This is a genomic window from Streptomyces sp. NPDC014864 (genome assembly GCF_043081525.1).
Lineage (GTDB): Bacteria > Actinomycetota > Actinomycetes > Streptomycetales > Streptomycetaceae > Streptomyces.
This window is the reverse complement of sequence record NZ_JBIBWT010000010.1, coordinates 170,139-224,920: the sequence shown is the minus strand read 5'-3', so window position 1 is coordinate 224,920 and position 54,782 is coordinate 170,139. Positions and strand designations below refer to the sequence as shown.

At 69.9% G+C, this 54,782-nt stretch carries 54 protein-coding genes and 1 tRNA gene (2 of these 55 cut by a window edge); 24 read left to right on the top strand and 31 right to left on the bottom strand.

All coding sequences use genetic code 11. From position 1 onward, the window contains the following. Both ACF1A5_RS20325 and ACF1A5_RS20320 read left to right on the top strand, forming a co-directional pair. On the top strand, nt 1-128 hold the 3' end of the coding sequence (locus ACF1A5_RS20325; RefSeq protein WP_392194246.1) for a hypothetical protein. Its footprint begins 547 nt before the window's first position; the window shows 128 of its 675 coding nt (coding positions 548-675); the start codon falls outside the window, past its left edge; its stop codon occupies nt 126-128. Nucleotides 129-249: 121 nt separating this feature from the next. Beyond that, nucleotides 250-594 carry a DUF2516 family protein gene (locus tag ACF1A5_RS20320; RefSeq protein ID WP_392194308.1) on the top strand — a complete coding sequence of 115 codons (345 nt, stop codon included), beginning with the start codon at nt 250-252 and terminating at the stop codon, nt 592-594. Nucleotides 595-688: 94 nt separating this feature from the next. Here ACF1A5_RS20320 and ACF1A5_RS20315 read toward each other — a convergent pair whose 3' ends face one another. The 3 genes from ACF1A5_RS20315 to ACF1A5_RS20305 form a co-directional block, all read right to left on the bottom strand. Then, nucleotides 689-2,017: a PP2C family protein-serine/threonine phosphatase gene (locus ACF1A5_RS20315; RefSeq protein ID WP_392194245.1), complete on the bottom strand. Its 1,329-nt coding sequence runs from the start codon at nt 2,015-2,017 to the stop codon at nt 689-691. A 307-nt stretch (nt 2,018-2,324) separates the two neighbouring features. Next, entirely contained in the window at nt 2,325-3,467 is a 1,143-nt protein-coding gene (locus ACF1A5_RS20310) for an NlpC/P60 family protein (RefSeq protein WP_392194244.1), read from the bottom strand. A 222-nt stretch (nt 3,468-3,689) separates the two neighbouring features. Beyond that, nucleotides 3,690-4,502 (bottom strand): class I SAM-dependent methyltransferase, encoded by an 813-nt coding sequence (locus ACF1A5_RS20305; protein WP_392194243.1) that lies wholly within the window; start codon nt 4,500-4,502, stop codon nt 3,690-3,692. 292 nt (nt 4,503-4,794) lie between these two features. On the opposite strand from ACF1A5_RS20305, the gene mshA reads away from it, so the two are divergent. Both mshA and ACF1A5_RS20295 read left to right on the top strand, forming a co-directional pair. Next, nucleotides 4,795-6,132 (top strand): D-inositol-3-phosphate glycosyltransferase, encoded by a 1,338-nt coding sequence (gene mshA / locus ACF1A5_RS20300; protein WP_392194242.1) that lies wholly within the window; start codon nt 4,795-4,797, stop codon nt 6,130-6,132. Further along, nucleotides 6,125-6,631: a YbjN domain-containing protein gene (locus ACF1A5_RS20295; RefSeq protein WP_392194241.1), complete on the top strand. Its 507-nt coding sequence runs from the start codon at nt 6,125-6,127 to the stop codon at nt 6,629-6,631. The genes mshA and ACF1A5_RS20295 overlap by 8 nt, the downstream gene beginning before the upstream one ends. Before the next feature lie 164 nt (nt 6,632-6,795). Here the strand turns inward: ACF1A5_RS20295 and ACF1A5_RS20290 are convergent, their stop codons facing one another. Next, nucleotides 6,796-7,605: an AraC family transcriptional regulator gene (locus tag ACF1A5_RS20290; protein ID WP_392194240.1), complete on the bottom strand. Its 810-nt coding sequence runs from the start codon at nt 7,603-7,605 to the stop codon at nt 6,796-6,798. 49 nt (nt 7,606-7,654) lie between these two features. Here ACF1A5_RS20290 and ACF1A5_RS20285 point away from each other — a divergent pair, with 49 nt between their 5' ends. Together ACF1A5_RS20285 and ACF1A5_RS20280 are read left to right on the top strand one after the other, a co-directional pair. Beyond that, complete coding sequence (locus tag ACF1A5_RS20285) at nt 7,655-8,119, top strand: DUF2000 family protein (RefSeq protein ID WP_392194239.1); 465 nt, start codon at nt 7,655-7,657, stop codon at nt 8,117-8,119. A gap of 230 nt (nt 8,120-8,349) precedes the next feature. Then, the gene (locus ACF1A5_RS20280) at nt 8,350-9,072 is read left to right on the top strand and encodes a dienelactone hydrolase family protein (RefSeq protein WP_392194238.1); all 723 of its coding nucleotides are present in this window, start codon (nt 8,350-8,352) and stop codon (nt 9,070-9,072) included. 318 nt (nt 9,073-9,390) lie between these two features. Here ACF1A5_RS20280 and ACF1A5_RS20275 read toward each other — a convergent pair whose 3' ends face one another. After that, nucleotides 9,391-10,689, bottom strand: a complete 1,299-nt coding sequence (locus ACF1A5_RS20275; RefSeq protein WP_392194237.1) for an MDR family MFS transporter — start codon at nt 10,687-10,689, stop codon at nt 9,391-9,393. 166 nt (nt 10,690-10,855) lie between these two features. Here ACF1A5_RS20275 and ACF1A5_RS20270 point away from each other — a divergent pair, with 166 nt between their 5' ends. After that, nucleotides 10,856-11,617: a phosphoglyceromutase gene (locus tag ACF1A5_RS20270; RefSeq protein WP_392194236.1), complete on the top strand. Its 762-nt coding sequence runs from the start codon at nt 10,856-10,858 to the stop codon at nt 11,615-11,617. A 177-nt stretch (nt 11,618-11,794) separates the two neighbouring features. Here the strand turns inward: ACF1A5_RS20270 and ACF1A5_RS20265 are convergent, their stop codons facing one another. The 5 genes from ACF1A5_RS20265 to ACF1A5_RS20245 form a co-directional block, all read right to left on the bottom strand. Next, nucleotides 11,795-12,832 (bottom strand): hypothetical protein, encoded by a 1,038-nt coding sequence (locus ACF1A5_RS20265; protein WP_392194235.1) that lies wholly within the window; start codon nt 12,830-12,832, stop codon nt 11,795-11,797. Nucleotides 12,833-13,008: 176 nt separating this feature from the next. After that, nucleotides 13,009-13,287 carry a hypothetical protein gene (locus ACF1A5_RS20260; RefSeq protein ID WP_392194234.1) on the bottom strand — a complete coding sequence of 93 codons (279 nt, stop codon included), beginning with the start codon at nt 13,285-13,287 and terminating at the stop codon, nt 13,009-13,011. Between the two features lie 54 nt (nt 13,288-13,341). Then, complete coding sequence (locus ACF1A5_RS20255) at nt 13,342-13,920, bottom strand: sulfocyanin-like copper-binding protein (RefSeq protein WP_392194307.1); 579 nt, start codon at nt 13,918-13,920, stop codon at nt 13,342-13,344. A 2-nt stretch (nt 13,921-13,922) separates the two neighbouring features. Continuing rightward, a complete protein-coding gene (locus tag ACF1A5_RS20250) occupies nt 13,923-14,207 on the bottom strand; it encodes an SHOCT domain-containing protein (RefSeq protein WP_392194233.1) in 285 nt (94 codons plus the stop codon). Nucleotides 14,208-14,330: 123 nt separating this feature from the next. Further along, complete coding sequence (locus tag ACF1A5_RS20245; protein ID WP_392194232.1) at nt 14,331-14,837, bottom strand: GNAT family N-acetyltransferase; 507 nt, start codon at nt 14,835-14,837, stop codon at nt 14,331-14,333. 262 nt (nt 14,838-15,099) lie between these two features. Between ACF1A5_RS20245 and ACF1A5_RS20240 the strand changes: the two genes are divergently transcribed. Continuing rightward, on the top strand, nt 15,100-15,456 hold the full coding sequence (locus tag ACF1A5_RS20240; protein ID WP_392194231.1) for a carboxymuconolactone decarboxylase: 357 nt from the start codon (nt 15,100-15,102) through the stop codon (nt 15,454-15,456). Nucleotides 15,457-15,568: 112 nt separating this feature from the next. Here ACF1A5_RS20240 and ACF1A5_RS20235 read toward each other — a convergent pair whose 3' ends face one another. Next, complete coding sequence (locus ACF1A5_RS20235; RefSeq protein WP_392194230.1) at nt 15,569-15,724, bottom strand: hypothetical protein; 156 nt, start codon at nt 15,722-15,724, stop codon at nt 15,569-15,571. A 257-nt stretch (nt 15,725-15,981) separates the two neighbouring features. Beyond that, a complete protein-coding gene (gene phoU / locus ACF1A5_RS20230) occupies nt 15,982-16,674 on the bottom strand; it encodes a phosphate signaling complex protein PhoU (RefSeq protein ID WP_392194229.1) in 693 nt (230 codons plus the stop codon). A gap of 222 nt (nt 16,675-16,896) precedes the next feature. On the opposite strand from phoU, the gene ACF1A5_RS20225 reads away from it, so the two are divergent. After that, a complete protein-coding gene (locus tag ACF1A5_RS20225; protein ID WP_392194228.1) occupies nt 16,897-18,150 on the top strand; it encodes a sensor histidine kinase in 1,254 nt (417 codons plus the stop codon). Beyond that, nucleotides 18,147-18,827: a response regulator transcription factor gene (locus tag ACF1A5_RS20220; RefSeq protein WP_010358452.1), complete on the top strand. Its 681-nt coding sequence runs from the start codon at nt 18,147-18,149 to the stop codon at nt 18,825-18,827. Before ACF1A5_RS20225 ends, ACF1A5_RS20220 begins: the two co-directional genes overlap by 4 nt. Before the next feature lie 87 nt (nt 18,828-18,914). On the opposite strand, the gene ACF1A5_RS20215 is transcribed toward ACF1A5_RS20220, so the two are convergent. Further along, on the bottom strand, nt 18,915-19,595 hold the full coding sequence (locus ACF1A5_RS20215; RefSeq protein ID WP_392194227.1) for a DUF461 domain-containing protein: 681 nt from the start codon (nt 19,593-19,595) through the stop codon (nt 18,915-18,917). A gap of 667 nt (nt 19,596-20,262) precedes the next feature. On the opposite strand from ACF1A5_RS20215, the gene ACF1A5_RS20210 reads away from it, so the two are divergent. From ACF1A5_RS20210 to ACF1A5_RS20180, 7 genes are all read left to right on the top strand, one after another. Then, the gene (locus ACF1A5_RS20210) at nt 20,263-20,745 is read left to right on the top strand and encodes a CarD family transcriptional regulator (protein ID WP_003953493.1); all 483 of its coding nucleotides are present in this window, start codon (nt 20,263-20,265) and stop codon (nt 20,743-20,745) included. A gap of 324 nt (nt 20,746-21,069) precedes the next feature. Next, entirely contained in the window at nt 21,070-21,834 is a 765-nt protein-coding gene (ispD, locus tag ACF1A5_RS20205) for a 2-C-methyl-D-erythritol 4-phosphate cytidylyltransferase (RefSeq protein WP_392194226.1), read from the top strand. Next, complete coding sequence (gene ispF / locus ACF1A5_RS20200; RefSeq protein WP_392194225.1) at nt 21,824-22,336, top strand: 2-C-methyl-D-erythritol 2,4-cyclodiphosphate synthase; 513 nt, start codon at nt 21,824-21,826, stop codon at nt 22,334-22,336. Before ispD ends, ispF begins: the two co-directional genes overlap by 11 nt. 57 nt (nt 22,337-22,393) lie before the next feature. Next, nucleotides 22,394-22,798: a PPOX class F420-dependent oxidoreductase gene (locus ACF1A5_RS20195; RefSeq protein WP_392194224.1), complete on the top strand. Its 405-nt coding sequence runs from the start codon at nt 22,394-22,396 to the stop codon at nt 22,796-22,798. A gap of 121 nt (nt 22,799-22,919) precedes the next feature. After that, the gene (gene cysS, locus ACF1A5_RS20190; protein WP_392194223.1) at nt 22,920-24,320 is read left to right on the top strand and encodes a cysteine--tRNA ligase; all 1,401 of its coding nucleotides are present in this window, start codon (nt 22,920-22,922) and stop codon (nt 24,318-24,320) included. A 98-nt stretch (nt 24,321-24,418) separates the two neighbouring features. Then, on the top strand, nt 24,419-25,360 hold the full coding sequence (gene rlmB / locus ACF1A5_RS20185; RefSeq protein WP_392194222.1) for a 23S rRNA (guanosine(2251)-2'-O)-methyltransferase RlmB: 942 nt from the start codon (nt 24,419-24,421) through the stop codon (nt 25,358-25,360). A 141-nt stretch (nt 25,361-25,501) separates the two neighbouring features. Next, nucleotides 25,502-27,370, top strand: a complete 1,869-nt coding sequence (locus tag ACF1A5_RS20180) for a DoxX family membrane protein (RefSeq protein ID WP_392194221.1) — start codon at nt 25,502-25,504, stop codon at nt 27,368-27,370. A gap of 363 nt (nt 27,371-27,733) precedes the next feature. Here ACF1A5_RS20180 and ACF1A5_RS20175 read toward each other — a convergent pair whose 3' ends face one another. The 3 genes from ACF1A5_RS20175 to ACF1A5_RS20165 all read right to left on the bottom strand — a co-directional run bounded on the left by ACF1A5_RS20175 (nt 27,734) and on the right by ACF1A5_RS20165 (nt 30,559). Then, a complete protein-coding gene (locus ACF1A5_RS20175; protein ID WP_392194220.1) occupies nt 27,734-28,465 on the bottom strand; it encodes an NDP-sugar synthase in 732 nt (243 codons plus the stop codon). A 234-nt stretch (nt 28,466-28,699) separates the two neighbouring features. After that, nucleotides 28,700-29,170, bottom strand: coding sequence for a hypothetical protein (locus ACF1A5_RS20170; RefSeq protein WP_392194219.1), 471 nt, complete (start codon nt 29,168-29,170; stop codon nt 28,700-28,702). 252 nt (nt 29,171-29,422) lie between these two features. Continuing rightward, nucleotides 29,423-30,559: an ABC transporter ATP-binding protein gene (locus ACF1A5_RS20165; RefSeq protein WP_392194218.1), complete on the bottom strand. Its 1,137-nt coding sequence runs from the start codon at nt 30,557-30,559 to the stop codon at nt 29,423-29,425. A gap of 232 nt (nt 30,560-30,791) precedes the next feature. Between ACF1A5_RS20165 and ACF1A5_RS20160 the strand changes: the two genes are divergently transcribed. Beyond that, nucleotides 30,792-30,868 (top strand) — tRNA-Thr (locus tag ACF1A5_RS20160). 44 nt (nt 30,869-30,912) lie between these two features. Here the strand turns inward: ACF1A5_RS20160 and ACF1A5_RS20155 are convergent. The 13 genes from ACF1A5_RS20155 to ACF1A5_RS20095 form a co-directional block, all read right to left on the bottom strand. Beyond that, the gene (locus ACF1A5_RS20155; RefSeq protein ID WP_392194217.1) at nt 30,913-32,298 is read right to left on the bottom strand and encodes a tyrosine-type recombinase/integrase; all 1,386 of its coding nucleotides are present in this window, start codon (nt 32,296-32,298) and stop codon (nt 30,913-30,915) included. Between the two features lie 60 nt (nt 32,299-32,358). After that, the gene (locus tag ACF1A5_RS20150; RefSeq protein ID WP_392194216.1) at nt 32,359-32,562 is read right to left on the bottom strand and encodes a helix-turn-helix domain-containing protein; all 204 of its coding nucleotides are present in this window, start codon (nt 32,560-32,562) and stop codon (nt 32,359-32,361) included. A gap of 179 nt (nt 32,563-32,741) precedes the next feature. Next, on the bottom strand, nt 32,742-33,899 hold the full coding sequence (locus ACF1A5_RS20145) for a DUF3631 domain-containing protein (RefSeq protein WP_392194215.1): 1,158 nt from the start codon (nt 33,897-33,899) through the stop codon (nt 32,742-32,744). Beyond that, nucleotides 33,896-34,054, bottom strand: a complete 159-nt coding sequence (locus ACF1A5_RS20140; protein WP_392194214.1) for a hypothetical protein — start codon at nt 34,052-34,054, stop codon at nt 33,896-33,898. The genes ACF1A5_RS20145 and ACF1A5_RS20140 overlap by 4 nt, the downstream gene beginning before the upstream one ends. Before the next feature lie 170 nt (nt 34,055-34,224). Continuing rightward, nucleotides 34,225-35,127, bottom strand: a complete 903-nt coding sequence (locus ACF1A5_RS20135) for a bifunctional DNA primase/polymerase (RefSeq protein WP_392194213.1) — start codon at nt 35,125-35,127, stop codon at nt 34,225-34,227. An 89-nt stretch (nt 35,128-35,216) separates the two neighbouring features. Further along, nucleotides 35,217-35,690, bottom strand: a complete 474-nt coding sequence (locus ACF1A5_RS20130) for a hypothetical protein (protein WP_392194212.1) — start codon at nt 35,688-35,690, stop codon at nt 35,217-35,219. 370 nt (nt 35,691-36,060) lie between these two features. Then, entirely contained in the window at nt 36,061-38,181 is a 2,121-nt protein-coding gene (locus tag ACF1A5_RS20125) for a hypothetical protein (protein WP_392194211.1), read from the bottom strand. 1 nt (nt 38,182) lies between these two features. Further along, nucleotides 38,183-39,808 carry a hypothetical protein gene (locus tag ACF1A5_RS20120; RefSeq protein ID WP_392194210.1) on the bottom strand — a complete coding sequence of 542 codons (1,626 nt, stop codon included), beginning with the start codon at nt 39,806-39,808 and terminating at the stop codon, nt 38,183-38,185. A 76-nt stretch (nt 39,809-39,884) separates the two neighbouring features. Continuing rightward, entirely contained in the window at nt 39,885-40,223 is a 339-nt protein-coding gene (locus tag ACF1A5_RS20115) for an RRQRL motif-containing zinc-binding protein (protein ID WP_392194209.1), read from the bottom strand. Then, nucleotides 40,223-41,233 (bottom strand): DUF2637 domain-containing protein, encoded by a 1,011-nt coding sequence (locus tag ACF1A5_RS20110; RefSeq protein WP_392194208.1) that lies wholly within the window; start codon nt 41,231-41,233, stop codon nt 40,223-40,225. Before ACF1A5_RS20110 ends, ACF1A5_RS20115 begins: the two co-directional genes overlap by 1 nt. Continuing rightward, nucleotides 41,230-41,523: a DUF6303 family protein gene (locus tag ACF1A5_RS20105; protein ID WP_392194306.1), complete on the bottom strand. Its 294-nt coding sequence runs from the start codon at nt 41,521-41,523 to the stop codon at nt 41,230-41,232. Before ACF1A5_RS20105 ends, ACF1A5_RS20110 begins: the two co-directional genes overlap by 4 nt. 2 nt (nt 41,524-41,525) lie before the next feature. Then, a complete protein-coding gene (locus ACF1A5_RS20100) occupies nt 41,526-41,792 on the bottom strand; it encodes a DUF6284 family protein (RefSeq protein WP_392194207.1) in 267 nt (88 codons plus the stop codon). Between the two features lie 90 nt (nt 41,793-41,882). Then, nucleotides 41,883-42,026 (bottom strand): hypothetical protein, encoded by a 144-nt coding sequence (locus ACF1A5_RS20095; protein ID WP_392194206.1) that lies wholly within the window; start codon nt 42,024-42,026, stop codon nt 41,883-41,885. Nucleotides 42,027-42,448: 422 nt separating this feature from the next. On the opposite strand from ACF1A5_RS20095, the gene ACF1A5_RS20090 reads away from it, so the two are divergent. Both ACF1A5_RS20090 and ACF1A5_RS20085 read left to right on the top strand, forming a co-directional pair. After that, nucleotides 42,449-43,213 carry a GntR family transcriptional regulator gene (locus ACF1A5_RS20090; RefSeq protein WP_392194205.1) on the top strand — a complete coding sequence of 255 codons (765 nt, stop codon included), beginning with the start codon at nt 42,449-42,451 and terminating at the stop codon, nt 43,211-43,213. A gap of 197 nt (nt 43,214-43,410) precedes the next feature. Next, the gene (locus ACF1A5_RS20085) at nt 43,411-43,878 is read left to right on the top strand and encodes a histone deacetylase (protein ID WP_392194204.1); all 468 of its coding nucleotides are present in this window, start codon (nt 43,411-43,413) and stop codon (nt 43,876-43,878) included. A gap of 700 nt (nt 43,879-44,578) precedes the next feature. Here ACF1A5_RS20085 and ACF1A5_RS20080 read toward each other — a convergent pair. Further along, nucleotides 44,579-48,355 (bottom strand): NACHT domain-containing protein, encoded by a 3,777-nt coding sequence (locus ACF1A5_RS20080; RefSeq protein WP_392194203.1) that lies wholly within the window; start codon nt 48,353-48,355, stop codon nt 44,579-44,581. A gap of 262 nt (nt 48,356-48,617) precedes the next feature. Between ACF1A5_RS20080 and ACF1A5_RS20075 the strand changes: the two genes are divergently transcribed. The 3 genes from ACF1A5_RS20075 (at nt 48,618) to ACF1A5_RS20065 (ending at nt 51,486) form a co-directional block, all read left to right on the top strand. Then, nucleotides 48,618-49,169 (top strand): class I SAM-dependent methyltransferase, encoded by a 552-nt coding sequence (locus tag ACF1A5_RS20075; protein WP_392194305.1) that lies wholly within the window; start codon nt 48,618-48,620, stop codon nt 49,167-49,169. Continuing rightward, a complete protein-coding gene (locus tag ACF1A5_RS20070) occupies nt 49,166-50,182 on the top strand; it encodes an HNH endonuclease (RefSeq protein ID WP_392194202.1) in 1,017 nt (338 codons plus the stop codon). The genes ACF1A5_RS20075 and ACF1A5_RS20070 overlap by 4 nt, the downstream gene beginning before the upstream one ends. A 269-nt stretch (nt 50,183-50,451) precedes the next feature. After that, complete coding sequence (locus ACF1A5_RS20065) at nt 50,452-51,486, top strand: protein NO VEIN domain-containing protein (protein ID WP_392194201.1); 1,035 nt, start codon at nt 50,452-50,454, stop codon at nt 51,484-51,486. 257 nt (nt 51,487-51,743) lie between these two features. Here the strand turns inward: ACF1A5_RS20065 and ACF1A5_RS20060 are convergent, their stop codons facing one another. Continuing rightward, nucleotides 51,744-53,621 carry an FAD-dependent oxidoreductase gene (locus tag ACF1A5_RS20060; RefSeq protein WP_392194200.1) on the bottom strand — a complete coding sequence of 626 codons (1,878 nt, stop codon included), beginning with the start codon at nt 53,619-53,621 and terminating at the stop codon, nt 51,744-51,746. A gap of 228 nt (nt 53,622-53,849) precedes the next feature. On the opposite strand from ACF1A5_RS20060, the gene ACF1A5_RS20055 reads away from it, so the two are divergent. Then, nucleotides 53,850-54,782, top strand: the 5' portion of a protein-coding gene (locus tag ACF1A5_RS20055; protein ID WP_392194199.1) for a SchA/CurD-like domain-containing protein. The gene runs 189 nt beyond the window's last position; only the first 933 of its 1,122 coding nucleotides appear in the window; its start codon is at nt 53,850-53,852; its stop codon lies beyond the right edge, outside the window.

The following is a 54,782-nucleotide window of genomic DNA, read 5'->3' as shown; positions in this document are numbered from 1 at the left end:
AGCAGGACAAGCTCGCCGAGGCCAAGCCCGCCGAGGCCGCCGCGGTGAACAAGCCGGCGCCGGCGAAGAAGGCTCCGGTGACCCGCAAGACCACGGCCACCAAGAAGACCACGCCGCCCGCCAAGTAGAGGGCACCCGCGCCCGGCGCTCCCGGGCGGGTTCCGCGGGCCGGGCACCCTTGGGGTGTCCGGCCCGTTCTACGGGTACGGTGGCCGCAAAGGAAACGGGAGAGATCGGGCGGTGGACAGCATGCTGATGTTGGGCTTCGCGGGGTTCCTGGGGCTGTTGAAGATCCTGCTCATGGCCCTGGCCGCGTTCGGGCTGTTCGACGCCGCGTTCCGGCGCGAGGACGCCTTCCGCGCGGCCGACAAGCAGAACAAGGTGTTCTGGCTGATCATCCTGGCCCTGGCCCTCGTCGTGAGCTACCTGTTCTCGATCCTGTCGTTCCTGCCGATCATCGGCGTGATCGCGAGCATCGTCTACATCGTCGACGTACGGCCCGCGCTCAAGCAGGTGTCGGGCGGCAGCGGCTGGGGCCGCCGCCGTGGCAGCAGCAGTGACGGCCCGTACGGTCCTTACAACGGCGGGCGCTGAGCCCGGGGGCCGTCTCAGGGGGCGGTCTCAGGGGGCAGCTCCGGACCCGCCGCCCGGTATGCGGCGGTCCCGGTAAGGGGCCCGCTCCGAGCCCCTACGGCTCCCGGTCCAGCAGGACCACCGCCACGTCGTCGGTCAGCTCGCCGCCGTTGAGGTCACGGACCTCGTTCACCGCCGCGCGCAGCAGGGCCTCGCCGCGCAGGCCCTGGGCCAGCTGGCGGCGGACCATCTCCACCATGCCGTCCTGGCCGAGCCGCTCGCCGTCGGCGCCGACCCGGCCCTCGATCAGGCCGTCGGTGTAGAGCATCAGGCTCCACTCGGAGCCCAGCTCGACCTGCATCCGGGGCCAGCGCGCGCCGGGCAGCAGGCCGAGGGCGGGGCCGTTGTTGTCGTAGGGCAGCAGCTTGGCGGGTCGGCCCGGGTGGGAGACCAGCGGTGCCGGATGGCCGGCCAGGCACAGGCCCGCCCGGCGTCCGTCGGGCGCGATGTCGACCGTGCAGAGCGTCGCGAAGATCTCGTCGTCGGCGCGCTCGTGCTCCAGCACCTGCTGCAGGGTGTTCAGCAGTTCGTCGCCGCACAGCCCCGCCAGCGTCAGCGCCCGCCAGGCGATGCGCAGCTCCACGCCGAGCGCGGCCTCGTCCGGGCCGTGCCCGCAGACGTCGCCGATCATGGCGTGCACGGTGCCGTCGGGCGTGCGCACGGCGTCGTAGAAGTCGCCGCCGAGCAGCGCGCGCGAGCGGCCGGGCCGGTAGCGGGCGGCGAAGCGGAGCGAGGCCCCGTCCAGCAGGGGGGTCGGCAGCAGACCACGCTCCAGGCGGCGGTTCTCCTGCGCGCGCAACCTGCCCTCGGCGAGCCGGCGCTCGGCCGTGTCGGAGCGCTTGCGTTCCACCGCGTACCGGATCGCGCGGCTCAGCAGCCGCCCGTCCAGCTCGTCGCGGAACAGGTAGTCCTGGGCGCCGACCCGCACCGCCTCCGCGCCTCGCTCGGCGTCGCCGGACGCGGTCAGCGCGAGGACGGCGTGCCGGGGCGCGAGCTCGAGCACGTCCTTGAGCACGGCCAGCTCGTCGTCGTCGGCACCCGCCCGGCCGGGCGCGGGCAGCGCGAGGTCCAGCAGGATGCAGTGGACGTCGTCCGTGAGCAGCCGCCCGGCCTCGGTGAGGTTGCGGGCCGTCCGGACGCGGATCGGCTTGCCGGCCTGGTCGAGCAGGTCGGGCACGATCGGCGAGCCGCCGGGGTCGTCCTCGATCAGCAGCAGCGTGAGGTTGGTGCTGTGGGCGTGGTCGGTGTCGCGGGTGTTGTTGTCGACCGTGGCTTCCTTGGGCAGGGCCGGTGCGGCGGAGGGGCCGCCGCCGTGGGGCACGGTCTGCGCCTGACCGCTCTCCGCGGCCGGGAACGCTTTCTGCCGCGGTACGGGCACGGGCATCGTGTTGGTTCCTTCCCTCCCCCCGAGGGCACGGTGGGCACGAGGGATCTCGCTCCACCGACGGGGACATTAGCGGTAGTAGGCGCCGCAGCGGAATGGTGTGAGGCGCGTCGCTCGGGCCGCGGCCACCGTCATATGCCGCGTTTCCTGCCGGAGTTGTACAGGGCCCCTCCGAGGTGGGCATGACGTAGCTCACTTCGGCGGGGGGTTTGACGGCGCACCTTGGTGCGATACGTCACATGGTCCAGCTCACGGCCGCATTCCCGTTCGATCCGTGTCCGCGGGGGTCGGGTCCCCGCCGGGCCGATCAGCCCGCGTCCGGCCGTACGACCCCCAGGATCGGCATCGAACCCGCGCCCGCGACGGTCACCGTCCGCCCCGGCCGCGGGGCGTGCACGATCGTGCCGTCGCCGACGTACATCGCCACATGGCTGGCGTCGTCGAAGTAGATGATCAGGTCGCCGGGGCGCATGTCCTTCACGTCCACGTGCCGGAGCTGCTTCCACTGCTCCTGGGAGGTGCGCGGGATGGGGCGGCCGCCCGCGGCCCAGGCCTGCGACGTCAGCCCGGAGCAGTCGTACGTCTTCGGTCCCTCGGCGCCCCACTCGTACGGCTTGCCGATCTGGGCGGTGGCGTACTCCACCGCCTTGCGGCCGGCCTCGGAAGCCTTGCCGCTGATCTCCTTGAGGACACCCGTGTCGAGCCAGGCCGTCTGCGCCTTCAGCGCGGCCTCCTGCTCCAGCCGCTCCAGGCGCTCCTGCTGACGCTTCTCCAGCGTGGACTGCAGTTCCTCGGCCGCCTCGATCCGCTGCTGGATCTTCTTCTTCGCCGCGGCCTTCGCCTTGCGGTTCGCCTCCAGTCTCTTCCAGCGGTCGGCGGCGTCCTTCGCGTACTGCTTCAAGTCCTTCTGGGTTCGGGCCAGTTCCGCGAGCAGGCCCTTGGTGGCCCGCTCGCCCTGCAGCACGCGGCCCGCGCCGTCGAGGAACTGCTGCGGGTCGTCGCTGAGCACGAGCCGCGCCGCGGGCGGCAGTCCCCCGGTGCGGTACTGCGCACGGGCGGCGGCACCGGCCCGGTCCTTCAACTCGTCCAGCCGCTGCTGTCCCTTGACGATCTTCTGGGCCAGGTCGACGATCTCGGCGGACTGCTTGCGGGCCTTCTCCTCGGCGGCGTTGTACGCGTCCGTGGCCACCGCGGCGTCGTGGTAGAGCTTGTCGAGCTTGGCGCGGACGGCTTCGAGGCCCTTGTCCGCGGGCGGGCTCACGGAGGTGGAGGGCGAGCCGGACGGCGGGGCCGTGGGTGAGCCGGCCGGCGACGCGCCGGGAGGGGCGGAGGCGGGAGGAGTGGGTGCGGGCCGCGCGCTCGCGAACGCCGTGCCCGGCGCCCCCAGCACGGTGACCGCGCAGACCACGGCCACGGCCGCCGCGAGCACGCTGCTCCTGCCCCGTCCCATACTCAGCCCCCAAGCTGATTTACCGTCAGTAACTTACGACACCTGGGGGATCGTGCCATGTCCGGGCGAAAAGCGACAGAGGTGCGCTCGGCGTTGCGCGGACGGAACCCGGCCGTACGACGACTTCCCTCTCCGCGGCGGACACCGGCATGACGATCTCCCCGCCTGTGTGACGAGCGACTCCCGAAGATCGTTCCCCGCAGGTCGGGGTGGGTCCGGCGGTCAGCCGCGCGGTGCCAACGCCTTCCAGGCCACCGTGACTTCGCCCTGCCGCCACCGCACCGGCCCGTCCGTCACCGGCCAGCCGGCCGTCAGGTCGCGCACCGCGCGGATCCAGCGCTGGCGGGCGCCGTAGGAGGCGTAGGGTGCGGCGGCCGCCCAGGCGCGGTCGAAGTCGCGCAGGAAGGCGTGCACCGGCTCACCGGGGACGTTGCGGTGGATGAGTGCCTTGGGGAGGCGTTCGGCGAGGTCGGAGGGGCGGTCCAGGGAGCCGAGGCGGGTGGCGAAGGTGACCGTGCGGGGGCCCTCGGGGCCGAGCGCGACCCAGACGTGCCGCCGGCCGATCTCGTCGCAGGTCCCCTCGACGAGCAGCCCTCCGCGCGAGTGCCCGTCCGCCGGGGCCAGCCGCGCGCACAGCCGCTCCCAGACGGCGGCGACCTCGGCCTCGTCGTACTGCCGCAGCACGTTCGCCGCGCGGATGAGGTGCGGCCGCCGGGCGACGGGGACCTCGAAGCCGCCGTGCCGGAAGACCAGCCCGTCGCGTTCGTACGGCTTCGCGGCCGCCACCCGCACCGGTTCGATCTCGACGCCCACCACGCGCGCGCGGGGCGCGGCGGTGCGCAGCCGGTGCAGCAGCTCGACCGCCGTCCACGGGGCGGCGCCGTAGCCGAGGTCGACGACCACCGGGTCGGCGGCCCGGCGCAGCTCGGCGCCGTGCGTGGCCGCGATCCAGCGGTCCATCCGGCGGAGCCGGTTCGGGTTGGTCGTCCCGCGCGTCACCGTGCCCACGGGGCGGGTCGCTGCGCGGGATGTCATGGATACGAGGGTATGCGGGACCGGACGGGCACCCGGAGGGGGACGCACGCCGGGGTCGGGGCCGTATGCCGTCCCCTTCTGGCATTCGTCCTGGCCACCTCCGGCTCCGGCCCCGGCCCCGTCCGCCCCCTCTCGACCTCACCCGCCCACCCCATCGAACGGTTGAGCGAGATCGAGTAATGATTGGGCAAAGAGGCCCGCACCGGAAATGGAGCCAACTCCTCCGGCGTTAGCCCCTGAAGGGCGCTCCGCGCCCGCCGTACGGCATGCCCGCAGCGAGGAGGAACGCCACGTGAGCCAGTACGTCAGCAGGCTCGGGCGTCGCTCCGCGGCGGCGCCCTCGCGGCTCAGGCTGCACCGGCGGCCCCGCCGCGTCGCCCTGCTCTCCGTGCACACCTCACCGCTCCACCAGCCCGGCACGGGCGACGCCGGCGGCATGAACGTCTACATCGTGGAGCTCGCGCAGCGACTCGCCGCGATCAACATCGAGGTCGAGATCTTCACCCGGGCCACCGCGGGCGATCTCCCACCGTCCGTCGAACTCGCCCCCGGCGTCCTCGTCCGGCACGTCGACGCCGGCCCCTACGAAGGCCTCGCCAAGGAGGACCTCCCGGCCCAGCTGTGCGCCTTCACGCACGGCGTGATGCAGGCCTGGGCCGGCCACCGCCCGGGCCACTACGACCTCGTCCACTCGCACTACTGGCTCTCCGGCCACGTCGGCTGGCTCGCCGCCCAGCGCTGGGGCGTCCCCCTGGTGCACGCCATGCACACCATGGCCAAGGTCAAGAACGCGAACCTGGCCGACGGCGACACCCCCGAGCCCGCCGCCCGCGTCATCGGCGAGACCCAGATCGTCGCCGCCGCCGACCGGCTCATCGCCAACACCGCCGAGGAGGCCGACGAACTCGTCCGGCACTACGCCGCCGACCCCGCCAAGGTCGCCGTCGTGCACCCCGGCGTCAACCTCGGCCGGTTCCGCCCCGGCGACGGCCGCGCCGCCGCCCGCGAGCGCCTCGGCCTGCCGCAGGACGCGCTCGTCCCGCTCTTCGCCGGCCGCATCCAGCCGCTGAAGGCACCCGACGTGCTGCTCAGGGCCGTCGGCGCCCTCCTGGACGAACGGCCCGGACTGCGCTCCCGCATCGTCGTGCCCATAGTCGGCGGCCCCAGCGGCAGCGGCCTGGCCAAGCCGGAGGGGCTGCAGAAGCTGGCCGCCCGGCTCGGCATCGCCGACGTCGTACGGTTCCACCCGCCGGTCGGGCAGGAGCAGCTCGCGGACTGGTTCCGGGCCGCCTCGGTCCTGGTCATGCCCTCCTACAGCGAGTCCTTCGGCCTGGTCGCGATAGAGGCCCAGGCCGCCGGCACGCCGGTGCTCGCGGCCGCGGTCGGCGGGCTGCCGGTGGCCGTGCGGGACGGGGAGACCGGGCACCTGGTGCGCGGGCACGACCCGGCCGACTACGCGCGCGTGCTGCGCGGCTTCGCCGACGACCCGCACCTGCCGGACCGGATGGGCGCCGCCGCCGCCCTGCACGCGCGGTCCTTCGGCTGGGACGCCTCGGCGGCCGCCACGGCCGACGTCTACACGGCCGCGATGCAGGCCCACCGCCGTCGCGTACGCTCGCACCATGGGTGAGGCAGAGCAGCAGCGGGCGGCGCAGGTCATCGAGGGCGTGCTCAAGGACGCCGAACTGGACTGGGAGAGCCCGGAGTCGGGCACGTACGTCACCAAGCTCCCCGGCACCCGCAAGCTGTCGACCACCCTGTCCCTGATCGTCGGCAGGCACTCGCTCTCCCTCAACGCCTTCGTCATCCGCCACCCCGACGAGAACGAGGACGCCGTCCACCGCTGGCTGCTGGAGCGCAACCTCAAGCTGTACGGCGTGAGTTACGCCGTCGACCAGTTGGGCGACGTGTACGTCGCCGGCCGACTGCCGCTCGCCGCCGTCACGCCCGACGAGGTCGACCGGCTGCTCGGGCAGGTGCTGGAGGCCGCCGACGGCAGCTTCAACACCCTCCTGGAACTCGGCTTCGCCTCCGCGATCCGCCGGGAGTACGCCTGGCGCGTGTCCCGCGGCGAGTCGACGCGGAACCTGGAGGCGTTCGCGCACCTGACCGAGCGCCCGGCCGACTGATCACGGGCCAGGGCGAACCGACCACGACCAGAGCGGGCTGACCACGGACTCGGGCGAACCGGCCGCGGACTCCGGCGGACCGACCGCGGACCAAGGTCGACTGACGCCGGACCCGGGCCGCCTCGTACGGCGCTGACGGCACCCGTACGAGGCTCGGCGCGCGATCAGCGCGCGCCCGGCCGGAAGCTCCCGCCGTAGCGGCCCGGCGTCACCCCCACCAGCCTTCTGAAGTGCCGGGTGAGATGAGCCTGGTCGTAGAAACCGGTCGCGGTGGCCACCTCGGCCGGCCGCACCCCCTCCAGCAGCAGCCGCCGGGCGCGGTCGACGCGGCGGGACATGAGGTACTGGTGCGGCGCGATGCCGTAGGCGCCGCTGAACACCCGTACCAGGTGCGCGGGATGGGCCTGGACGAGCCGCGCGGCCTCGCCGAGGGCGATGCCCTCCGTGACCCGCTCGTCGAGGAGCTCGCGCAACCGGCGGGCGACGGTGCCGTCGTCGCGGGCGGGCCCGGCGGCGAGCCGCGGCCGCAGATGGGTGCGCAGCCGCTCGCCGACGAGGGTGAGCCGGCTCTCGGCCTCCAGTTCGTCGCCGGGACGGGCGAGCACGGTGTGCAGCTGCCCGACGCGCCGGCGCAGCAAGGGGTCGCGCAGGCCGGGGCCGTCCACGGCCGGGCCGATCAGGTCGGTGCCGAGGACCGTGGCGTCCAGGTAGAGGACGCGTTTGCGGAAGCCGTGCGGGGTGGCGGGGGAGCCGTTGTGCGGGACGTGCGGCGGCAACAGCGAGACCGTGTCGTGCAGGGTGCCGTACTCGTGCCGGTCCAGGTCGTACCGTACGGCGCCGTCGTCCACGACGAGCAGCGTCCACGCCTCGTGCACGTGCATCGGATAGGCGTACTCGGTGAAGTGCGCGTGGAAGACCTCCACGACCCCCGGGACGTGGGGGCGCCAGGCGGTGACCTCGGGCTGCGCGGCCATGCAAAGAACGTACAAGACGATGGCGTACGGCCAACGGCAGTCTCACGGCATGAGCATCGAGACCCACGTCCGGCCCCCTGCCGAGACCTCCCGCGAGGCCCCCGTCCGCTTCGACACCAAGATCGCCGTCCTGCTGCGCGCGGACCTGGAGCCCTGGCAGCGCCTGAACGTCACCGCCTTCCTGGTCAGCGGCCTCGGCACGGCGGTCCCCGAGGTGGTCGGCGAGCCGTACGAGGACGCCGACGGGGTGCCGTACCTCTCGATGTTCCGCCAGCCGGTCCTGGTGTTCGAGGGCACCGGGGAGACCCTGACGGCGGCCCACGGGCGGGCGCTCTCCCGGGCGCTGCCCCGCGCGGTGTTCACCGGCGACCTGTTCACGACGGGCAACGACCGCGACAACCGTGCGGCGGTGCGCGCCGTACCGACCGGCGAGCTGGACCTGGTGGGACTGGCGGTGTACGGACCGCGGAACGCGGTGGACAAGGTGCTGAAGGGGGCGCGGATGCATCCGTGAGGGGGGCGCGAAGACGCGTGCCGGCTCCGTCGCGTGCGGCCACGGAGCGCGCGCAGGAAACCGTTTGGCGGGCCGCGGCGGCCGCTGCTACGTTCCCGGAGGCCGTGCGAGAGGACGAGGAGGTGGTACCCGTGAACGCAGTATCGACATGGGTGCTCTCCTTCGGGGTCACGGTCGGGCGATAGGTCGTCCGGGAGCGCCGTCTCTGAGCCCTCCCGAAAGGCACGACCATGCATTTCACTTCTGATCAGCGCCTCGACGACGGCGTCCGCGAACGCGAGTTCACCCTCGGCGAGATCCCCGGCACCCTGTGGACGCCTGAGTCCGCCGCACCGGCTCCGCTGATCCTGATGGCCCACAACAACGGCCTGCCCAAGAGGGAACCCCGGCTGGTGGCCCGGGCCCGGCACTACGCGGCGTACGGCTACGCGGTGGCCTCCGTCGACGCCGCCGGGTGCGGTGACCGGCCCCGTTCCGCCGCCGATGAGCAGGCCCGCGCCGACCTGCGCCGGGCGATGCAGGCCGGCGAGCCGGTCGATGAGATCTTCGAGTCCTTCATCGGCCCGCTGGTCGAGAAGGCGGTCCCGGAATGGCGGACCACCCTGGACGCGCTCCTTTCGCTGCCCGAGATCGGCGGCCCGGTCGGGTACTCGGGGTGGACCGCCCTCGGCATCCGGTTGGCGGTTCTGGAGCCGCGCATCGCGGCCGCCGGTTTCTTCGCCGGTGGGTACGTGCCCCGCGCCCAGCGCGAGGAGGCCCGGCAGGTCGCCGTTCCGCTGCTGTTCCTGCTGCAGTGGGACGACGAAGGCAACCCCCGGCAACGGGCCCTGGACCTGTTCGACGCCTTCGGCACCAGGGAGAAGACGCTGCACGCCAATCCGGGCGGGCACACCGGCACCCCCTGGTTCGAGGTGGAGGACGGGGGCCGGTTCTACGACCGGCACCTGAAGTGAGGCCCGGGAACGAAGCCACGCTCTGAAGTGGGCCGGAACCCGTACGCACAACTGCGCGAGCCGCAGGATCGCGTGCGGGTTCCGCGTGGGGAGCGCACGAGAATCCGCGAACCCGCGCTCTTCCGCCAGGGCGGGTGCGAAGGTGCCCGCGGACGCGTCCGGGACGGACGGCGTGAAGGCGCCCGCGGACGCGTCCGGGAGCGGCGAGCAGGCGCGGGGACGGCGTGACGCACCGGCGCGGGGACGGCGTGACGCCGACGGCAGGCCCGCGCGGGACCTGCCGCCGCGATAACGCTCGGACGGCGTCCGGACGCACGCTCACGCGGCCGTGACTCGGGGCGCGGCGCCCTCCGGGACTGCGGCGCTCTCCGAGACCTGGGCGCACTCCGGGACCTCGGCACCGGTCGGCTGCTCCTTGGGCAGGCTCCGCATCAGCACCCCGTAGCCGACGGCCGCCGCCGTGCCGACGAGCGCGCACAGGCCCCACAGCCACCCGGCGCCGAGGTGGTCGATGACGTAGCCGGACATCAGCGGGGCGATCAGGGCCGCCAACGACCAGGACAGGGTGTACACGCCCTGGTAGCGGCCGCGTCCGTGCACCGGGGACAGTTGGACGACCAGCCCGGTCTGGGTGGGCGCGTTGAGCATCTCGCCGAGCGTCCACACGCAGACCGTCAGGGCGAACGCGCCCACCGACCCGGCGAAGGCGGTGAGCCCGAAGCCGTACCCGGCGAGCAGGGACGAGACGACCAGCAGCCGGCGCGGGTCGCGGTGCTCGATGAACCGGGTGACCGGGATCTGCAGGGCCACGATCAGCACACCGTTGACGGCGAGCGCCATGCCGTAGTCGGCGGGGGCGAACCCGGCCGTGCCCATGGCCACCGGCAGGCCGACCGAACCCTGCTGGAAGATCAGGGCGACCAGGAAGGACAGCCCGACGACGGCCATGAAACGCCCGTCGCGCAGCACGGTGACGAGACCGACGGCGTCCGGCGCGCCGCCCTGAGCGCCGGACGGCACGGCCGGCCGGGACTCGGGCAGCTTCAGGAAGACGACGACGGCGCAGACCAGGGTCATCCCCGCCTCGATCAGGAAGCCGGCGAGATAACTGAACTCGGCGATGAAGCCGGCGGCCATGGAGGAGACGGCGAAGCCGAGGTTGATCGCCCAGTAGTTGAGCGAGAAGGCCCGCACCCGGTCCTCGGGCCGCACGATGTCGGCCATCATCGCCTGCACGGCCGGCCGGGACGCGTTGCTGCTCAGGCCGACGAGGAAGGCGACGGCCGCGATGGCGACGGGGTCGTGCACGAAGCCGAGCACCGCGACGGAGACGGCGGTGGCGGACTGCGCGACGAGCAGGGTCGGCCGCCGCCCGAGCCGGTCGGCCATCACACCGCCGCCGAGGGAGGAGACGACACCGCCCAGTCCGTGGAGCGAGGCGACGAGACCGGCGTACGTGGCGGAGTAGCCGCGGTCCAGGGTCAGGTACAGCGCCATGAAGGTGGCGACGAAGGCGCCCAGCCGGTTGACCAGGGTGCTGGTCCACAGCCACCAGAACGCACGGGGGAGTCCCGAGACGGTCTCCCGGGCGGCACCTCTGAGACGGGCGACGGACATGACGGGATCCCCCTACGGCTGCGGCGGTGATGTAAGCGGCTCAAGCGGCGAGCACAACTTACGATTGGGCGACCCGAAGGGGCCACTCAATTAACAGAAGCCGTCAACCGTCCGCCTGCCGGGCAGGCCACGCAGGGGTTCGAAGACGTGGATTACGCTCTGAGGCATGGCCGACGCACCGTACAAGCTGATCCTCCTCCGCCACGGCGAGAGCGAGTGGAACGCGAAGAACCTGTTCACCGGCTGGGTGGACGTCAACCTCAACGAGAAGGGCGAGAAGGAGGCGGTCCGCGGCGGTGAGCTGCTCAAGGACGCCGGCCTGCTGCCCGACGTGGTCCACACCTCTGTCCAGAAGCGCGCGATCCGCACCGCGCAGCTCGCGCTGGAGGCGGCCGACCGCCACTGGATCCCGGTCCACCGCACCTGGCGCCTGAACGAGCGCCACTACGGCGCCCTCCAGGGCAAGGACAAGGCGCAGACCCTCGAGGAGTTCGGCGAGGAACAGTTCATGCTGTGGCGCCGCTCCTACGACGTCCCGCCGCCCCCGCTCGAGGACGGCTCGGAGTTCTCCCAGTCCGACGACCCGCGCTACGCCTCCATCCCGCCGGAGCTGCGCCCGAGGACGGAGTGCCTGAAGGACGTCGTCTTCCGGATGCTCCCGTACTGGTACGACGGCATCGTCCCGGACCTCCTGACCGGACGCACGGTCCTCGTCGCCGCCCACGGCAACAGCCTGCGCGCCCTGGTCAAGCACTTGGACGGCATCTCGGACGCCGACATCGCGGGCCTGAACATCCCGACCGGCATCCCCCTCTTCTACGAACTGGACGCCGACTTCAAGCCCGTCACCCCCGGTGGCCGCTACCTCGACCCCGAGGCCGCCGCGGCGGCGATCGAGGCGGTCAAGAACCAGGGCAAGAAGAAGTAAGCAGAGCTGATCAAGCCCCCTGCCTGCGGGTTTTTCGCCGGTAGGGGGGCTTGTCGCTGTGCGGGGGCCGTCTCTTGGCCGTGAGCTGCTGACCGGGCCGTCGGGCGACCGCCCGGGGATCGGCCGCCGCCGGGGCGTGCCCGACGGCAGGAAGCCCAGATCCCTTCTCGCGCCACGTCAGGTTTTGCAACTTGAGCTCTTCTGGAACTCGCGTTCGGCTCCACGTACGTTGTTCAGGACGTCCTTACCCTGTTGGTCCACCAGCCGCGTGACACTTTCTTGCAGTATGCCGAACAGGATCGCCCAAGCAATAATCTGCGGCCCACTGTCCAGATTTGAAAGACCTGGAATGAAGCCACCGTGGATCAGGACGAGACCCATTAGTGCAGCCAGGGCTCCCACTGGGATCCGAAGAAGCACCAGCATCAAGGGGACCGAATATGGAGTGGACGTCCCTTGAATCCCTTTCAGGGAGACCGCCGCCGCGAAGGCCGCCGCAGCTGATCCAAACGCCATCACCATCAACATGTCCTGACCGGTTGCCGAATTGCCGATCGGGCAGATTTGGGGCTTTGCCGGATCCGGCCTGAAGCAGATGTTCGACACGATCGTCGATGGAGAGACAAACCCCCAAAAAATGAAAAGTCCAGCAATGACCGCTGTTGCCATCACAGACGCCAGCAGTATATTGCGAAAACTCCGAGCCCTCGCCCGCTCCTTTTCTTCCGCCATCTGAGCAGCTAGCAGTGTGGTGATGGCGAGTTCGCGCATGTCTTCGGTGAGTCTGTGGCCGTTGCCCCGGAGTTGCGCCTCTATCCTGGCGCGTCGAGGATCTTCGCCGCCCAGATGCTGTCGGGCGTTCGCCAGCACGAACGGTCCTAATTCGCCCAGTTCCTCCTCGGGGGTCAAGCGAATAATTTTTGCCTCCGCCCTGTGTATATTGGCGAATGCTCGATCGATATCAGCTCCGGTGATGATGGACCATAGATTCTTCTTGCGGTCTGCCGCCTGCCGTGCAGCGTTGAGGTGCGTTTCAATCTTTGCGGCGATCTCCACCTCGTGCGGTGCAAGTCCGTCAGGGTTGAGCGACTTAATCCGGTTGAGCTGACACTGCAATTCTGCTATGTGTGCAACCGTGCGCTGCCACCATGAGGATCTGGCGTATCCGGCTACATCGTTGTCCGCGTCCAGCACAGCTTTCTTAGTGAATGACATGGCTGACCTCCCGGCAATCCTGGAGGTTCATCGGAGTTCGTCTCGATTGCCAGACCTGCGTGCGCTGCTCGGCACACAGCATTTTAAGCGTGCTGGGGCCCAGGTGCATCTCGAAGGCGTTGCAGGACCATCGATTATTCAAACATCGAGAGGTTGAATAATCGAGAGGTGAGAATTTACGAAATGGCGGCAGATGCTTTGCGAGGGAGTGCGTCGAAGCCTCGCGAGGCCCGGACGCGTCCGCGCAGCCGCAGCTCGTACCAGCGCGTGCCCACGCCGCCGTTGGCATCGACCGCGTGGTTGAACACCAGGGACTGACGTCCGTCGCCGAAGTTACGGTGGGCGAGCCGGTACATGGGCCAGTAGGAGAGCGAGTCCAGCTTCGGGGTGGTGTCGGCCTGCGGGACGCACCGCTCCGGATCTGTGTTCTCGCAGGCGCGGGTGTAGGGGGCCACTGGCAAGAGGCTCGCGCTTCTCCACGTGCCACGGAACGGCCCCGAGCCGGGGTGTCAGCGGGTGGCGTCGAGTTCGGTGTACATGCCGGACGCGTAGTGGCCGGGGAAGTTGCAGACGAGTTCGTAGCGGCCGGGCGCGAGGGTCAGGGTCGTCCAGCCTCGGGTGCCGGGGGCGATGCCGTCGCCGGTGCCCGCGCCGCAGGTGCGGGAGGCCTCGCCGCGGCTGCCCGTCTCGGCGATCCGCAGGTCGGAGCCGATGGCCCGGTTGCCCGCGGACTGGCCGGCCGACAGGGGCAGGACGACGACCTCGTGGGCGAGCCGTCCGGCGTTGAACACCCGCAGCGTGACCTTGCCGGCCGGGACCGTCGCCGGGTGGACGGTGAGGTTCATCATGCGCATGCCGTGCCGGGCGCCGGGACCGGGCCCCATGTGCCCCATGTCGTCGGCGAGCACGTCGACCGTACGGCCGGCCGGGGCGGGGGGAGCGCACCGTCCCCCGTGCGCCCTCCAGGACGAGGGGCCCAGGGAGGGGAAGGGGTGGGTGGCGGCCAGCAGGACCGTCGAGGCGATGCCCAGGGCCAGGGCGGCGGCCGCCACGGCGACGACCTGCCACACCCCCGGGCGGCGGCGCATGCTCACCGGTGCTCCCGCAGCAGCGTGAGGCGGCGCTTGTACTCCTCCTCGTCGATCTCCCCGCGGGCGAAGCGCTCGGCGAGCACGTCCTCCGCCCGGCGGTTGCCCCAGCCCTGTTCACCGGGGGCACCGGACTGCGGGTGCGGGCCGGCCTGTTGATGGCGGCCACCGCCGAAGTAGCGGGCCAGCGCGACGATGCCAGCGATCACCAGGGCCCAGAACAACACCATGAACGCGGCCATGACGAACCAGCCGCCCCAGCCCCATCCACCGTCGTACCACATCATGACGATCACTTCCGCCGGCCGATTCCGGATTTCCGATCTCCGGTTCCAGGATGGGGCGGCGGGGCCTCGGTGGGCGTGGGCCATCGTTCCCGGACTCAGGGCCGGACGGCCCTCCAGTGGGAGTCAGACGACCGTATGGCTGCGGCGCTCGAGCAGGACGACGTCGCGCCAGACGCCGTGGTGCCGGCCGATGCGTTCACGCGTGCCGATGACCCGGAACCCGGCCTTCTCGTGGAGGGCGAGGCTGCCGGTGTTCTCGGGGAAGACGCCCGACTGGATGGTCCAGACGCCCGCCGCCTCGGTCGAGTCGATCAGGGCGTTCAGCAGGACCAGGCCGATGCCGCGACCGCGGGCGTCCGGGTGGACGTACACGGAGTGCTCGACGACGCCCGCGTACGCGCCCCGGTCCGACACCCGCGTCGCGGCGACCCAGCCAAGGACACGGCCCGTCCCGTCCACGGCGACGTACCGGTGGCCGGGCAGCTTGGCGGCGTCGAACTGCTCCCAGCTGGGCGGCGCCGTCTCGAAGGTCGCGTCGCCCTCCTCGATGCCGAGCCGGTAGATCGCCAGGACCTCGTCGGCGTGCTCGGGGCGCATCGCCACGACACGCGCTCCCGCCGGGGCCGTCATGCCCGCTCCACCGGGGCGGTCTCGTCGATGTTCGTCATCCGCCCATGGTGAGGTTTCGGGGGGAGCGCGCGCAAAGGTCCGTGTCGGGAGGCATCCCCCTTCGACGGGTCCATCGGTTTTCGGAGGGGGATTGAGCCGGATGGCCCGGCATGCGGGGTGCTCAGGTGCTGCTTACGGTGGAAATTGCCAGTCGCCGGCGTGTGAGGGGCTCCGCTCCGCGGGGCGCGCGTGCCGGCTCCGCACGCCCGGAAGGCGTCTCACCATGACCACCAGCTCGGACACCCCTGTCCTCGACACGCTCGCCGCCATGACCATCGACTCCCTCGAACGCTGCGGCCTGGACGAGAGCACGCTCATCTGCACCCGGATCGCCGCCCTCGCGGCGATGGACGCACCGGCCGTCTCCTACCTCGCCCACGTCGGTCCGGCCGTGCGGGCCAACCTGACGGTCGAACAGGTGCAGGATGTCCTCGTGGCGGTCGCACCCGTCATCGGGACGGCGCGCGTGATGGCCGCGGCCGGTCACATCACCGAGGCCCTCGGCTTCACCATCGCCCTGGCCGACGCCGAGGCGCAGGCCATGGCGGAGGCCGAGGCCCAGAGCCGCGGCAAGGGCTGACCGGCGGGTCCGTCACCGTGGAGACGGCAGGGCCCCGGCGCATCCATGTGCGCCGGGGCCCTGTACGGCGTACGTACGTCTGGTGCGTATGTACGAGCCGTCGGTCGTGCCGTCAGCCGCACTGGCAGGGGCCGCCCGACTGGCAGCCGCAGCCGCAGCCCGAGCCGCAGCCGCAGGCGCCGAAGAGCGGGAGGCTCCTGATCTCGGTGGGCTGCTCGGTCTCGCGTTCCTGCGTGGGGTCGGGCGTGGTGCTGGGGGAATCGGCCATGGGTCCTCCTAGAGGCTGGTGCCTGTGCCCATTGGATGCCCGCCGCACTGGGCGCATCAACGGCGCACAGTGGCTCGTGCACGCCCAGCCACCACCCCTTCGCGCCTGTTCAGACCCGAGGAGTGCCGCGTCGGGTGGTCCCGCCGGGCCCCGGGGCAGCCCGCGCCGGGGCGCGTCGGGCGGTCCCGCCGGGCCCCGGGAAGCCCGCGGCGGGCCCAAGCCCTCCGAGCACCCCGGGCCAGGCAGCCCCCTCGGCGTCAGGCCCCCTCGACCCCCGCCACCGGCGGGATGTCCGCGGCCTGGATCTCGTCCGCGTGCTCGCCCGTCACCAGGTACACCACGCGCTTGGCCACCGCCACCGCGTGGTCGGCGTAACGCTCGTAGTAGCGGCCGAGCAGGGTGACGTCGACGGCGGTCTCGATGCCGTGCTTCCAGCGGTCGTCGATCAGGTGCTGGAAGAGGGTGCGGTGGAGCAGGTCCATCTCGTCGTCGTCCTGCTCCAGCTGGAGAGCGAGGTCGACGTCCTTGGTCACGATCACCTCGGCCGCCTTCGCCATCAGGCGCTGCGCGAGCTGGCCCATCTCCAGGATCGTCGCGTGCAGGTCCTGCGGGACCGCGCGCTGCGGGAAGCGCAGCCGGGCGAGCTTGGCCACGTGCTGGGCGAGGTCGCCCGAGCGCTCCAGGTCGGCGGACATGCGCAGCGACGTGACGACGATCCGCAGGTCGGTGGCGACCGGCTGCTGGCGCGCCAGCAGGGCTATGGCCTTGGCCTCCAGGTCGTGCTGGAGTTCGTCGACCTTCTTGTCGGCCTCGATCACGCTCTCGGCCAGCTTGAGGTCGGAGTCGAGGATGGCCGTGGTGGCGCGCCCGATCGCCGACCCGACCAGCCGGGCCATCTCCACCAGACCGTCGCCGATCGAGTCCAGTTCCTCGTGGTACGCGTCCCGCATCAGGGTTTCCCTCTCGTGCGTCTTCGTTCGGGGTTCGGGGCCGGAGCCCCTGGTCTAACCAGCGGTACGAACCCCACGCTCCCACGTTCCGGCCCGTACGCGTCCGTTTGCGCCCTCCCAAATGAACCAATACTGGCTCCAAGGTGAACTCTGGGCGACGAGTGTTCGAGCTCGCACTCGGACGGCTGTGGTCACCTCGTACCCCATGCCTAACCTGGATGCATGGACGTGAACGCGGCGGTCGCCGCAGCGGCAGCGATCGCCGGTGTGCTCACCGGTGTGATCGCCATGCTGGCGTTCCGCTGGAGCGAGCGCGAGCAGAAGCGCCCGACTCGTACTTCCCTGCACACCGACGCGGTGCTCCCGCCCGGTGTGGACACCGTGCTGTCCGTCCTGCGCTCCTCCGCCGTCGTCCTCGACGAGGCCGACGGCGTCGTGAAGGCGAGCTCCGCCGCGTACGCCCTCGGACTGGTCCGCGGCGGCAAGCTCGCCGTCGAGCCCATGATCCAGATGACGCGGGACACCCGGCGGGACGGCGAGATACGCCAGGTGGAACTGGACCTTCCGCGGCGCGGGACCGGACGGGGCGAGGCCTTGGCGGTCTCCGCCAGAGTCGCCCCCCTGGGCTCGCGGCTGGTCCTCCTGCTCGTGGAGGACCTCACCGAGGCCCGCCGTATCGAGGCGGTGCGCCGCGACTTCGTCGCCAACGTCAGCCATGAGCTCAAGACCCCCGTCGGCGCGCTCTCGCTGCTGTCCGAGGCCGTCATGGACGCCTCCGACGACCCGGAGGCCGTGGAGCGGTTCGCCGGGCGCATGCAGATCGAGGCGACCCGGCTCACCAACCTGGTGCAGGAGCTCATCGACCTGTCCCGGGTGCAGAACGACGATCCCCTCGAGGACGCCGAGCCGGTCCGCGTGGACGAACTGGTCGCCGAGGCCGTCGACCGCTGCCGGCACCAGGCCGGCGCCAAGCAGATCACGATGGCCGCCGGGGGCACCGCCGACCTGCACGTGTGGGGCAACCGCGGCCAGCTCGCCGCCGCGCTCGGCAACCTCGTCGAGAACGCCGTCAACTACTCCCCGGCCCGCACCCGTGTCGGCATCGCCGCCCGCACGGTGACCTCGCCCGGCGGGGACATGATCGAGATCGCCGTCACCGATCAGGGCATCGGCATCTCGGACAAGGACAAGGAGCGCATCTTCGAGCGCTTCTACCGCGTCGACCCGGCCCGCTCCCGCGCGACCGGCGGAACCGGCCTGGGACTGGCGATCGTCAAGCACGTGGCCGCCTCGCACGGCGGGGAGGTCACGGTGTGGAGCGCCGAGGGTCAGGGTTCCACCTTCACCCTGCGGCTGCCGGAGGCGGCTGCGGCCCGCGACCGTGCACAGCAGCACCCCGCCCTCGACGACGAGGCCGGGCAGTCCACCGAGTCATCCCCGTATGCTTCGCTTCCCGCCCCGGAGGTCCTTCCGTGACCCGAGTGCTCGTCGTCGAGGACGAGGAGTCCTTCTCCGACGCCCTGTCGTACATGCTCCGCAAGGAGGGCTTCGAGGTCGCCGTCGCGGCCACCGGGCCCGACGGACTCGACGAGTTCGAGCGCAACGGCGCCGACCTCGTCCTCCTCGACCTGATGCTGCCGGGCCTGCCCGGCACGGAGGTGTGCCGTCAGCTGCGCGGCCGCTCCAACGTTCCCGTGATCATGGTGACCGCCAAGGACAGCGAGATCGACAAGGTCGTCGGGCTGGAGATAGGAGCCGACGACTACGTCACCAAGCCCTTCTCCTCCCGTGAGCTGGTCGCCCGGATCCGTGCCGTGCTGCGCCGCCGCGGCGAGCCGGAGGAGGTCACCCCGGCCGCGCTGGAGGCCGGTCCGGTCCGGATGGACGTCGACCGGCACGTGGTCACCGTCTCCGGCTCCAAGGTCGACCTGCCGCTGAAGGAGTTCGACCTGCTGGAGATGCTGCTGCGCAACGCCGGGCGCGTGCTGACCCGGATGCAGCTCATCGACCGGGTCTGGGGCGCGGACTACGTCGGCGACACCAAGACCCTGGACGTCCACGTCAAGCGCCTGCGCGCCAAGATCGAGCCGGACCCGGGCGCCCCGCGCTACCTGGTGACGGTCCGTGGCCTCGGCTACAAGTTCGAGCCGTAGACCGCGCCCGGGACCCGTGCCCGTACGAACGCCGAAGGGCGGCACCCTCTCCGCGAGGGTGCCGCCCTTCGGCGTTCGTCCTGAGACTCAGTTGCCGGCCGCGGACTGCGAGGCCGAGTCGCTCGGGGTCGCGGTGGTGCCGGCGGACTCCGACGCCGCCGGCGAGGCGGCCGACGACTTCGAGGGCTTCGACGGCCTGCCGGACTCCGACGCGGACGCCGACGGCGAGCCCGTGGCACCCGGCGCCGCCGGGATGTTGCTCGGGCCCCACTTGTCGAAGTAGCTCACGGCCGGGACGACGAAGGCGCGCAGGCTCACGTCACCGGTCTTGCTGAAGCTGAAGGTCAGCTGCTGCGCGTTGCCGTTCTGGACGGCCGGGCCCGGGTTGGTCAGCGCGGCCGACGCGTTGCCCTTGCCGCCGATGACGACGGAGCCGCCCGCCGGGACGACCAGCTTGCGCTGGCCCTTCGCGGGCGTGATCTGGGCGGTGCCGTTGCCGCCGACGCGGACCGAGTCCAGCGTCTGGTCGGTGCTGCCGGAGTTGAAGAGCGTCGCGGAGACGACGGCCGGGCCCTTCGTCTGCGAGGTGTCCGGCTGCGTGATGATGACCGCGTTCTGGATCGCGATGTCACCGACCCTGGTGGCCGCGTTGTCGGGCTTGACCTGGAGCGTCTGGGCGTTGTTGCCGGCGCCGCACGCGGCGAGCGAGGCGATCGAGAACGCGATGGCGGCGGCGGCGAGGGCGCCGCGTCGAAGGCTGCTGCTCACGGCGGCGGCAACTCCTTGAACGTGGGCGGAGCAGGGTGGCCCCCTTATAAAGCCACCCTAAGTGTCTGTCAGCGGCCTTAGGTTACCGAGCCGTTCCCGGGCCTTCGCACCCGACCCGCCCCTATGCCCGCCGGGGTGCTCCGAGAGCGCCCGAACTCACCCTCTGTCCCCTCTGGCCACCAGGCTCACATGTGACTCGTCGGTCACATTGGTCTGTGTCGACCCTCCATTCACATAAGTCCCAGTGGCACGACCCCGCACCGCGGGCCGGGATTATCGGTGCGGGAAAACGGAGCAGGTCCCGTTAATTGATCACCCGCCGTTCGCCGGCGCTTGTGGCGGCGGTCGTGATCAATTCCGGAATCGTCCGGGACGCGACTCGTCTCACCGAACGGAGTAGCGGAAGTCGAGCATCTGGAACCAGACAAATCGGGATGTTCAGCCGTTTGGAGGGGCCGCCGGATGTGTGTACCGTACGGGTTTCACTCCGCGTGAAGTACCCCTCCGACCTGCGAATACCTGCTTCCTCTTGGCCCGCCCGACCCTTCCGAAGCACGTCCCCGTCGCTGTTGTCAAGCCCCGAGATATGCCCTGACCTGCGAAAACGCCATTCAGAACACGCCGTATCCGTGTTACCCTGGATAGCCACGGAAGGGGTACCTGTCACATGACGTTCAAGGTTGGCGACACCGTGGTCTATCCCCATCACGGGGCCGCGCTGATCGAGGCTATCGAAACTCGCCAGATCAAAGGCGTGGACAAGACCTACTTGGTGCTGAAGGTCGCCCAGGGTGACCTGACGGTGCGTGTGCCAGCGGACAATGCGGAGTTCGTCGGCGTGCGTGATGTGGTCGGTCAGGACGGGCTGGACCGGGTCTTCGAGGTGCTGCGCGCTCCGTACGCCGAGGAGCCCACGAACTGGTCGCGTCGCTACAAGGCGAATCTGGAGAAGCTCGCATCCGGTGATGTCATCAAGGTCGCGGAAGTCGTGCGCGACCTGTGGCGCCGCGAGCGCGAGCGCGGGCTCTCCGCCGGTGAGAAGCGCATGCTCGCCAAGGCCCGCCAGATCCTGGTGAGCGAACTGGCTCTCGCGGAGAACACCAACGAGGACAAGGCCGAGGCCCTGCTCGACGAGGTTCTCGCGTCCTGACGCGAGGCGCGTCCTGACGCGAGGCTGCGACACCCGCCTCAGATCAGCACACTGCGATGCCGCGGTGCCCGATGACATCTTCAGTCGCCGGGCGCTGCGGCATGTTCGTACCCGCGCGCAGGACGCCGACGTCCTACGACGACGCCCACGTCCACGGGGGAAAGCCCCCGCTACTGTCGTGCCGGGCCCGGACGAGCGGCTCGACCGGGGTCACGGAAGGGTCCGGTCAAGGCGTCGCGCCCGGCACGTCCCCGGCCGGGGGCCGGGGGTGCTGCCTGTGGCCATACCCACGTAGGCCGAGCACACAAACCTGAACAGGAACCGATGTCTGACGATTCGCGCCCTTCGCCGGCAGGCCGCCCGCGGGTGACGCCCGTCGCCGCCGTGATCCCGGCCGCCGGCCGCGGGGTACGCCTCGGCCCGGGCGCCCCGAAGGCGCTCCGCACGCTGGGCGGCACGCCGATGCTCGTCCACGCGGTGCGCGCCCTGGCCGCCTCCCGCGCCGTCTCCCTCGTCGTGGTCGTCGCCCCGCCCGACGGCGCGGCCGAGGTGAAGTCCCTGCTGGACGTCCACGCGCTGCCCGACCGGACCGACGTCCTCGTCGTTCCCGGCGGCGAGTCGCGCCAGGAGTCCGTCAGGCTCGGCCTGGAGGCGCTGCCGCCCGGCCACGACGTCGTCCTCGTGCACGACGCGGCCCGCCCGCTGGTGCCCGTCGACACCGTCGACGCGGTCATCGAGGCGGTACGGGACGGGGCGCGGGCCGTCGTCCCGGCGCTCCCGCTCGCGGACACGGTCAAGCAGGTCGAGCCCGCGACGGAGCCCGGCGCGCCCGAGCCGGTCGTCGCGACGCCGGACCGGTCGCGGCTGCGGGCCGTGCAGACCCCGCAGGGCTTCGACCGGGCGACCCTGGTCCGCGCCCACGAGAGGGTCACCGACGACGTCACCGACGACGCGAGCATGGTCGAGCAGCTCGGCGAGCGGGTGGTGGCCGTGCCCGGCCACGAGGAGGCCTTCAAGGTCACCCGCCCCCTCGACCTGGTCCTCGCGGAGGCGGTCCTGGCCCGCAGGAGGCTGAACGATGGCTTCTGAGACCCCCGCCGGCTTCGCGGAGGCACCGCTGCCCCAGGTCGGCATCGGCACCGACATCCACGCCTTCGAGGAGGGCCGCGAGCTGTGGTGCGCGGGCCTGAAGTGGGAGGGCGAGGGACCCGGGCTGGCCGGGCACTCCGACGCCGACGTCGTCGCGCACGCCGCGTGCAACGCGCTGTTCTCCGCCGCCGGGCTCGGCGACCTCGGGCAGCACTTCGGCACCGGCCGCCCCGAGTGGTCGGGGGCGTCCGGGGTCACCCTGCTGACCGAGGCCGCGCGGATCGTGCGGGCGGCCGGGTTCCGGATCGGGAACGTCGCGGTGCAGGTCGTGGGCCCCCGGCCGAAGGTCGGCAAGCGGCGGGACGAGGCGCAGAAGCTCCTGTCCGAGGCGGCCGGGGCGCCGGTGTCCGTCTCCGGCGCGACGACGGACGGGCTCGGCTTCCCGGGCCGCGCCGAGGGGCTGATGGCGGTGGCCACGGCGCTCGTGGTGCGGGTGCGCTGAGGGCGTGCGAGGGTACCCGGAGAGTCACCGCCGACCGAGATCTCCGGAGGTACCCCCATGTCCGCCGCTCTGTCCGACCGGCTCAAGGCTCTCCTCGACAGCCCCGTCTTCGCCGTCGTGGGCACCCTCCAGCCCGACGGCAGCCCGCAGATGTCGCCGGTCTGGGTGAAACGGGATGGCGACCAGCTCCTGTTCTCCACCACCGTCGACCGCCGCAAGAAGAAGAACCTGGACGCCGACCCCCGTGTCGACGTCGTCGTCCTGGACCCCCGCTCGCCCTACGAGTACGCCGAGATCCGCGGGTCCGCGGAGATGACCACGCGGGGCGGCCGGGAACTCATCGACGAGCTCTCCCTGAAGTACACCGGCAAGGAGTACGCGGAGTTCAACCCGGCCTCGGCGCAGGACGCGGAGCGGGTGGTCGTGCGGATCACCCCGCGCAAGATCGTCGGGAGCCTGTGAGGAGCGCCGTGTGCGCCCCGCGGAAGCCGGCCCGGCGCTGTGAGGCGGGCGACGTCACGAAACGGTGGCCACGCGCGGGAAGGGGCATGGGGCACTGTCCGGGGCCCACTACCCTGGAGTGGTGACTATTCGCCTGTACGACACCAGCGCCCGGCAGATCCGTGACTTCACCCCGCTCCGGCCGGGCTGCGTCTCGATCTACCTCTGTGGCGCCACCGTGCAGGCGGCACCGCACATCGGGCACATCCGCTCGGGGCTCAACTTCGACATCATGCGCCGCTGGTTCGCGTACCGCGGCTATGACGTGACGTTCATCCGCAACGTCACGGACATCGACGACAAGATCATCGCCAAGTCGCACGAGCAGAACCGTCCGTGGTGGTCGATCGGCTACGAGAACGAGCGCGCGTTCGACGACGGCTACACCGCCCTCGGCTGCCTGCCGCCCACCTACGAGCCCCGCGCCACCGGCCATGTGCCGGAGATGGTCGAGATGATGCAGACGCTCATCGACCGCGGGCACGCCTACGCGGCCGACGGCAACGTCTACTTCGACGTGCGCTCCTTCCCCGGCTACCTGGAGTTGTCCCGCCACGAGCTGGACAACCTCCAGCAGCCCTCGGGCACGGGGGAGAGCGGCAAGCGCGACTCGCGCGACTTCGCGATGTGGAAGAGCGCCAAGCCGGGCGAGCCCTCCTGGCCCACGCCGTGGGGCCGAGGGCGGCCGGGCTGGCACCTGGAGTGCTCCGCGATGGCGCACAAGTACCTGGGCTCCGCCTTCGACATCCACGGCGGCGGCCTGGACCTGATCTTCCCGCACCACGAGAACGAGATCGCCCAGGCCAAGGCCTTCGGCGACGAGTTCGCCCGGTACTGGGTGCACAACGCCTGGGTGACCATGGCCGGTGACAAGATGTCCAAGTCGCTCGGCAACTCCGTGCTGGTCGCCGACATGGTCAAGCAGTGGCGCCCCATCGTCCTGCGCTACTACCTCGGCACCCCGCACTACCGCTCGATGATCGAGTACAGCGAGGAGTCGCTGCGCGAGGCCGAGTCGGCGTTCGCGCGGATCGAGGGCTTCGTGCAGCGCGTGGTGGAGAAGGCCGGGGGAGCGGTCGAGCCGGCCGCCGAGGTCCCGCTCGCCTTCGCCGAGGCGATGGACGACGACCTGGGCGTCCCGCAGGCGCTGGCCGTCGTGCACACCACCGTCCGGCAGGGCAACTCCGCGCTGGCCGCCGACGACAAGGAGGCCGCCGTCGCCCGCCTCGCCGAGGTGCGCGCCATGCTCGGCGTCCTCGGCCTCGACCCGCTGGACCCGCACTGGGCCGGCGAGGGCGACCGCGGCGAGGACCTGCACGGGGCGGTCGACACCCTGGTCCGGATGGTGCTGGACCAGCGCGAGGCCGCCCGCGCCCGCAAGGACTGGGCCACCGCGGACGCCATCCGCGACCAGCTCAACCAGTCCGGACTGGTCATCGAGGACAGCCCGCAGGGACCGCGCTGGAGCCTCGGCCCCCGCTGATCCCGCTTCGAGCGGGTGATCGATTGTGCCGCCCGGCCTTCCGGGCGGCACACTGCATAGACGTACGCATTCGAACGCAACACAGAGACAGGTAGGTCATGGCCGCGAACAACCGTCGCATGTCCGGCAAGAAGGGCGCGCAGGTCGGCAGTGGCGGCCAGCGGCGCCGGGGCCTGGAGGGCAAGGGCCCCACGCCCCCCGCCGAGATGCGCAAGGGACACGCCAAGCAGCGCGCCGCCGCGTCGAAGGTCCGCCGCGCCCAGGGGCGCCCGCAGCAGCGCCGCGGTGGCGGGCGCTCCACCTCCGAACTGGTCGTCGGCCGCAACCCGGTCGTGGAGGCGCTGCGCGAGGGCGTGCCCGCCTCGACGCTCTACGTCCAGCAGTTCATCGACAACGACGAGCGGGTCCGCGAGGCACTCCAGCTCGCGGCCGAGCGCGGCGGCATCAACCTCATGGAGGCCCCGCGCCCGGAGCTGGACCGGATGACGAACGGGCTCAACCACCAGGGACTCGTCCTCCAGGTCCCGCCGTACGAGTACGCCCACCCCGAGGACCTCGCCGAGGCCGCGTACGACGAGGGCGCGGACCCGCTGATCGTGGCCCTGGACGGGGTGACCGACCCGCGCAACCTGGGCGCCGTCGTCCGCTCGGTGTCCGCCTTCGGCGGCCACGGCGTCGTCGTCCCGGAGCGGCGCGCGGCCGGCATGACCGCCGGTGCCTGGAAGACCTCCGCCGGTGCGGCGGCCCGGACGCCCGTCGCCCGCGCCACCAACCTGACGCGCGCGCTGGAGGCGTACAAGAAGGCGGGCATCACGGTGGTCGGTCTCGCCGCGGACGGCGAGGTCGAGCTGGGCGACCTGGAGGCCCTGGGGGGCCCGGTCGCCATCGTGGTCGGCAGTGAGGGCAAGGGGCTGTCCCGGCTCGTCGGCGAGACCTGCGACTTCCGGGTGCGGATCCCGATGCCCGGCGGCGCCGAGTCGCTCAACGCCGGTGTGGCGGCGGGCATCGTGCTGTACGAGGCGGCCCGCAGGCGCGCCTGAACCGGCCGGGGCCGGGTGGCCGAACGGGAGTCCGTCCGGTCACCCACCCGGGTAAATCAGGGCGAGCGGTACAACCTTGACGCGGTCCGGACAGTTCCGGCGGGGTCAAGGCAGTGTCCTAACTCCACATCACTCGGTTAGATGAGTGTGGACACCAGAACACCCCGCACACCCACGGGGGACCGCTCGTCGGGAATCGACGACGCTCCCGCGCTGAGCATGGTGAAGGTGCCGAGCGATCCGGCGCAGGTCATCGTCAACCACGCCAGTTTCCGCGTGCAGTTGGGCGCCGCGACGCGGCGTGTCCAGTCCGCGCGCGTCGCCCGCCACCCGAGCGCCACGGATGACCCCTTCCGGGTGCCCGTGGCCGGCACGGCCCGCCGGGCCGGGGCCGCCGCCCACCGCCGTCCGGTCGTCTGGAGCGGCAGGTCCGCGCCCGACGACACCGGCGCGCACCGACTGCTGCAGGCCGCCCGGAGCGGGAGCGTCCGGTACTCCGACGAGCCGTCCGCCGACCCCGGGGCAACCCGGCTCATCCCACGCATCGGCGTCGACGAGGACTACGGCCGCCAGGACTACGGCCGGCAGGACCACGGCCGCCAGGGCTACGGCCGCGACGGTTACGGCGATCCGGACCAGACCGTCGAGACGCCCGTCGTGGGCGCCCAGCGCACGCCCGGGTCCGGCGGGACCCGGCTCCTGCCGCACATGCGTACCGTCGGCAGCGCGTACGACGAACCCACCTACGACGAACCCACCTACGGCGAACCCACCTACGGCGAACCCACCTACGGCGAACCCACCTACGGCGACCCGGCGTACGGCGACCCGGCGTACGGCGACCCGGCATACGGGGAAACGCCGTACGGCGGGTCACCCTACGGCGATCGCGCCTACGCAGGCCCCGGTCACGCCGAACCCGGCTACGACCAGGACGACTTCGCGGACGACGACCTCGACGAGCCGGCCGAGGACGAGTTCGGCCGAGGCCGGCGGCACGCCGACGACCCGGCCCGGCACGCCTACTATCCGGGCCGCCGGATGAACCTCGGGGTGGTCCTGCTCCCCCTGAGGATCTTCCTCGGCTTCATCTCCATCTACGCCGGCATGGGCAAGCTGTGCGACCCGCTCTACTTCGACGGGGGCAAGCGCGGCTCGATGGTGAAGTGGCTCAACACCCTGCACCCGTGGGAAGTGGCCGAGCCGCTGCGCCAGTTCGCGCTCCACCACCCGGTCGGCTCCGGGCTCGTCATCGCCTTCCTGCAGGTGGTCGTCGGCGTCCTGACGGTGCTGGGCTGCTGGCAGCGGGTCGCCGCGATCGGCGGTGCGCTGCTCTCGGCCGCGCTCATCGTCACCGTCAGCTGGAAGACGGTCCCCGCCTATGACGCGCCCGACATCATCTACCTCGCCGCCTGGTCGCCGCTGATCATCGCCGGCGCCCCCGTCTACTCGGTCGACGGCCGTCTCGCCGCCTCCGCCTGGCGGCGGCTCGGCCCGCGCTCCGACATCTGGGAGCTGCGTCGGTTCGTGCTGCGCCGGGGCGCCCTGCTCACCCTCGTCGTCGCCGGGCTCACGCTGCTCGTCGGGTCGCTGCTCGGCGGCGCGGTCCGTGACGCCGGCCGGGTGGTCGTGCCCGGCCCCGGCGAGGCCCCGCGCAACGAACTGCCCGGCTCGCCGCTCCCGCAGGAGCCCCGGCAGGGGCAGAAGAAGGCGCCGTCGGCCTCCACCTCGCCGACCCGGGACGGCTCGTCGGCCAGCCCGTCCGGCGGTCCGGCGACCACACCGGGCTCCCGCGAGAGCGGTACCGCCGGCGGCGGTTCGCCCAGCGAGACCCAGGGCACCGGCCAGACCCCGCCGCGCCACTCCGCCCCGGTCCAGCAGGCCCCCAGCACCAGCTCGGGCCCGACCTCCGGCGGCTCCGCGACCGGCGGCACGGGCTCCGGCGCCGGCCAGGGTTCCACCGGCACCTCCTCCGGCCAGCCGGGCCTGGTGGGCGGCCTTCTGGGCTAGGGCTGCCGCGACCCCGGCAAGATCCGAAAGAGAGGGCCCAGGGGGCTTCGTCCGGATCAGCCCGGGGCCGCGACGCCCGGCACGGCACCTCGCCGCGTTGTCGGACCACCCGAGTACATCCAGTACGCGGGTGGTCCTCCGCCTTGCGATGCTCCCCCACAGCCTCAACGGCGTGGGAGGTGCCCCCAGCACCGGACGCCGCGGCCTGATCCGACCTCATCCGAACGAAGCCGCCTAGTCGTACCGAAGCACGCCGACGGGGTCCCGCACGCACGACGTGCGGGACCCCGTCGGCGTAAGAGGGCGGCGCCGAAGCCCCGGCCGCGGCCCCGTCCGAGGTCCGGGGGCCCGCGGGGACGAGGGTCAGCGGTTCAGGGCGGCTAGTTCCTTCGCGGCCTCGGTGAGGTCCTTCGCGGTGTCGATGGCGCGCCAGTAGGCACCCTGGGGGAGGGGGAAGCCCGCCAGGCGGCGTTCGCGGGCCAGCCGGGGGAACGTCGTCCGTTCGTGGTCGCCGCGCTCCGGGAGCAGACCGGCGAACTCGGGGGCGAAGACGTAGACGCCCGCGTTGATCTCGACGGTGGACGGCGGTGCCTCGATGAAGTCGGTGATGTGGCCGAAGCCGTCCGTCTTCACGGCACCCCAGGGAAGGCGCGGGCGGGCCAGCGCGAGGGTGGCGACCGCGTCGCGCTCGGTGTGGAAGTCCGCCATGTCCCGCAGCGAGAAGCGGGTCCAGATGTCGCCGTTGGTGGCGTACCAGGGCCGATCGGGGTGCGGGAGATGGGCGGCGGCGAACCTCAGGCCGCCGCCGCGGCCGAGGGGCTCCGTCTCCACGACGGTGGTGACCTTGACGGGCAGGGCCGTCGACTTCAGCCAGGTCTGCAGGACCTCGGCGAGGTGGCCGCAGGAGACCACCACGTCCGTCACGCCCTCCTCGGCGAGCCAGGCGATCTGGTGGCCGATGATCGGAGTGCCCGTACCGGGGATCTCGACCATCGGCTTGGGCCGGTCGTCGGTGTAGGGGCGCAGCCGGGAACCCTGGCCACCGGCCAGGATGACGGCTTGAGCAGGGCGGGACGCCGCGTTCGGATGGGTCATGACCGAACTGTACGCGGCGCCCCGCACGCCGCCTTCGTCCACGGCCGTTCCGTGTTCGGTGACCGCCCTCGCCCCCTGCCGGGGCTCCCCGGCCGGGGGATGGAGGGGGCGGCGGCCGGCCGTGCACGGTGTGCGGATACGCGTGCCGGGCTGCCGGGCGGGGCGTGCGGATGCGCGTGCCGGTCGGCCGTGCCCGGTGTTCGTTGGTGCGCGGCGTTCCGGCGTGCGTGCCGGTCAGCCGTGCGCGGCGTTCAGCACGCCGGAGGCGAAGGACGTGTCGCACACCGGGCGCGCGTACGACTGCGCCTGCGTGGGTCCGTAGATGCGGACCGCGGCGCGGCCGAGGGCGCGGGCGATGGAGGAGCAGTGCCGGGCCAGCGACGGGCGCCCGTTGACGGCCTCCTGGAGGTGGGTGAGCGCGACACCCGGGTCCTTCTCCTGGAGTTCCGTCATCAGCCGGTCGCGCAGCACGTCCTGCGGGGCGCGGGCGCGGGTGTGGGGGGAGACACCGGTCACGGTGCCGGTCACGGCGGTGTCGGACGCGGTGAGCACCGAGTTCGAGGAGGCCCCCGACCAGTTGACTCGGGTGACCGCGAGGGTCCCGGAGAGCACCAGGACGACGGGCAGGACGAGGGCGAGGGAGCGGCCGATCCGGCGGGCGGGGCCTCGGCCGCGTCGCGTCTGTGGGGTGGTGGAGTGCTTCACGCGAGTGAGGGTAGCGCCCGGTAATGATTGGGCGACATTCAGTCACCTCATCGAGGGATGGTGAGCCCTTCATCCCGGAGTGACGTGTTGACGCACACTGCTCGAAACGTCCGGTGCGCCGGGGTGGCTGGAGGGCATGAAGAAGGGCCCCGCGGCAGGTCGCGGGGCCCTTTTCGTCAACCTGGGTGAATTGCCCCGGGTTGTCGTGGGTTTCAACCCGAAGGTGTCACCCGGGAGCGGCAGTCACGCGCGTCAGTCGGAGAGGCGCTCGCCCGTGGAGGTCGAGAACACGTGGGTCTCGCCCGGCCGCGGCACGACGTGCAGCTGCGCGCCCTTCTCCGGCACCTGGCGGCCGTTGACGCGGACCACCAGGTCCTTCCGCTCGCCGCCGACCTCGGCGGTGCCGTAGACGTAGCCGTCGGCGCCGAGCTCCTCCACCACGTTCACGGAGACGGCGAGACCGGCCGGGGCGTCCTCGGTGTCCTTCGACAGGGACGAGGCCGCGACGCCGCCCAGCTCGACGACGTCGAAGTGCTCGGGGCGGACACCGACCGTCACCGTGCGGTCGCCCTTGTCGGCGGCGGCCTTGAGGGCCTCGCGGTTGACCGGGACGACGCTGTTGCCGAACTTCACGCCGCCGTCGGTGATCGGGACCTCGACCAGGTTCATGGCCGGGGAGCCGATGAAGCCGGCGACGAAGAGGTTGGCGGGCCGGTCGTACATGTTGCGCGGGGTGTCGACCTGCTGGAGCAGACCGTCCTTGAGCACGGCCACCCGGTCGCCCATCGTCATGGCCTCGACCTGGTCGTGGGTGACGTAGACGGTGGTGATGCCGAGCCGGCGCTGCAGCGACGCGATCTGCGTACGGGTGGAGACGCGGAGCTTGGCGTCGAGGTTGGACAGCGGCTCGTCCATGAGGAACACCTGCGGCTCGCGCACGATGGCGCGGCCCATGGCGACACGCTGGCGCTGACCGCCGGAGAGCGCCTTCGGCTTGCGGTCCAGGTACTCGGTGAGGTCGAGGATCTTCGCGGCCTCCTCGACCTTCTGCCGGATCTCCGCCTTGTTGACACCGGCGATCTTGAGCGCGAAGCCCATGTTGTCGGCGACCGTCATGTGCGGGTACAGCGCGTAGTTCTGGAACACCATCGCGATGTCCCTGTCCTTCGGCGGCAGGTGGGTGACGTCGCGGTCACCGATCCGGATGGTGCCGGAGTTGACGTCCTCGAGCCCCGCGAGCATCCGGAGCGAGGTGGACTTGCCGCAGCCGGACGGACCGACCAGGACGAGGAACTCGCCGTCCTCGATGTCGATGTTGAGCGCGTCGACGGCGGGCTTCTCGGAACCCGGGTAGATCCGGGTCGCCTTGTCGAACTGGACAGTGGCCATGGTGAATGGGCCCCCTTCTACCGGCAGGAACGTGCCGGACGATCCGTTGTAGGAAGGTGGTGGTCCACTACGGGCGGTGCCGTTGTGGTGTAGTCCACAAGGGTGAACTGGCACAGGACGCTACCTGGCGTCCACCTCGTCTGTCAGCACTCCGGGCCCTGTGACCTTCGTCGAAATTTTCGACGGCACGCTCCGGGGACCTGGGTACACTGCACGGGCACGTCCGTGCACTGCCTCCTTAGCTCAGCCGGCCAGAGCAACGCACTTGTAATGCGTAGGTCGTCGGTTCGAATCCGACAGGGGGCTCCACTGAGACCCCAGGCCAGTCACTCGCTGACCTGGGGTCTTGTGATTCAGCGCACGCGGCGACGACGTCGGGCCCGGGCCGCGCGGCTGTCTCCGGTCTCAGTTCTGGTCTCATTCGGGGTCTCGGAGCGGGGCATGAAGGCGTCGCCCATGCGGCGCATCGCGTCCTTCGAGAGGTGCGAGCGCCCCTTCACGTACCGCCGGGTCTGACTGATCTGGGTGTGGCGCAAGATCTCCATGATCGTAGGCATATCGACCCCCAGCTCATTGAGGATCGTGCCGGCGGTGTGTCGGCTGCCGTCGTAGAGGCGCCGGTCGTCGATTCCGGCTTCCGCCAGCAGCTCCTTGAACTCCTCCCAGTCCTGTCGGGGGTCGAGCGGGCGACCGTCCGGGCGCGTGAAGACGAGCTGGTGCTCCTGCCACAGCTCGCCGGCCGCCGCGCGCGTCTCCTCTTGCTGCGCCTGGTGGGCGCGCAGGTACGGGATGAACGGCGGCGGGATGGGCACGGCGTTCCGGCTCTTCTTCGTCTTGGGCCGTGTGAAGACCAGTCCTCCGCCCTTTCGCTCGGGACAGGCGCGAGCGTGGCTGGTGCATCCCCGCGTGCACGGCTTGGGGCAGCCGCGCTTGTAGCCCTTGTGAGTCTTGCAGTCCGACGGGCACGGCTCCAACCGGTGGAAGTCGGTACCGCAGGCGTGCGGGTCCGCGCAGCCGTGGCGCCACGTGAGCCGCTGAAGCTGCCACTCGGGTCGGAACAGCTCGTTGTCGAGGTCGACGTACGGCCACCGCAGTCCGAGGGTTTCGCCCTGCCGAAAGCCCATGCCGACCCCGATGCACCACCGCATGAAGGTGGGCCGCTCGGCGGCGGCCTCCAGGAATGCCTTGGCCTCTTCGGTCGTGAACGGGTTCGCCTCCGTCTCGTCGACCGTCGGCGGGTCCACGAGGGTGGCCACGTTCTCGACGATGAGCCGCCGGCGGTGGGCGATTTTCAGCGCGCGCGACAGGATGCGGTGAACCTTGAGCACGTGGGATGGGGCGTGTCCCTCGTCGAGCATGGCGCGGTACATCCGCTCCAGGTGCTCGGGGGTGAGCTTGTCGAGCCGGTGCTTGCCGACGCCGGGGATGATGTCGTTCCTGGTCTTGGACCAGTAGTCGTCCAGCGAACGCGGCTTGAGCTTCAGGGATGCAATGTCGGTGAGGTAGGTGGTCATCCACTGCTCGACGGTGGGCTTGCGGCCGGCCGCGGGCGCGCGCCCTTTGTCGCGGAGCTGCTCGAGCTCGCGGACCTTGCGCCGCACCTCCGCCTCGGTCTTGGCCCTGCGATGACGTCGGTCGGGGCTGCCATCGTTCCTGACACCCATCGTCACGCGTCCGTGCCACCAGCCGTCATTACCCAGGTAGATGGATGACTCCAGGTTCGCCTTACGGGGGCTCATGTGCTCCTCCATGCGAGAGGCGGCCCCGGACACAGGGGGGCCGCCTCGGGTGTGCGGTGGTCAGTTGGGCAGCGGGGCGAGGCTCGCCACGTAGTTCTCAAGGTCGGTGCGCCGGATGCGGCGGCAGCGGCCCAACTTGATGTACTTCAGAACTCCGGCGGCCATCAGCTCGTAGAGGGTGGAGCGGCCGATCGCGAGCGCTTCGGCGGCCTGCTCGGGGGTGTAGAGAAGTCGGTCGACGGGGGGAGCGACGGCGGTGCTCATCCGGGATGTCTCCTCGGTGGGTGCTGTCCGGTCTCGGCTTGGCTCTCAGAAGTCCGCTACATCCGCTACGCCGCTACATCGCAGGTCAGCGGGGGTGTTTTTGTAGCGGATGGTCGGCGTGTAGCGGCTACGCACGCGCTACGGGGTAGCGGGCGTAGCCGCTACACGCTTGGGTGCCGCTACAGATTCACCGGCTCTGAGCTGGGCTGTAGCGGTGTAGCGGCTGTAGCGGATTCCTGGGGAGGGGGGCAGTAGCGGGCCCACGCGTCTTCGAGGTCGGCGGTGACGAACCCTTTGAGGACTCCGCCGGCGGTTCGGATGTTGCGTGAGCGGATCGGCTCGTTGTCGACCGTCATGTACTCCCCGAGCATCCGGGCGAGCTTGCGGTTGTCGAGCGGCTTGCCGTCGAGGTCCGCCCACGGGGCGTCGTCGAGGGCATTGAGCCGGTCGAGGATGGCGATGGTGGGCAGGCGGTCCATGCCGATGAGCACGTGGTCGCGCAGGTCGGTGAGCAGCCGGATGCCGAGGCTGTGTTTGTCCGTGTGCTGCGATGCCTTGACGAGCGTCACGCACGCTTCGCGGGCGCGGTGGGGCCAGTCGCCCCCGGCGGCGTCCGCGACGGCGAGCAGGGGTTCCCACACGTCGGCCGGTCGGTCGGTGATGCCGTCTGGCATGTCGGGCCACGCACCCACAACCTGTGGACGGGCCTGCTCCGCCCACTGCGCGAGCCCGTCGCGCAGCTTGCGCCCCTCGGCCTCGTGGATGCGGGCTCGGAACGGCTCGACACGCTCGTTGCGGGCCCGGCGGCGCATGCGGATGACGACGGAGCGGGTCAGGATCGTGTCCGGCAGGGACCCGAGTCCGGCGACCGCAACCGCGCAGTACGAGGGGAAGGCCTGAACGGTCTGGTTGCCGCCGTCGCCGATGCACCGGTAGGTGACCCCGGAACGCCGGTGCCCGGCGTTGAGGAATCCGCGCAGCTCCTCATTGTCCCCTGCCTTGGGGCCGAAGATGGTGTCGATCTCGTCGAAGAGGATCGTCGGCCGGCCGTCGGCTCCGGACACTGCCCGGAACAGTGCAGCGGCGGACGCGTTCACGGCTGTCATGGGGTGCGGCACGAGAGTTTCCACGATCTCCAGCGCCCGCGACTTCCCGGACCCCGGTTCGGGGGAGAGGAACGCGAGTCGGGGGGTGGAGTCGAAGCAGTCGAGCAGGTGGGCGTGTGCGTCCCACAGGGTGACGGCGACGTAAGCGGCTTCGGTGGGAAAGACGTTGAAGCGGCGGTGGAAGGCTTCCACCTCGTCGAGCAGCGCGGCGCCGTCGATGGTGTCGGTCATGCGGCGGCCGATCCTTCCTGAGCGGTGTGGAGCGGGCAGGTGGCCCGGTGGTCGTGGTGGTCGGTGATCAGGGCGTGCACCCGGCGGTGGCCGACGGCGCTGCGGTCCCTCCCGCACAGGCACCGGAAGGTGGCGGTGATGTGCAGCCAGGCCACGGGGTACCGGCCGTCGCCTCGGTGCGGGTCAGAGCCACAAGCAGTTCGGACGCCCTTGCGGGCGGCGCCTTTCGGCTCGCCCACGGCCGTCCGGGGCGATGCCGGTTCGGCGGCTTCTGGGCCGGTTGTGGTGGGGGGTTGGCCTTCCAAGGGGGAGGGGTGTGGGGTGTTCATGCCGCCTCCCTGGGGCGGGCTTTGCGGATGGAGCTGTCCAGGGCGCTGCGGATTGTGGCGCGGCACTCCGCAGCGGTGAGTCCGCGGCCCTCTCCCGCGGCTTGGAAGGCCTCCTCTGCCACGTGGCGGGGGAGGTCGCCCCATGCGACGAACCGCCCCACCTTGAAGGCGCACCGGTTGAGCGTGATGTTGCGCTGCTTGTCCGGTGCTGCGGCGACCGTCGCGCACTCGGCTTCCAGCGCGGCCAGCGCTGCGCGGCTGCCGTCTACCGCGGGCAGCCGCAGCGGCACGGCGGGGCGGGCGGGGGCGGGTTGCAGCGACTCCAGCAGCCAATCGGGCAGCGCGACCGCTGCGGCGCTGTTCACGGTCTCGTAGGGGCCGCTGGGTGTGGTGCTGCCGGCGGCGACGACGTAGCCGCCCCAGGCGCGGGTGTCGACCAGTGGGGCGAGGGTCCCGGCTGTGTTGCCGAGCCGGACTCCCGCCGGGGCGGTGAAGTACAGGTGTTCTCCGCCGCTCGCGGTCCGCGTCCGATAGGTGTCGGGGACGGCGTGTCCGGCGCGCTCGCAGAGCGCTGCAAAGGTTGCCGCGCCGCAAGGCGCGTCCGAACTGCCTTTGTGTTTGGGCAGGTCCAGGTCGACGACGATCAGCCGGGAGGGGCCGGTGGCGATGCCGACGTTGAACGGGGCACGCGACCAGGCGGCGCGGATGCGGTCGGGGTCGGTGGTGGCGCGCTGTTCCCACTTGCGGTGCCCATCGGTGCATGGGCCGTTGTGGGGGCAGGCGGCTTCACCGTGCAGGGCGGGCCGCTTTGTGCCGGGGCGCAGGGGGAAGACGTGCCAGCCGCGGGCGGCGGCGTCCAGCGCTGTGGACAGCAGCGCTAAGCGGGCGTCATGGGTCATGCTGGAGGTCTCCAGTTCCTTGGTTGGGTGCTGGTTGGTCAGGGCGGCCCCGGATCTTTGGCGAGACGGTGGGGCCGCCTTTGGCGTGGTCAGCGGTGGTTGATGGTTCCGCTGGCGCGGCCGAAGAGGCCGGTTGCGGTGATGTTCTGGGTGATCTGTGCCGGGGTGCTGCGGCGGCCGGCGCGCAGGATGGTCGGTACGGCGACGATGCCGGCGGCGATGAGGGCGACGGCGGACCACAAGGCGTGGCTCATGGCGATCAGTCCCGGGGCGGCGTAGGAGAGGCCGACGGAAGCGGCGGCGATGCCGCCTCCGACGGTGGGGGCGAGGAGGGCGGTGGTCTTGGCCCATGCCGGAATCGGCTGCGCCGCCGGGGCGGGCTGCGAGGCCGGGGCTTGGGTGTAGGCGAGGGTGCGGATGCCGCCGGGCAGGGTGACCATCTGCACGCCGGGCGGCAGTTCCTCGGGCAGCATCCGCGGCCCGTCCCAGCCGCGACCGTGGTCGAGCGACTGTCGCGGCACGGGGTGGGCGGTGGTGATCTCGTACGGGGTGTCGGGGTGCACAACGGGGTCCCTTCCACGCGGCGGGCAGCACCCGCGCCGGGCGGATGCCGCCCGTGCCTTGCTTGTCGTGTCACTTGTCGTGCGGCTTGTCGTCTGTCTTGTCGCTTGTCTTGTCTTGTCGCTTGTCGCCTTGCAGGTCACAAGCTGTTTCCGGCCCTCGCAGAGCCACCCAGGGCCCTTCCTGTGGGCATGAGTGACAAGCGACAGAGGTCACGCCGCGGGGCCTTGTCAGTGGCTCCGGCTACTGTGCGGGGTGCTCGGCCGGACGGAGATCGTGAGGGACTCGCGGCCATGGGGGGTGGGATAGGAAGGTCCCCGGCATCCAGCTCGGGACTGGAATTGGGATCCGTGACCCACCCCCCTCCTCCAATCACCCTTCGGCACCGGTATCAGGGTCGTGCTGGCGGTGGACGTAACGGGCTTTGGTGCCCTCTCCGATGCGGACGGCGGTGCCGTTCGCGACCCATGTCTTGAGCCAGCCGACGACCGTTTGGCGGGTCGTGCCGTACTCGGGCGCGAGTGCGCGGGCGATGGCGGACGCGCCGGTGCCCTCGGTGCCGGCGGCGAGGAGCAGCGCGAGCGCCGCGCGCTGTGCGGGGCTGTCCTGCTCGCTCCGCAGCGCGGACAGGTTCAGCCCGCCGGGGTTGCCCGGCGGGGTGTCGGTTGCGGGGGTGTGTGGGTCGGGCGCGGTGCCGAACTGGGCGTCGATCTGCGCCCGGAACTGGCGCAGCATCTCGTCCTCGGGCGAGGTCTGCTCCGGCTGCGGGCCGCTCAGCGCGGACAGCTTCAACCCGGCTCCGGCCGCCGGCCGGGGCTCGGCGTCCGTGTCGGCGTCTGGGGTGTGGTCGCGCATCCATGCGGTGCGGTCGGTGTCCCAGCGGCGGGCGTAGGCGGGCCCGGCGGCCTTGGCGGACACGTCGTCGAGTGTGGGGTGCCGGTCTGAGGTGGCGGCGATGATCTCGCGGATCTGGTTGGGCAGGATCCGCCATGCCTTGAACAGCGCCGCCGGGGACTCCGGGGTGCCCATGAACCCGGCGCCCTTGTAGGGGGCCTGGTCGACGCGGAGTCCGCGGCTGCCGGGGAACATCTTGGACAGGTCCATGCCCTCGGTCTCGCCGCCGGTCAGGGCGACGCGGACTTTGGCTTCCCGGCGGATCATGAGGTTGCTCAGCACACTGCCGGTGGCACCCAGCGCGGTGAGAACGGTGCGGATGCCCATGGCGCGGGCGATCCGGATGACTTCCAGGATCTTGTCGCCGAGCTTGCGTACCTGCCGGTCCGGGCTGGCCAGGATCTCCGCGCCCTCGTCGATGACGAGCATGATTTGCGGAATCTTCGGGCTGATGGGCAGCAGGTCCGTGTTGGCCTTGGCCAGCACGTCCTGGTAGCCCATCTTGCGCTGTTTGGCCACCTTCACGGCTGTGTCCAGCATGGTCATGGCCTCGTCGTACGTTCCGGCGAGCCAGTCGATGCCGGGCCGGACCGGCTTGCCGTCCGGAGCGCTGATCTCGCCGCCCAGGGCGGGCAGGACCCAGGGCAGGCCGGCGCTGCCGGCGTTGAGGTCGATCACCCAGGTCAGCATGTCCTCGGCGCGTGCGAACCCGGCGAGGATCGAGTGGACCATGTTGGTCTTGCCCGATCCGGTCGGGCCGACGATCAGGGCGCACTGCTCGCGCAGGTAGGCCAGGATCTGATCGGCGTTGGTCCGGTAGCCCCACGGGATGCCCGTATGGACCGAGAGCGGCCCGTAATCGGCCGGGTAAGTGCGCTCCTGTTCCAGCACGTTGACGGTGGTCACGTCGATGATGACGCGGCCCTGGTGGATGCCGGGGGAGGCGGTGGCGGTGCAGCCGTGCGGCAGACGGGCATCCGCGGACAGGCGGGCCGACTCGGCGGCGATCTTGTTCCAAGTGGCGCCGCCCGGCGGCAGTTCGGCGTCGAGGGAGTACCCGGCCCCGGTGGGCCACTGCTCGACACCCACCACGCGGATGGTGATGCTGCAGACCCGCTGGATGCGGTCCACCCATTCCGCGGCGATGGCCCGGCGCTCCGCGGACAGTTCCCGTGCGATGGCCCGCTGCTCGGCGGCCATGGCCTCTTCTTCGCGGGCCTCTTCGTAGAGGTTGGTGGAGCGGGTAGCAGCGCCGATGCCGACGCCGATGGTGGCGAGGGAGCCGAGGGCGGCCCAGGTGAGGGGGCCGTGGGTGATGGCCCAGGTGGTCCATCCGGCGCCGACGAGCCAGGAGGCGGCGCGGGTGGTCAGGGTGCGGCCGGCGTTGCGGACGCGCAGTCCGGCGATGGTGTGTCCGAGGGCGCCGGCGGCGCCGACGGCGAGGGTCCAGCCGGGGGGCATGGCGGTTGCGGCCCCGGTGGTGGCAACGGCGAAGGCTCCGGTGGTGGCGGACAGGGCGCCGGTCACGGGTCCGTGACCGGCGGCCCAGTCCAGCACCGGGCCACTGCCGGCGTTCTGCTTGGCGGTGGCGGTGCTCATCTCAGACGTTCCAGCCCTTCTCGGCGTCGTGGCCGTTGCGGGGGTCCTCGTGGCGGGCGATGTCCTGTGCGTGGGCCTGCCGGAACAGCGGGCCCATGTCCTCCGCGACTGCGACGGCGCTCATCAGGGCGCCGAAGATGTCGTTGAAGCCGTCCGCGACTTCCTTCTCCAGCGGGAACTCGCTGTCGGAGCGCTCGGCGAGGGTCTTCATCACGTTCGCCACGCTGGTCAGCGCGGCCGGGAGCCCCTCGACCATGGCCAGGATCTCCATGGCGTTCTCGGGGTCGTAGGAGTTGGCGGCCTGCTCCATCTCGGCGGCGGCTTCTTCGAACCGGAAACCGGACATGTGCTCTCCTTCACTCACCTCGGGTGTGGTGCTGGTGGGAACTTGTGCGGCGGGCCGCTCGACGCCGTCCGCGACGCCGTCCGCGCCGTCCTTGGCGGCCTCCGCGTCGGCGGCGACTTCCTGCTCGGCCTGCTCCTGGCGGATCGCCGCATCGCGGGCGGCGCGCTGCTCGGCGGCGACCCCGGCCAGCCGCCGGTAGAGGCGGCGGCCGGGGTGGATCAGCCACGGGATGCCGAGCTTGCGTCCGATCGGTGTGGTGATGAGCCCGAGCAGGCCGACGGGGAGGGCGAGCAGGGCGGCGAGCAGGCGTCGGCCGTGGAAGCGGGCCGCGGACCTGCGCAGCGCCTGCCGGGCCGCCCGGCGAGCGGGGGCCTTACGCACGGCGACACGCTGTGCCGCGACCGTGCCGCCGGCCTTCGCGTCGCGCTTGGCACGCTGTTTGGCGATGGCCGCATCGCGTGCGGCGCGGGCCTTGCCGACCGCACTGCGCAGCAGGCGACCTGTGCCCGTCCCTCGCTTGCCCAAGTGGCCGTTGCCAGCTGCGGCCTTGGCGTTACGGCGGGCATCTGCGACCGCCCGCCGGGCGGCGGTGGTCTGCGCCCGTTTGTCAGCACGCGATCCCGGCGCGGTCTGCCGCGACCGCAGGGCGCGGATCTGCCCGACCCGGCCTGCGGCCTTGCCCGCGCCTCCGCCCGTGCGCTTGGACGTACCCTGAACAGCCTTGCTACCGGTCTTGCCGCTGCTCCTGGCGCTGGGGTTGGCGGTCTTGCCGGTGGCGGCGGGGGTGTTGTGGCGGGTGGCCGGGCCGGTGCCACGGCGATGTTGGCCCGGGATGCTGCCCGTGCGGCTGCCGGAGCGACCGGCACGCGAGCCGAGCGAACGGCCGCCACCGGACCGGCCGCCGCTCGCCCCCGCTCCGCCGCGACGGAGGCCAGCGCTCGCACTGCGGGCGGCGGTTCGGCCGGCGGCGCGTGCTGCGGCCCGGCGGGCGTCGCGGCGCGAGTTGGGGTTGCGGGAGCGAGTGGCGGCGACCGTGCCGAGGACAACGGCCCCGGTTGCGGCGACCATGGCAGCGATTGGGCCGCCCGCCAGCGATGCGGCGGCGACCATGCCGACGGTTGTGTTCGCCCCCGAGAGGACGAGGGGGACGATCGGCCAGCCGCCGGGCGTGTGCTCCACCTCTGCCGCGGCCGGGGCCGCAGTGGGTGCCGTTTCGGGCGGCGGGGGCGGTGTGGTGGGGGCAGCCTCGGCGGCTACCGGCTCAGTGCTGAGTTCCGTCATGCTGTGAGCACTCCTCTTGGGGAGTAGGGCCCGGCCAGGGCTGTAGGAGGCGATTGGCCGGGCCTGCCAACAGGGCTTATGGGACGCGCTGTTCTTCGGGGTAGGCGCAGGTGGTGCACATGCCGAGCGCGGTGGGGATGACGTATCCGGCATCCCGCCGGCACTTCGGGCATCTACGCCGGGCGGCGTTCGCTTTGGCCAGTGCCGCCCACTTGGCGGGTGTCATCGGCCGTACGGGTTTGGCCTGCTCGATGGAGTACAGGTAGGCGACCAGCGGGCCGCGGCGGCGCCGCGGCCGCTCGAGCTGCGCGGCGACGTCCTGTCCGCCGGGCCGCAATCCACGGGCGCGGAGTTGGCGGCGGGTGGCCAGCCCGTTCGGGGCCAGCCGCCACCGGTAGACGGGAAGCGAGCCCATCAGCGGCTCGCGGTCAGCTCTGCGCTGTCGTACTCAGCGCCGGGCCCGCGGTGGTCGGCGTAGCGGGCGGACACCCACCCCACCGACCACCCGCACAGCTCGGCTGCGGCCCGCACCGGCAGGCCCTCGACGAACGCGGCGTGCACAGTGGCGCGGGCCAGGTCCTCGGGCTGCTTCTCGGCGGCGGGGCCGGCGGACAGCAGGGCGGCGCGTTCACGCGCGGCCCGCTCCTCACGCTCGGCCCGTTCACGGCGTTCACGCTCGGCCCGCTCCCGCTCTTCCCGCGTCGCCCGCTCACGGGCTTCCCGGGCCTGCTGTTCACGCTGCCGCTGGAGCTGTTCACGCTCCCGCTCGCGGCGTTCACGCTCTTCCCGCTCCGCGCGTTCGCGGGCCTGCTCGCGCTCGCGTTCCTCGCGCCGTGCGGCGGCTTCCCGCTCGGCCTGTTCACGGGCCATGCGGGCTTCGTGCTCGCGCTGTTCACGGGCCAGCGCAGCGGTGTGCTCGCGCTCCTCGTGTGCCCGCCGGGCGGCTTCCTCGCGCCGCTCGATGGCGGCCCGCTCGCGGGCTTCCCGCTCGGCCCGCTGCTGCTCTTCCTGGGCTTTCACGGCGGCGGCGATGGCCCGCCGGTAGGCGAGCCCGGTCTCCGCCGTCACGATCAGCAGCAGCGGGGCGACCGCGTGCACGGCCACGCCGACCAGGTCGTTTTTCAGGGCGGAGTCCGCGACGTTCAGGGCGAGCGTCATGCAGCCGGTCATCCAGCGCAGGACGACCGGCCACCGCCCGCCGTGGCCCCCGAGCCGGGCGAGGACGGCGTCCAGGCGGACGACGATGACCACCGCGGCGTCAACGACCAGGGGCAGGATGGGTGCGGTCCAGGCCCAGTGAGCGGGGGTGTGCCGGGCCGCGAGCGGCGTCACGGTCAGGATCGAGTACAGCATCGCCCCCGCCACGATCAGCCAGGTGCCGGCCGACAGCGCACGCTCGGCTGAACGGATGTGAGCGCCGTTCATGCGCGCACCTCCGATCGTGAACGCACCCGGATCGCGGCGATCAGAAGGACCGAGGACGCCGGGTCGTCGGGGTTCTCGGCGTCCTCGGTCCACGTCCACTCGGCCCCGGGCACCGGCTCGAAACCGAGCAGGCTGAGCGCCTCGGCGCGCTCGGTGAACGTCGGCAGTGGCCACGCGTGGTCGAAGCGGTGCTCCGGCCACCGTTCCGTCGTGTTCAGCAGGACCACATACAGACGGCAGCGGTCCTCCCGCACGGACATCTGCGCGGTGAACTCCTGCGGCGTCACCATGCTCACGCGGCACCACCCCGGGGGACGTCCGCGGCCTGGTTGGCCAGCGCGCGGCGCGCGGCCAGGACGCGGTGGCGGGCCCGGCGGATGCGGCGGGTGTCCAGCTCGGTCGGGGCGCGGTCCAGGATGGTGATCTGCGCGTCCAGCAGCTCGATGCCAGCGAGGATGACCGGCATCTCCCGCTCGATGGCGTCCAGCTCCGCGGCCGTCGGCTCGCGGTCGATCTCGTATGCGGTAACAGCCGCGTGACGTGCACCGATGTGCTTCATGGGTCGTGGTCTCCCTAGCAGGTGAACGGCCCGAAGCACCCCCGGAGCGGCTACTCCGGGGGTGCGCGCCGTTAGGTGGGTGTGTGATGGCTAGGCGCGGCCGTAGGTGGCGTCCAGCTCCGCCGTGACGTCCTGGCACTGGCCGGACATGATCCGGTCGTAGACCTGCTCGCCCCGCTGGACGTTCTCCGGGCTGGTCAGGTCGGTGGGCTCCTGTGCGTTCTCACCGGACATGGGGACTCCTCGTGTCGTAGGTGATGGACCCGGCCGGCGAACCGGCACCGGCTCCCCTCAGCGCTGCTCGTACGAGACGAGCAGCGGAGGCAACCGCCGCAGCTCAAAGCGCTGCGGACAGGTAGAAACGCGCTGTACCGCGCACAGGGGTGAAACCTGCGCGCGCCCGTCCTCTTGCTCGCTGAGGTGGGACGGGCTCCCTCGGCACGCTGTTGAGTTCTCAACCAACCGGCGCTTCCTTCGTACTCACCCCTGCGGGCTTTCCTCCGATCGCTGATAAAACATCAGTAACGCGACTCAGTCGCGCAGTTGGGCTTGTTCCAACAACTGACGGGTCATGAGTTTGCATGGCTCGCTTGGGAAGCGCAAGCCAATCCGCGTATGTTGTTGGAACAAGACCGTCAAAGCTTGGGAGGGCTGGCGTGGGTGAGCAGACTCCGCGGTACCACCGCATCGCTGATGAGCTGCGGCATCTCATCGACACAGGAGAGCTGGAGCCCGGCCAGCAGCTCCCGACTGAACATCGCCTCATGGAGCAGTACGAGGCGAGCCGCAACACGATCAGGTTGGCCCTTCGGCGACTGACCGAGGAAGGCCTAGTGGTCGCCGGGCAGGGACGCGGCAGCTTCGTCCGAAGGAGCCACCCAGCAGAAGTTTGGGACTGGTCCGTCTTGGAGTCTCGCTCGCGGCACAACGCGGCCCACAGCGAGGGCGACCAGTGGTCGAGTGTGGTGGAGGAAAGCGGCCGGAAGCCGCGCCAAGAGGTCACGGTGGCGATCAGACGCCCGCCGGCTGACGTAGCCGAGCAGTTGGGGCTCGACCCGGAGACGGCTCTCACGGTCGTCCGCGAGCGTGTCAGGTACGTAGACCAGGAGCCGTACGCCCTTGCGGACTCCTACTTCCCCGAAGACCTGGTCAGGGGTACTGCCCTCATGCTCCCGGAGGACGTATCGGCTCCCGGCGGCGTGCTGGCCAGTAGCGGCCTTGTCCAGACGCACTACCGTGACGAAATCACCGTGCGCATGCCCACCCGTTCGGAGTCCGAGCGGCTCGACCTCCCTGCCGGCACTCCGGTAGCCGTCCACCGGCGCACGGGCTACGACGAGGATGGCCGCGCGCTGCGCGTCATGATCAGCATCCTGCCGGGAGACCGACACATCATCCGCTACGACGTATCGGCAGAGTGAACGTGATCATTCCTAAGCAGCTGGACCATCTTGTAGCTGAGGCGGCCTCGCCACGGCAGGTTTGGTACGCGGCTTTCGGCTCCAATATGCACCTCGCGCGCCTGACCTACTACCTGCTCGGTGGCAAGCCCCCCAACGGGCGACGTACGTACCCGGGCTGCAGGGACGGAAGCCCACCGGAGCGCACGGAGCCGGTCATGCTCCCCGGCGAGCTCTACTTCGCACTCGAGTCGCAGGCCTGGACGGGCGGCATGGGCTTCTACGACCCGAACGTAGACGACCAGATGGCTGCTCGCGCCTACCTGCTCACAACGGAACAGTTCTCGGACATCGCTGCCCAGGAGATGTACAGGGAGCCAGGAGCGAAGATGGACTTGAAGAAAGTGCTTGCCACGGGCCGGGCCGAGATGGGCCCTGGGCGTTACGAGACGCTGGTTTGCCCCGGTTACTTGGACGGACACCCAGTCCTGACCTTCACCGCGCCCTGGGGGATGGGGGATGTCGCATTGAACTCACCATCTGCCAACTATCTGCGGCACCTCGGCTCTGGCCTGGCCGAGGCCCATGGATGGTCAAGCGAGCAAATCGCCGATTACTTGGCAACACGCCCAGGTGCGGCCGGTCACTGGGCGGCTGATGGTATTGCCGCTCTACTCGGAGACTGAGAAGCAACTTTCCCACCTCATCAAGGCGGCTCGCTCCGCTCCCCGCGCAGGCCCGGCCCCGGCCGGGCCTGCGCTGCTAATGGCGCGGTAAACGCGAGGCGGTGTCTCATGGCCGAGCGTCTTGGGGCGGGTCGGTATGTGGTGATCCGTAGTCCTGCTGAGGCTTGACCTCTCACGACAGAGCCGGCCTCACATGCCTGGCCGCTCGGTGAAGCAGCGCCGGGGGTGGCAGGGTCGGTCCGCGCTCCTGCCTTCGTCCCACGTGGACCGGCCCCGCCACCCCGCTCGCACGCAAACAGCGGCATCGTTGCCTCTGGTCCAAGCCGCCCAGCACAACCTCTTCAACCGCTTACTCGGCTGCTTGCACCACTGCCTCACCCACCGCATCCCCTACAACGAGCAGACCGCCTTCCACAACACCGCTTGACTTATCAATCGCATCGGATGTCTGTCTCCGCCCCGCACCAGCCCGGGCGCAGCCCGTGCCGCGGCGCACAGCAATCAGCTGCCTAATGCCAGAGAGGGGTAGGTCTTGGCTGACCTTCGTCGGCTGAGGCACAGACGCTCTCGGACGAGATGCCGCCCTCACTGGTGGAAGGCGGCCACAGCCAGCCTTGACTCGGTCGTTGAAACTCCCACCCTAAGCCGTTCCACCGACCGCATCCTGTTAGCTGCCGCGGCGAACGCTGCAGCGTTCGCCTCAGACAAACCACTTCTCTCTGTCTGCTACCCGCTTCACAGGTTTAGGGCGCTTACTCATTCGCCGCAACTCGCCCTCCGCAGCCATTAGAACTGCATCGGGCATTCTCTCGCTCTGGTTGAGTAGCATCTCCCATGCTTGACGAAGGGCCCGTCTATCAATTGAGGAAGGAACCTCCAACATTTGTTCAACGAACACCCCCGGGGTGTAAAATTTTCTATTAACGGACGCGATCTGCCTATCAGTCAGGCAGCCCTGAATCCACCGGCTCCAGGCATAATGGAGGAAATGGCCAGATAGGCCCGGATTTAGGCCTGGTACTGCCTTTCTGGTCAGAATTCTATCCTTCTGCGGGCCGTCTCCTAGGCGATCAAAGAAGAGCCCAAGCGTCGGCGAGGCGATTGAAACTTGCCGCTGCCACAAGCTCGGAAAGATGACTTTATCAAGTGACCGCTGCGAAAAAGATACTCGACTTACGGCCAACTCCGTTAGCCGCTCGATGGACTCAATGGGGAGGTCGGATAGGACAGAGTCGATCTCTTCGAAGAGGGCCGATAGGACTTCTGCACTGGCCCAACAGTAGGCTGTGGCCATCCACAGTTCCTTGTCTTGAGCCGTTTCGGCAGAAGCGAGCTGGCAGTTCCACCACTCGACTTGACTGCCTCGCCTACGCGCATATCTCACTCGATCACATAGAGTGTGATCGTTCGAGAAGAGCTCGTCAGCTCCCGCCCCTCTCTCATCTGGAGATTTAACTGATCCCGAGAGCAGACCAATAAGAGTCGATGCCCAGCTCTTGCCGAATTCCCCGTCAAGGCCGCTCAGAAAATCCCGAACGATCCCGAGGTCCGTCGCAACCCTCGCATCGGGGGAGTACAAGGGTTTGGCAATCTTTTGAAGCGTCTGCACAACTTCAGATGATGACGACTCTTCAAAAGCGAATTCGCCGAGGAATACGCCAGAATAGTTGTGGCGAATACTGTAATACCACAAAGGAACTCGCGTAACGGCCAGCGCACTAGTCAACGGTGCTCCCGGACCGCCATTGTAGATGGTAAATTGGCTGGCCTGATTCAAGCTAGCCAAGGCTACCTCACCATATTTTGATTCAGGAATCAGTTCGATGCCGACTTCCGAATCAATCATTGCTAGTAGAACATTTAGATCCTCTTCTTCCTTGAAGAGCCTTCGATCCATATCGGGATGGAAGAGGTTTGCCCAGCGGGCAATTTGGAGCAGTTCAATCCGCCTAGCCGAACTTGCAACCCGATAAGCGTTTTGCCATTCCTCGCGAACTCTGTCCTTCTCCCGACGCGACTGTTTCCCCATGACATGCGCCAGTGCTCGGACCAGCTCAGAGTGAGGAAGCAAAAAGAGGGCTCCAAGTCGGCTTTCAACGAAGTGCGTGGCACCTGTCTCGCTCGAAAGCCCCGGGCTCAATGAGGAATTCCCTGGAAACGCCTGCCTTCCTGCAGCACCGTCAGAGAAGTAGACGGATCGGACACCATAGTTGTCGTAGACCTTATCAATCACCTTTTCAGTCGCTGGTTTCGACTGAGAGAATACCCAGTCCTGGAGAAGGGCGAGGGCGAGACTTCGCGGGTAGACACTCCCCACCATCTCTGGCAGATCACACAGAGAGCACACACGTTCAGCCAAGTCGAGTAGCTCACCTTTGGTGAAGCACCCTGCGAAGAATCGCGTAACGTTCATCCAGTAAGGATTCTTCGCGATTCCATCGAATCGGTCCGGCTTTGTTCCGTATCCTGTACTGGTTGCAGGAACGTACGGGGCCGTGTCGTAGAGATATCGAGCAGCGAAATACTCTCGGAGGGGCTGCACCTCAAATTCATAGGTTCCTTCGACACGCGAGACAAGGGCAACGACACGTTCCACCATACCCGTCAACAGCGCATCGAGAATCTCCGCTGGCTCTTGTTGTTTACTGAGGTATTCTTTCAACACATCCCGTAGTTCGCCTACACCAATACGGCCGGTAGTCTTGTTGCTTTCCGCTCGTGCGTGCATGTAGAAGGCGAGGTGCTGATGAATGCTAATCAGCAGCATACGGTTTTCCCTAACTACCTCACTTTTCTCCACCTCTCGATTGAAAAAGCTGTCGACATACGCATCGTACAACTCGGTCCTTTTGTCCGGCAGACTGGAGCCCCGATGGTAAATAAGGCTAAGGAGGATTGAGAGCTGCATTGTATTTTTTGCAAGCTCTGCCATGTGAGGTGCCGACATTTTCTGCTGCAGAATTTGACTGATTTCAGTCGCGTCAGCCCTTCTAAGGTTTCTAGCCTTACTCCATTTTTTAGCGTACTCGAGACCGAGTTTCGGCGGAATCGGGGCAAGTGTCAGGTAGTCGAACTTGCTCTGTGGGAATGACGGCGCACCAGTTACGGCAGTCGGCCGGCTGGTAACCAGAACCCTCAAGTTTTGGGATCCCTGTTCTAGGCGCGCTATTGCTGCGCTAACTTCCTCCACCACACGGTGACGGTCTTCAAGGTCGGCTACTTCGTCAAGAGCGTCGAGGATGATTAGGACCGGGTGGGATTGTGCAACGAACGCCATGTCCGTCACGTCGAAAGAAAACCCGCCCGAGTAGCGTTCAACATGAGCTGATACGGCACCTTCCAGAGTGCGCGGCCGGTCGTGACGCCCTGACGGATTTCCCGACCACGGGTCCTCTCCCTTCATCCATGAAGCCAGGTCGCGCAGTTCAATCTTAAATGGCATTCTGACAGGACTAGACGTGTGCGCATCAGGAAGTTTGGAGATATCTTCGCTGCGGTCGAGAATTCGCAGCCGCTGAAGTTGGGCAAGGTATTGAGAAAGTGTCGATTTACCCTGGCCGGGTGCCCCTTCAAGAACGATGTAGGGGCACTGGCTTGTGAACTGGTTGTCCAAGAGGACCTTTGCTGCACCAGTTGTCTGCCCAGCTTCCCGCAGCAACCTCGTCAAGTAGCCCGACTGGATTTTAGCGCCCGGCTTCACGGATCCCTGAATTAGGGTGGTCATGCGCCTTCTAATATCGCGCTCGTAAGCGTTACTTGCTCGCTCGTTCGCCTGCAACAGCTCCAGGTAGCTCCTTAGGAGCTTCACGTCGATCTCATCCTGCGGCGAATGAGGGACTGCTGGAACATCGATGAATAGTTCCAGTAGCGAGCTAGGAAGGAGCTCGGCTTGCTTGAATCTAATCGTGGCGTCTTGTTCAGCCTGATGCGCGAAGTAGGCACTGAGCGCCATCTTTCGTCGTTGTGCCTCCTCGCGGGTCCCCATGTTCTCCCATAGAAGCCGCAGCATGTCAGGCCCAGAGAGAATTGATGGGTAAGCAAGTTTTACGTCGTAATTGCCATCCAACCTGCGATCCAGGTCATCCCGCCACCAGCAATATGCCTCCATGGGAACTTTGTCCCGCAGATATTGATTTACCTTATCGATTGTGCCGCTTTCCAGTGTGGCCGTGGGGAAGGCGTTTGTGATCAGGACATATCTAGAGGCCCCCATTTTCTTTAGACGGCTGATTTTTTCGAGTTCCTCGTCCAGTGTGTCGGTGATCCATTTGGCTACATTCTTAATTGAAGCAGGTTTGTGAGTGAACTTGACCTGAAATACAGTCTCGAGTTGCCCGCGTGCAGCGGAGGTGCCGTCGCGTCCTCCGTCAGCCATGCCCACGGGGAAGCATTGGACATTCCGATACTCCTTGAGGAGGAGCGCCTGCGCTAGCTTTTGGAATCGCTGGTCCAAGAGTGATTCGTAGTTATAGTCCATGACGACTCCCAGCGATCCATGCTATGTGTGGCGGCCAGAACGGACACCCTAGCGCCAACGTGTCTGGAGCGTCAGGCACTTGAGCAGCTATGTGCTGCTGGGAGGGCGTCGTTACGTTGGCAGCTTGGGCTTGGTTGCCGTGGTGCCCGACGTACAGGGTTGGTTGGTTGAGCTGAGAGGAGGTGTTAGAGGCGTGGCTCGTCCGCCGGGAATCGAGGGCTACGGAGAGGATGCCGAGGCATTGGCTCGGCAGTACGAAGGGATGGCGTTCGAGGACGTGCACGGGGATCTCCTGTCGTGGTTGCCGTCCGCTGCGGGCCGGGCGGTCGACATCGGTGCCGGCAGCGGCCGGGATGCTGCTGCGCTGGCTGCGCGCGGGTACGAGGTGGTGGCGGTGGAGCCCGCCCCGGAGCTGCGGCGGATTGCGCAACGTCTTCACGCTGATGTGGCGGTTGCGTGGGTCGATGACGCTCTGCCCGCGCTGACCGGTCTGTGTGGGCCCTTTGACCTGGTGCTGCTGTCCGCGGTGTGGATGCATCTGGACGAGCAGGAGCGCGCCGAGGGCATGCGGCGGGTGGCCGAGCTGACCGCGCCTGGAGGGTGTGTGGCCGCATCGCTGCGGCATGGTCCGCCCCCGGCAGGGCGGCGGATGTTCGCGGTGTCCGCGGCGGAGACCGTCGCCCTGGCCGAGCGATTCGGGTTGGTTGCAGTGCACCGCGGCGGGGGGCCGGACCGGTTGAGCCGGGCGGATGTGCACTGGAGCACGCTGGTCTTCCGTGCGCAGGGCCATGTCGACGTGGGGAGGACGGGATGACGGTGGAGTTCTACCGAGTCGAGCCGAGTCCTCGGACCTCCTGGCGCCTGGCTGTGCTGATGGGCGCAAATAGCCGCACCTACAAGTTCGCTCTCGGCTCCGCCCTGCTGGCGTGCGCCGCTCAGGACCGGACCGAGGTGACGCTGGACGAACTTGCCGTGCTCTACGCCATGGGTTTGGTCGTGCATCTGGCCGAAGCACCCCAGGCACCGTCCGGGTCCCCGCTGGGCGATTCTGACTTCCTGACCGTGGCCCGGCAGGAGGCTGAGGCGTCCACCAAGTCGGGTCGGCCCACCGAGCGGCTCCTCCATGCCGCGGTGCGGTCCATGCCCGGGATGGTGATGCAGAAGTTCCACAACCTGGGCGGCGGCTCCACCGAGGTAGCCCATCGCTTCTACAAGCTGGCCGGCAGCCCGCGCAAGCGGATCGTGCGCCTGACCCCCGACCTGTGCCAGGTCGCCCGGTCCGAGCAGGCCGCCGGACTGCGCACCGAGTTAGGTGCACGGTGGAACATCGTCGAGAGTTCCTTCGCCGCCGGCGTCGGCCGTAGCCTCGTTGCCGAGGGCGTCGCGGTGGACTGGGCCACGCTGAAGCTCACCGACAAGCACCGCCGCCGCTCGGTCACCGGGGTGGCCGACGCCCTGATCGGCTTCCAGCACGGTAGGTGCCTGAGCTGTTCCGCACCCATCACTCCTGAGGAAAGGACCGCCGTCGATCACGTCTTTCCCCACTCGCTGATGCGACGCTTCGGCAACGTGTCCGGCTGGCATGGCCCCGATCTGGACGTCATCTGGAACCTCGCCCCAGCTCACGAGACGTGCAACACCGCCAAGAGCGACCGGCTCCCCACGCCTGATGAACTCCACCGCCTCGCCCAGCGCAACGAGGCGATCCTGCAGTCCCCCCACCCGCTCAAAAAGACCCTGCAGCTCACTCTTGGGAGCGCGGGATACAGCGGCGGCCCCGGACAGTGGCCGTACTTCCTGCGCCAAGTGCAGGCCGTCTGCGACTGAACACGTCATGGACTGCTCCATCGCGCGCCGAGGACAAGTGCAGTGAAGTACAGCAGTGAAGTACAGCAACCACCGCGACCACAGACAACCATCAACAGCCCTCGATGGCTGGCTGACCAGCCCACCAGTCCTTAATGACCATTCAACCGAGAGGTCGGGACGAAGAGGTCGCCTCCCCGACCGCTCTGAGAGAGGTGCACGTCCGAACCACTGGAGCCACTAGACCTGACAGGATCATCGGCAGCCCGGAGTTGAGAGTCAGGGGGGGCATGGCCATAAACAAGTGGTGGGGACGCGATCCGAACGAGCGTTACTGGCTGGAGATCACGAACCGCGAGGACATCGGCACCAACCTGCTTGCGCCCCAAGTGAACGATCGGGGCGAGCCGTACTGGTCCTATGCGCTCGTACGTGAGGTACGGCCCGGTGATCTTGTACTGCACTGGGACAAGAACCACGGTCCTGGTGTTGTGGGGTACTCCCACGCTCGGGGTGAGGCCTTTGCCTCCACGATCGTCTGGCAGAGCCGGGGGACCTACGGTCGGCAGCGGAGCGCGTCCGGTCCGGAGCCCGCTTGGGAAGCTCCCCTTGGCGGATATCGAGAGTTGAAGCACCCCGTAACTCAGGCGCGCCTTCGTGAGATCGAGGCTACAATCCGAGCTCTGCGGGATCACCTGACGGAAGCCGTTGCAGGACCGCTCTACTTCCCTTTTGCGTTGTCAGGTACGCGGCCTCTTCGTGCTGCTCAGGGCTACCTGACCAAGCTCCCGCGAGCACTAGTCGAATTTCTCCCCGAGCTGCGGGCGTTGCGCCAGACGGCCGTGTCAGAGCCCCACGAGTCGGAAGTCCCTGACTTGTCGCCCGCTTCGCTACCCAATCCCTGCAAGGCAACCGGCTACGGTCGGCAGCGTGACGTACAACGGCGACAGGCCGTCGAGCGGTACGCGATGGACCTCGTCCTCAGCCACTACCGCTCACACGGCTACGAGGCGGAGGACGTAGGTGCTCATTCGCCGTGGGACATCACCGCGCGCAAGAACGGCGCCGAGGTTCACGTAGAGGTGAAGGGCAGCACCACCGCCCGCGAGGTAATCGACCTGACCGAGGGGGAGGTTCGCCACGCTGAAGGCATCCCTACCTGCCTGGTGGTGATAGATCAGATCGAACTCGGTGACGACCTCCGCTGTCATGGGGGACGTTGGCGTTCGTGGAGCGACTGGTCGCCAGCGCGAGGCGAGCTTGTAGCCACCGCTTACCGCTACCCGCTGCCGGCAGGAGGTCACGGGGGTCGACCATCTGTTTAGTCGGCCCTGCGGTCTCAGTCGTGGTCTCGTTCGCCAGTGACTCCAAGGTGGTCCGTCCGCATCCGTTCAAGTCCGGCAGACCGTCTGACCAGGGGTGTAAGCAGCGCGACGAATGGCGGCGGACGCCCGTGGACCAAGATCGCACAACTTGTAATGCGTAGGTCGTCGGTTCGAATCCGACAGGGGGCTCCCCACACCAAGGCCACCCGCACCGTCCGGTGCGGGTGGCCTTGGCCGTGTGTGCCCCTTTCCGCGGGTCAGTCGGTCCTGAGCACCGCCCGCAGGACCGAGCGCAGGGTCGCCTCCGGGTCCGGGGTCGCGCCCGGCGCCCGCCAGGCCACGAAGCCGTCGGGCCGCACCAGGACCGCCCCGTCGGCCGTCGTGCCGTGGACCCGCGCCCAGTCGGGCGCCTGGTCCCCGCCGTCGGCTCCCGGCCCACCCGCGCCGCCGGGTGCGCCGCCGGGCGCGCCGCCGGGCCTGCCCGGGGACCCCGGTGCCCCGCCGGGCCTGCCTGCGCCCTCGCCGGCCCCAGGCCGACCCGCGCCGCCCGGCCTGCTCCCGGACCCGCTCTCTCCGCCCGGCCTGCTCCCGGCCCCGGCCCCGCGCCCCGGTGCGCCGCCCGGCCGCCCAGCGGCCTCGTTCGGGGCCGTCGGGTCGTACGTCAGGTCGGCGTCGGCACCCGTGCCGATCCGATAGCTCTGCAGCGCCACGCCGTCCTCCGCGGCGATGCGCCGGGCCGCCTCGTGCCAGCCGCCCGTGCCCTGGGCGTCGCTGAGCAGCACCATGGAGCGCTCGTACAGGTCGAGCGTGGAGACCCGCTGCCCGAAGCGGCGCAGCCACAGGTGGGGGGCCCGGCTGCCGGGCTCCCCGGTCAGCCGCAGGTTCTCCGGTACGGCCTCCTGCGCCGGGTCGGCGCCCACGACGGCGCCCTGCGGGTAGCGGTAGCCGAGGACGACGTTGAGGATGCCGCCGCGCGGCCCGCCGCCGACGCCGGGGGCGGGGGCGAAGCCGGGGTGGCTGTGCTCCACGGAGCGGGCCGAGGCGCGGGCGCTGGTGGCCCGGGCGACCGGGCGGCGCTCGGTGTCGTAGGTCTCCAGCAGGCCGGGTCCGGCCCAGCCCTGCATCACGGCGGCCAGCTTCCAGGCCAGGTTGTGCGCGTCCTGGATGCCGGTGTTGGAGCCGAACGCCCCGGTCGGGGACATCTCGTGGGCGGAGTCGCCGGCCAGGAACACCCGGCCGGCCGCGTACCGGTCGGCGACCCGCTCGGCCGCGCGCCAGGACGCCTTGCCGGTGATCTCCACGTCGAGGTCGGGCACGCCGACGGCGCGGCGGATGTGCCGGGCGCACCGCTCCTCGGTGAACTCCTCCAGCTCCTCGCCGCGTTCGGGGTGCCAGGGGGCGTGGAAGACCCAGTGCTCCTTGTTGTCGACGGGCAGCAGGGCGCCGTCGGCCTCGGGGTCGGTGAGGTAGCAGCAGATGAAGCGGCGGTCGCCGACCACGTCGGCGAGCAGTTTGGAGCGGAAGGTGAGGCTGACGTTGGCGAAGAGTTCACCGGGCCCGGTCTGGCCGATGCCGAGCCGGTTCCGGACCGGGCTGCGCGGCCCGTCCGCCGCGACGAGGTAGTCGGCGCGGACCGTGTAGCGCTCGTCCGCCGCCCGGTCCCGGACGACGGCCCTCACTCCGTCGCGGTCCTGCTCGAAGGACTCCAGTTCGTGGGAGTAGCGCAGATCGCCGCCGAGGGCGCGGGCGCCTTCGAGCAGGACGGGCTCCAGGTCGTTCTGGCTGCACAGGCACCAGCCGGTGGGACTGAACCGCGCCATCCCGCCACCGGGGTCGATGTGCTTGAACAGCCATTCCCCGGCGTCGCCGACCAGGGTGGGGGTCTGCAGGATGCCGTGGTTGTCGGCGAGGAGCGAGGCCGCCGTCTTGATGTCCGGCTCGATGCCGGCCACCCGGAACAGCTCCATCGTCCGCACGTTGTTGCCGCGGCCGCGCGGGTGGATGGAGGTTCCGGAGTGGCGTTCGACCAGCAGGTGTGGCACGCCGAGGCGGCCCAGGAACAGCGACGTGGACAGGCCCACCAGGGAGCCGCCCACGATGAGGACGGGAACCCGGTGGTCGGCTTCTTGGTGCATCGATGCCTCCAGGGCAGGGGTGCGGGAGCGGGGCGCATCGCAGGTTCCATGCCCTCTGGGGAGCCGGTCCGCGTGCATGTGCGCGCCCAATCACCCGTGTGATCACCCGCGTGGTTCATACGAGTCGCGCACCGATCGCGACGGGCTCAGGATCGAGATGCTGACGTCGCGTCACACACGGCCGACGTCCCTCTGACTCCGCTGCCCCCCGAAGGAGACGTGCGCAGGATGACCACTACGTCTGAACGAGCCTCAGAACCACCGCTGCGACAGGCCGCGAAGCGGGTCTCCCAGTCGGTGTTCGACGGATCCCGGCTCCGGGTCGTGCTGCTGGTCGACGTCTACGACGGCGCTCAGCAGCAGTTCCTGGAGGCCTACGAGCAGATGGGCAAGCAGGTCTCGTCCGTTCCGGGCCATGTCAGCGACCAGCTGTGCCAGTCGATCGAGAACCCGTCCCAGTGGCTGATCACCAGCGAGTGGGAGAGCGCCCCGCCGTTCCTCGCCTGGGTGAACAGCGAGGAGCACGTGCAGATGGTGCAGCCGATGCACAGCTGCATCCGCGACACCCGCTCGCTGCGCTTCCACATCGTCCGGGAGACCGGCGGCGAGGCCGGGGGGACCGAGCGGCGGCTGCAGACCTCCCCGCGCATCGGTGACGGCGTGATCCGGCACGCGCTCACCTTCACGGTGAAGCCGGGCAGCGAGCAGAAGGTCGCGAAGATCCTCTCGAACTACGCCTCGCCCGAGGCGCGGGTCGACGACACCACCCGGCTGTGCCGCACCTCGCTGTTCATGCGCGGCAACCGGGTCGTACGGGCCATCGAGGTGCGCGGCGACCTGCTGGCCGCGCTGCGCCACGTCGCCCGGCAGCCCGAGGTGCGTGCCGTGGAGGAGGCCATCAACCCCTTCCTGGAGGAGCACCGCGACCTCAACGACCAGGAGTCCGCACGGGTGTTCTTCACCCGGGCGGCGCTGCCGGCCGTGCACCACGTCACCGCGGACGACGCGGCCGAGGTCGAGCGGCACGCCCTGTACTACCAGGCGCGGCCGGGGCTCGGCATGCGGCTGGCCGAGCTGCTCTCCCAGCACGACGACCGCGCCGCCGAGGACCCGCACGGGCCGGTCCTGCGCAGCACGGTCTACGAACGCGACGACGTCGTG

What these genes read in the sequence shown, in the direction of transcription:
- ACF1A5_RS20320 (WP_392194308.1), top strand. Translation starts at nt 250, where the DNA reads ATGCTGATGTTGGGCTTCGCGGGGTTCCTGGGGCTGTTGAAGATCCTG.
- ACF1A5_RS20270 (WP_392194236.1), top strand. Translation starts at nt 10,856, where the DNA reads ATGGCCGACGCACCGTACAAGCTGATCCTCCTCCGCCACGGCGAGAGC.
- ACF1A5_RS20225 (WP_392194228.1), top strand. Translation starts at nt 16,897, where the DNA reads ATGGACGTGAACGCGGCGGTCGCCGCAGCGGCAGCGATCGCCGGTGTG.
- ACF1A5_RS20080 (WP_392194203.1), bottom strand. Translation starts at nt 48,355, where the DNA reads ATGGACTATAACTACGAATCACTCTTGGACCAGCGATTCCAAAAGCTA.
- ACF1A5_RS20245 (WP_392194232.1), bottom strand. Translation starts at nt 14,837, where the DNA reads ATGACGGCCCCGGCGGGAGCGCGTGTCGTGGCGATGCGCCCCGAGCAC.
- ACF1A5_RS20255 (WP_392194307.1), bottom strand. Translation starts at nt 13,920, where the DNA reads ATGCGCCGCCGCCCGGGGGTGTGGCAGGTCGTCGCCGTGGCGGCCGCC.
- ACF1A5_RS20165 (WP_392194218.1), bottom strand. Translation starts at nt 30,559, where the DNA reads ATGGCCACTGTCCAGTTCGACAAGGCGACCCGGATCTACCCGGGTTCC.
- ACF1A5_RS20125 (WP_392194211.1), bottom strand. Translation starts at nt 38,181, where the DNA reads ATGAGCACCGCCACCGCCAAGCAGAACGCCGGCAGTGGCCCGGTGCTG.
- phoU (WP_392194229.1), bottom strand. Translation starts at nt 16,674, where the DNA reads ATGCGGGACGCGTACCACGAGGAACTGGACTCGATCGGCGACGGTCTG.
- ACF1A5_RS20105 (WP_392194306.1), bottom strand. Translation starts at nt 41,523, where the DNA reads ATGGTGACGCCGCAGGAGTTCACCGCGCAGATGTCCGTGCGGGAGGAC.
- ACF1A5_RS20110 (WP_392194208.1), bottom strand. Translation starts at nt 41,233, where the DNA reads ATGAACGGCGCTCACATCCGTTCAGCCGAGCGTGCGCTGTCGGCCGGC.
- ACF1A5_RS20060 (WP_392194200.1), bottom strand. Translation starts at nt 53,621, where the DNA reads ATGCACCAAGAAGCCGACCACCGGGTTCCCGTCCTCATCGTGGGCGGC.
- ACF1A5_RS20095 (WP_392194206.1), bottom strand. Translation starts at nt 42,026, where the DNA reads ATGTCCGGTGAGAACGCACAGGAGCCCACCGACCTGACCAGCCCGGAG.
- ACF1A5_RS20265 (WP_392194235.1), bottom strand. Translation starts at nt 12,832, where the DNA reads ATGTCATTCACTAAGAAAGCTGTGCTGGACGCGGACAACGATGTAGCC.
- ispD (WP_392194226.1), top strand. Translation starts at nt 21,070, where the DNA reads ATGTCTGACGATTCGCGCCCTTCGCCGGCAGGCCGCCCGCGGGTGACG.
- ACF1A5_RS20315 (WP_392194245.1), bottom strand. Translation starts at nt 2,017, where the DNA reads ATGCCCGTGCCCGTACCGCGGCAGAAAGCGTTCCCGGCCGCGGAGAGC.
- ACF1A5_RS20210 (WP_003953493.1), top strand. Translation starts at nt 20,263, where the DNA reads ATGACGTTCAAGGTTGGCGACACCGTGGTCTATCCCCATCACGGGGCC.
- ACF1A5_RS20285 (WP_392194239.1), top strand. Translation starts at nt 7,655, where the DNA reads ATGAGCATCGAGACCCACGTCCGGCCCCCTGCCGAGACCTCCCGCGAG.
- ACF1A5_RS20085 (WP_392194204.1), top strand. Translation starts at nt 43,411, where the DNA reads ATGCTCCCCGGCGAGCTCTACTTCGCACTCGAGTCGCAGGCCTGGACG.
- ACF1A5_RS20065 (WP_392194201.1), top strand. Translation starts at nt 50,452, where the DNA reads ATGGCCATAAACAAGTGGTGGGGACGCGATCCGAACGAGCGTTACTGG.
- ACF1A5_RS20155 (WP_392194217.1), bottom strand. Translation starts at nt 32,298, where the DNA reads ATGAGCCCCCGTAAGGCGAACCTGGAGTCATCCATCTACCTGGGTAAT.
- ACF1A5_RS20295 (WP_392194241.1), top strand. Translation starts at nt 6,125, where the DNA reads ATGGGTGAGGCAGAGCAGCAGCGGGCGGCGCAGGTCATCGAGGGCGTG.
- ACF1A5_RS20290 (WP_392194240.1), bottom strand. Translation starts at nt 7,605, where the DNA reads ATGGCCGCGCAGCCCGAGGTCACCGCCTGGCGCCCCCACGTCCCGGGG.
- ACF1A5_RS20070 (WP_392194202.1), top strand. Translation starts at nt 49,166, where the DNA reads ATGACGGTGGAGTTCTACCGAGTCGAGCCGAGTCCTCGGACCTCCTGG.
- ACF1A5_RS20175 (WP_392194220.1), bottom strand. Translation starts at nt 28,465, where the DNA reads ATGACCCATCCGAACGCGGCGTCCCGCCCTGCTCAAGCCGTCATCCTG.
- ACF1A5_RS20180 (WP_392194221.1), top strand. Translation starts at nt 25,502, where the DNA reads ATGAGTGTGGACACCAGAACACCCCGCACACCCACGGGGGACCGCTCG.
- ACF1A5_RS20135 (WP_392194213.1), bottom strand. Translation starts at nt 35,127, where the DNA reads ATGACCCATGACGCCCGCTTAGCGCTGCTGTCCACAGCGCTGGACGCC.
- ispF (WP_392194225.1), top strand. Translation starts at nt 21,824, where the DNA reads ATGGCTTCTGAGACCCCCGCCGGCTTCGCGGAGGCACCGCTGCCCCAG.
- ACF1A5_RS20100 (WP_392194207.1), bottom strand. Translation starts at nt 41,792, where the DNA reads ATGAAGCACATCGGTGCACGTCACGCGGCTGTTACCGCATACGAGATC.
- ACF1A5_RS20240 (WP_392194231.1), top strand. Translation starts at nt 15,100, where the DNA reads ATGACCACCAGCTCGGACACCCCTGTCCTCGACACGCTCGCCGCCATG.
- ACF1A5_RS20310 (WP_392194244.1), bottom strand. Translation starts at nt 3,467, where the DNA reads ATGGGACGGGGCAGGAGCAGCGTGCTCGCGGCGGCCGTGGCCGTGGTC.
- ACF1A5_RS20120 (WP_392194210.1), bottom strand. Translation starts at nt 39,808, where the DNA reads ATGACGGAACTCAGCACTGAGCCGGTAGCCGCCGAGGCTGCCCCCACC.
- ACF1A5_RS20195 (WP_392194224.1), top strand. Translation starts at nt 22,394, where the DNA reads ATGTCCGCCGCTCTGTCCGACCGGCTCAAGGCTCTCCTCGACAGCCCC.
- ACF1A5_RS20235 (WP_392194230.1), bottom strand. Translation starts at nt 15,724, where the DNA reads ATGGCCGATTCCCCCAGCACCACGCCCGACCCCACGCAGGAACGCGAG.
- ACF1A5_RS20150 (WP_392194216.1), bottom strand. Translation starts at nt 32,562, where the DNA reads ATGAGCACCGCCGTCGCTCCCCCCGTCGACCGACTTCTCTACACCCCC.
- ACF1A5_RS20280 (WP_392194238.1), top strand. Translation starts at nt 8,350, where the DNA reads ATGCATTTCACTTCTGATCAGCGCCTCGACGACGGCGTCCGCGAACGC.
- rlmB (WP_392194222.1), top strand. Translation starts at nt 24,419, where the DNA reads ATGGCCGCGAACAACCGTCGCATGTCCGGCAAGAAGGGCGCGCAGGTC.
- ACF1A5_RS20145 (WP_392194215.1), bottom strand. Translation starts at nt 33,899, where the DNA reads ATGACCGACACCATCGACGGCGCCGCGCTGCTCGACGAGGTGGAAGCC.
- ACF1A5_RS20115 (WP_392194209.1), bottom strand. Translation starts at nt 40,223, where the DNA reads ATGGGCTCGCTTCCCGTCTACCGGTGGCGGCTGGCCCCGAACGGGCTG.
- ACF1A5_RS20250 (WP_392194233.1), bottom strand. Translation starts at nt 14,207, where the DNA reads ATGATGTGGTACGACGGTGGATGGGGCTGGGGCGGCTGGTTCGTCATG.
- ACF1A5_RS20075 (WP_392194305.1), top strand. Translation starts at nt 48,618, where the DNA reads ATGGCGTTCGAGGACGTGCACGGGGATCTCCTGTCGTGGTTGCCGTCC.
- ACF1A5_RS20275 (WP_392194237.1), bottom strand. Translation starts at nt 10,689, where the DNA reads ATGTCCGTCGCCCGTCTCAGAGGTGCCGCCCGGGAGACCGTCTCGGGA.
- ACF1A5_RS20305 (WP_392194243.1), bottom strand. Translation starts at nt 4,502, where the DNA reads ATGACATCCCGCGCAGCGACCCGCCCCGTGGGCACGGTGACGCGCGGG.